Source organism: Streptomyces sp. NPDC041796, from assembly GCF_055590785.1.
Window position 1 is genome coordinate 1 of sequence record NZ_JBVJAH010000014.1, and the last position, 57201, is coordinate 57201.

A 57201-nucleotide genomic window follows, 5' to 3' on the forward strand; every position below is an offset into this window, starting at 1 on the left:
GGGGGGGGGGGGGGGGGGGGGGGGGGGGGGGGGAGGAGGGGGGCCGGGGGGGGGGGGGGGGGGGGGGGGGGGGGGGGGGGGGGGGGGGGGGGGGGGGAAAGGGGGGGGGGGGGGGGGGGGGGGGGGGGGGGGGGGGGGGGCTTCCGCCTTTTTTTTTTTGTTCGGCCTTCCCCCCCCCCCCCCCCCCCCCCGCCGTGGCACTGGCGGCCGTCACCGGGTGTTCGGTACCCGCGTCACCGCGACGCGGGGGGCCCACCGCCGATCCCGCGCCGGGGATCCCGATCACCAGCTCGCGGCGCGCGCAGCTGATGCAGATCGCGGCGCATCCGGACGACGACCTGTACTTCATGAACCCGGACAGCCGGCGGATGCTGGACGCCGGAGTCCCCCTGGTCTCCGTGTACGTCACCGCCGGCGAGCACGACGGCAAGAACCACATACCGGGCCGCAAGGACATCCCCGCCGACAAGGCGGCCTACTCCTCCGCCCGCCACCAGGGCCTCCGCCAGGCGTACGCGACCATGCTCGGACTCGACATGTTCACCACCTGGCAGAAGGGCGTCATCACCCTCCGGGGCGATCGCCGTGCCGAGATCAACACCCTCACCCACGGCAACCGCCGCGTCGAGCTGATCTTCCTCAACCTCTCCATGCACGCCCCGCGCCGCTGGATGGCACTGCCGAGCCTGTGGAAGGACCGGGCGCTGGGCCTCAGGACCCTGGTGGCCGACGACTCCCCCGTACGCAAGGCGGACACGTACGACTACGACTCCCTCGTCGACGTCCTCGTCGGGCTGATGGAGCTGTACCGGCCGACCGTGATCCACACGCTGGACCCGGACCCCGACATCCAGCACAGCGACGAGGAGACCCGGAAGAAGGACTCCGAGCAACCCGGCTACTCCGACCACGCCGACCACACCGCCGTCGCGTCCTTCAGCTGGGCCGCCATGGTCCGGTGGGTCGCGGAGGCGACCAAGGACGGCGGAGCTCTGCCCGCCTTCGTGACCACGGCCTTCCGCGGCTACTACAACCGGCACTGGCCCAAGAACCTCCCGGCCCCGGTGCTCAAGGAGAAGGCCGCGCACCTCGTGCCGTACGGCGGCGACCCCTCCTGGAACTGCGGCAACAGCGGCGGCTGCGGCGACTACAACGTCGGCGGCGTCCGCCCGCTCACCAACAAGAAGGGCTGGGTACGGGCGACCCACTACCGCTACCCGGGCGCCGGGCCCGTCGTGGCCACCGAGCCTGACGGGCGGCTCGCCGTGTACGGGGTGCTCGGCCTGCGTGCGGTGCGCTGGCGCGAGACGGAGCCCGGCAGCGGCCAGTGGGGCGCGCCGGGTGACCTGGGCGGCGGGCCGCTGGCGCCCGGGCTCGGCGGGGTGACCCTGGAGGACGGCCGGCAGTTGCTGTTCGGGCTGCGGTTCGCGGCGCTCGGCGGGCACGGCGGGCCGAACAAGCGCGAGATCGTGCTGCTGGAGCAGCGGGAGCCGGGCGGGGCGTTCCTCGCCTGGACCGGGCTCGGCAATCCGGAGCACGGCGACGACCGGGGGCGGCGGCTGGGCGTCCCGGTGGCGGTGGCCGACCGTGACGGCCGGGTCCACCTCTTCGTACGCAACGCGGACAAGGGCGTGAGCGGCCGGATCCGCGAGGCGGACGGTACGTGGGGGCCCTGGAGCGACCTGGGCGGGGCCGAGGTGCAGGACGGGCTGTCGGCGGCGGTGGACGCAACCGGCCGCGTCCACCTGTTCGCGGCGGGCCGCGACAGCGTCCACCACTGGACACAGGACGCCCCGGGCGGTGCCGTCACCTCACGCGCCGGTGACGCCGTACCCGTCTCGGGCGGCCCCGTGGCGGTGGCCACGACCCGCGACGGCGGCCTGGCGCTCTACTACCGCGCGCCCACCCGCAAGGAGCTGACGGCAGTACGCCCCGACGGCACACCCCTGCCCGGGGTCGCCCTCGACGGGTACGGCCCGGTCGCCGTGACGGCCACGCCCCAGGGCCCCGTGCTCCTCGGCAAGGACCTGCGCGGCCGCCTCCAGGTCCGCACCCCCGGCCCCGCGGGCCGCCTCCTGACCCGTACGCAGGGGGCTGTCGCCCTGGAGACGGCCACCCTCCACGCCGGCGCCGGGCACGGCGTCGTCGCCGTAGGCATGGGCGCGGACGCCCACCCCTGGACCTGGACCCCGGAGCCCCGCACCCGGAGCTGAGCCCGAACCCCAAGCCCCGCACCCGGAGCTGAGCAGGACCTCCCAAGCCCCGCGCTCGGGGCCGAACGCAAAGCGAAGGGCCCCGCACCTGACGGTGCGGGGCCCTTCTTGCAGCTCGGTGACGAGCCACCAGGTCGGATCAGGAATTACTTCGTGATCTTGGTGACCTGGCCGGCGCCGACGGTCCGGCCACCCTCACGGATGGCGAACTTGAGGCCCTCCTCCATGGCGACCGGCTGGATCAGCTGGACGGACATGGTGGTGTTGTCGCCCGGCATGACCATCTCGGTGCCCTCGGGGAGGGTCACGACGCCGGTCACGTCCGTGGTACGGAAGTAGAACTGCGGGCGGTAGTTGTTGAAGAACGGCGTGTGACGGCCGCCCTCGTCCTTGGACAGGATGTACGCCTGCGCCTCGAACTCGGTGTGCGGGGTGACCGAACCCGGCTTGATGATGCACTGGCCGCGCTCGACGTCCTCGCGCTTGATGCCACGGAGGAGCAGACCGACGTTCTCACCGGCCTGGCCCTCGTCGAGCAGCTTGCGGAACATCTCGATGCCGGTGACCGTGGTGGTGGTCTTCTCGGTCTTGATGCCGATGATGTCGACGGTCTCGTTGACCTTGAGGACACCACGCTCGATACGGCCGGTGACGACCGTACCGCGACCGGTGATCGTGAAGACGTCCTCGATCGGCATCAGGAACGGCTTGTCGACGTCGCGCTCGGGCTGCGGGATCGACTCGTCGACGGCGGCCATCAGGTTCAGGACCGACTGGCCCCACTCCTTGTCGCCCTCGAGCGCCTTGAGCGCCGAGACCTTGACGACCGGAACGTCGTCGCCCGGGAACTCGTACTCGGTGAGCAGCTCACGAACCTCGAGCTCGACGAGCTCCAGGATCTCCTCGTCGTCCACCATGTCGGCCTTGTTCAGGGCGACGACGATGTACGGAACGCCGACCTGGCGGGCCAGGAGCACGTGCTCCTTGGTCTGCGGCATCGGGCCGTCGGTGGCGGCGACCACGAGGATGGCGCCGTCCATCTGGGCAGCACCGGTGATCATGTTCTTGATGTAGTCCGCGTGACCGGGGCAGTCGACGTGGGCGTAGTGACGCGACTCGGTCTGGTACTCGACGTGCGCGATGGAGATGGTGATACCGCGCTGGCGCTCCTCAGGAGCCTTGTCGATCTGGTCGAACGCCGAGGCCTCGTTCAGGTCCGGGAACGCGTCGTGCAGCACCTTGGTAATGGCGGCCGTGAGGGTCGTCTTACCGTGGTCGATGTGACCGATGGTGCCGATGTTGACGTGCGGCTTAGTCCGCTCGAACTTCGCCTTCGCCACTGGGGTCCTCCTGAGAGTGGTTCTGGTACGCCTTACTCATCGGCGCCAGGTGATCTTTGCTGGGTGGCCACCCGCCGGGGACCCTGCCTCGGGTTTCGGGGCCGAAGCCCCGGCGGATGGTGTCAAGCCTAAAGCGTGAACCCGGGAGAGTTACTCGCCCTTGGCCTTCGCGATGATCTCCTCGGCGACGTTCCGCGGAACCTCGGCGTAGGAGTCGAACTGCATCGAGTAGCTTGCGCGACCCGAGGTCTTGCTGCGGAGGTCGCCGACGTAGCCGAACATCTCCGAGAGCGGCACCAGGCCCTTGACGACCCGGGCACCAGCCCTCTCCTCCATGGCCTGGATCTGGCCACGGCGGGAGTTGATGTCACCGATGACATCGCCCATGTAGTCCTCGGGCGTGGTGACCTCGACGGCCATCATCGGCTCAAGGAGCACGGGGGACGCCTTGCGCGCGGCCTCCTTGAAGGCCTGCGAACCGGCGATCTTGAAGGCGAGCTCGGAGGAGTCGACCTCATGGTAGGCACCGTCGAGAAGCGTGACGCGAACGCCCGTCATCTCGTAGCCCGCGAGGATGCCGAACTGCATGGCCTCCTGGCAGCCGGCGTCCACCGAAGGGATGTATTCCTTCGGGATACGGCCACCGGTGACCTTGTTGACGAACTCGTACGAGGCGTCGCCGCCCTCGATCGGCTCGACCGCGATCTGCACCTTGGCGAACTGACCGGTACCACCGGTCTGCTTCTTGTGGGTGTAGTCCACGCGCTCGACGGCCTTGCGGATCGTCTCACGGTACGCGACCTGAGGCTTACCGACGTTGGCCTCGACCTTGAACTCGCGCTTCATGCGGTCGACGAGCACCTCGAGGTGAAGCTCGCCCATACCGCCGATGACGGTCTGGCCGGTCTCCTCGTTGGTGTGCACCTGGAAGGAGGGGTCCTCCTCCGCGAGACGCTGGATGGCGACACCCAGCTTCTCCTGGTCACCCTTGGACTTGGGCTCGATGGCGACCTCGATGACCGGCGCCGGGAAGTCCATGGACTCCAGGATCACCGGGTTCTTCTCGTCGCACAGCGTCTCACCGGTCGTGGTCTGCTTCAGACCCATGACGGCGATGATGTCGCCGGCGCCCACCGACTCGATCTCCTCACGCTTGTTCGCGTGCATGCGGTAGATCTTGCCGATGCGCTCCTTCTTGCCCTTGACCGAGTTCAGCACCGAGGTGCCGGACTCCAGGCGACCGGAGTAGATCCGGACGAAGGTGAGCTTGCCGAGGTGCGGGTCGCTCATGATCTTGAACGCCAGCGCCGACAGCGGCTCGTCGTCGGACGGCTTGCGCTTGACGACCGTCTCCGCGTCCTTGACGTCGTGGCCCTCGATGGCCTCGATGTCGACGGGCGACGGCAGGTAGCGCACGACCGCGTCGAGCAGGGGCTGGACGCCCTTGTTCTTGAACGCGGTGCCGCAGAACACCGGGGTCACCGTGGTGCCGGTGCCCTTGCCGGAGGCGATGGTGATACGACGGATCGCGGCGTACAGCTGCTCCTCGGACGGCTCCTGGCCCTCCAGGTACAGCTCCATGATCTCTTCGTCGTTCTCGGCCACGGCCTCGAGCAGCTTGCCGCGGTACTCCTCGGCAGCCTCGGTGTGGGTGTCCGGGATGTCGACGATGTCGTACATCTCGCCCTTGGCCGCCTCGGCGGACCAGACCAGGGCCTTCATACGAACGAGGTCGATGACGCCCTTGAAGTCGGCCTCGGCACCGATCGGGAGCTGCATGACGATCGGCTGCGCGCCCAGGCGGTCGCTGATCATGTCGACACAGCGGTGGAACTCGGCGCCGGTGCGGTCGAGCTTGTTGACGAAGCAGATACGCGGAACGCCGTAGCGGTCCGCCTGACGCCACACGGTCTCGGACTGCGGCTCAACGCCGGCGACGCCGTCGAACACCGTCACCGCACCGTCGAGCACGCGGAGCGAACGCTCCACCTCGACGGTGAAGTCGACGTGGCCCGGGGTGTCGATGATGTTGATGGTGTGGTCAACGTCTTCCAGCGGCCAGTGGCAGGTCGTCGCGGCAGACGTGATCGTGATGCCGCGCTCCTGCTCCTGCTCCATCCAGTCCATCGTGGCAGCGCCGTCGTGGACTTCACCGATCTTGTAGGAGACACCGGTGTAGAACAGGATCCGCTCGGTGGTGGTCGTCTTGCCCGCGTCGATGTGGGCCATGATCCCGATGTTGCGGACCTTGGCCAGGTCAAGCGAAGTGGTAGCCATAAGGCTTCAGTCTTCTCTCGGTCTCGATGTGGGTGCGACTACCAGCGGTAGTGCGCGAAGGCCTTGTTGGACTCGGCCATCTTGTGCGTGTCCTCACGCTTCTTGACCGAAGCACCGAGGCCGTTGGAGGCGTCGAGGAGCTCGTTCATGAGGCGCTCGGTCATGGTCTTCTCGCGACGGGCGCGGGAGTAACCCACGAGCCAGCGCAGCGCGAGCGTGGAGGCGCGACCGGGCTTGACCTCGATCGGCACCTGGTAGGTGGCGCCACCGACGCGGCGGGACTTGACCTCGAGAGACGGCTTGACGTTCTCGAGGGCGCGCTTCAGCGTGATGACCGGGTCGTTGCCGGTCTTCTCGCGGAGGCCTTCCATGGCGCCGTAGACGATCCGCTCGGCGGTGGAGCGCTTGCCGTTCAGCAGGATCTTGTTGATGAGCGAGGTCACCAGAGGAGAACCGTAGACCGGGTCGATGATGACCGGGCGCTTCGGGGCGGGGCCCTTACGAGGCATTCTTACTTCTCCTTCTTGGCGCCGTAGCGGCTGCGGGCCTGCTTGCGGTTCTTGACACCCTGGGTGTCGAGCGAGCCGCGGATGATCTTGTAGCGAACACCCGGCAGGTCCTTCACACGGCCACCACGCACGAGCACGATGGAGTGCTCCTGCAGGTTGTGTCCCTCACCCGGGATGTAAGCCGTGACCTCGATCCCGCTGGTCAGACGCACACGCGCGACCTTGCGGAGGGCCGAGTTCGGCTTCTTCGGGGTGGTCGTGAACACACGCGTGCAGACGCCGCGACGCTGAGGGGAACCCTCGAGTGCGGGCGTCTTGTTCTTCTCGACCTTGTCCTGCCGGCCCTTCCGGACCAGCTGCTGGATCGTAGGCACTACTTCTCCGGTTTCTGTGTGCCGTGTAGTAAAGCTAACCTGGAACGTCGCCGACCCACGCGGTCGGGTGTGTCGAATACTGCGAACTCCCGCCGCATGGCGGAAAGGGGCGCAGATTACGGTGGCCGATGCTCGACTCGCCGTGCGGCTGAGGACACGCACAGGAGCCCAGGCACACCCCAGGCACAAGGTCTGAGCGTACCTACCTCACGGACTTCGGTCAAAACAAATGCGGACGGCAGCGACACGCCGCAATTGATCACCCCGGATACGACCGTTCGTGGCTCGATCTCATCATTCGGTCCCCCGCCGTGCCGCGTCTTCAGTACGTTGATCGGTCCGCTCGACGATCGGGGGACACATGACGGCGGCGAATTTATCCGGCGGAGGCAGCCGGCCGGGCAGCGCGAACCGCGACGCCGACAGCGACGCGGCCGCCCCCGCCGGCCGGCCCGACACCGCCCGCCCGGTCCCGGCACCCCGCCCCACCGCCCCCGCGGGCCCGGGCACCGGGCCGGGCGCGGTCGGGGGCGGCGGGGGGCTGGACGACCGGGTGCCGTTCCTCGCACGGCTGGAGACGGACGACCGCCACGCACTGCTGGGGCTCGGGCGCGAGCTGGGCTTCGCGCCCCGCATGGTCCTGCTCCACCAGCACGAGCCGTCCTCGCACGTGCTGTTCCTCGTCCACGGCTGGACCAAGGTCACCGCGTCCGCCGCCAATGGGTACGAGGCGCTCCTCGCCCTGCGCGGGCCGGGCGACATCGTCGGCGAGTCCGCCGCCCTGACCGGCCGCCCCCGCTCGGCGACCGTGACCGCGCTGGAGCCCGTGCGGGCGGTGGCCGTGGAGCACGAACGGTTCACCGACTTCCTCGCCCGCTCCCCGGCAGTCTCGTTCGCCCTGCTCGGTCTCACCTCCGACCGCACGCGCGCCGCCGACCGCCGGCGGCTGCAGTTCGCGTCCATGAGCGTGCGGGAGCGGTTCGCGGCGCTGCTGCTGGACCTCGCGCGGATGCACGGCCGGCGTACGGACGAGGGCATCGAGGTGGCCGTACCGCTGAGCAAACAGGAGCTCGCCGGGTCGGTGGGGGCCTCCCGGGAGATGGTGCAGCGGCTGCTGAAGGAGCTGCGGACGCGGGAGGCGGTGGCCACCGGGCGCCGCACGCTGCTGATCATGCGCCCCGACGTACTGCGCCGGATCGCCCGCGCCGAGCGCCCCGACGACTGACCCCACCGTCCGCACGCGTCCTTCTGTGCACACGGTCACACTTGGAGTGGGTCATCGTTCCTCACCACACGGGTCACCGGGTCGCCACTCTGCTGTTGCTCCCCTCCCACCGGAAAGGCGACCATGACCGACCCCGTGAGCCGGACGATCCTCCTGCTCGACATCGAGAAGTACAGCGACCGTGACGACGTCGAGCAGGCGTACCTGCGCCGCATGCTGTACGGCATCAGCGACGGCGCGCTGGAGCGCGCGGGCATCGACGAGACCCTCCGGCTGCGCGCCGACCGCGGCGACTCCGTCATGGAGCTGATCGACGCCAACGCGTCGGTGACCTCGCTGCTGCGGGCCCTGCTCACCGAGGTACCGGTCCAGCTCAGGGCCGTGAACCGGATGGCGTCCAGTTCGGCGCAGATCCGGCTGCGCGCCGTGCTCGCCACCGGTTACGTGGCGGTCGACGAGCTCGACGGCTGGGTGGGCTCGGACCTGAACCACGCCTGCCGCCTGCTGGACGCCGAGCTGCTGCGCGCCGCGCTGCGGGAGCGCGCGGACGACTTCGCGCTGTGCGTCTCGGAGGGCGTGCACTCCGGGATCGTGCGCCACGGGCACCCGGGCATTCCGGCCGAGGACTTCCACCCCATCACGGTGACCAGCAAGAACGGCCCCCTGCGGGCATGGCTGCACGGCCCGGTGCCCACGCGGGCGGCCGGGGCCGGCGCCACCGCAGCGGGGCCCCGCACTCCGGTGCCGGGCGGATCGGGGGACCGCCCGGCACCGGGACCCGCGTACGACTTCCGTGGCGCGGACGTCCGCGTCGACGGCGGGTTCGTCGGCGGCAGCCACCACGGCATCAGCGGCGGCACCTTCCACGGTGACGTGACGATCGGCGGTGACGCGTGAGCACCGAGGAGGCGGGCGCCGGACCCCCGGCGCCCGAGCCCGAGAACCCGGCCGAACGGACCGACGGGGCCAAGGACGCCGCAGGGGAGACTCCGCCGGAGGAACAGGACCAGCGCCAGAACGCCTGGTCCGCACGGCGTGACCTGATCAACCACAGCCCCTGGAACGTCACCGGCGGCGTCGTCGGGGCGGACCACCACGGCATCAGCGGCGGCCACTTCTCCGGCAACGTCCACCTGGGCGCCAAGACCGAGATCGTCTACCAGTTCGGTGGCGCGACGACCGCCCACTCCTCCGGCGAGGTGCCGGAGACGACGCTCACCCGGCTGGCCGCCCGCTTCGTCACCGGCGGGGACGAGGCCTTCGACGCCCTGGTCGAGCGGTTGCGCGCCGAACGGGTCCTGGTGCTCTCGGGCGCCCGGTTCACCGGCCGGCGCACCGCCGCCCTGATGCTGCTGCACCGCCTGGGCGCCACGCCCGTACGCGCACTGGACCGCGAGACCGGCCCCGGCGAGCTCGCGGGGCGGATCGAGGCGGGCGGGCAGGTGCTGTGCGATCCGCTCACCCGGCGTGACCGGCCCCTGCGGGAGGCGCACCTGCTGGCCGCCCGGGACCGGCTGGCCGAGAAGGACGCGTACCTGGTCATCACGGTCGGTCCCACCGCCGCCCTGGAGGACGTCACTCCCGCCGCCTGGCAGCCGCCCGCCACCGCCGCCGTACTGGAAGCCCACCTGCGCGCCGGGACGGACGACGGGACCGTACGGAAGCTGCTGGCCCTGCCACCGGTCACCGAGTTCCTCTCCCGCAGCCACCAGCTCCGCGAGGCGGCCGCGTACGCCCCGGTCCTCGCCGGGTACGCGGCCGGGCGGGCCGAGGAGCGGCAGGTCGAGCAGTTCTCGCAGGCCGCGCTGGAGAGCCAGGTCCAGGAGTGGTTCGAGCAGGACGAGGACTCCCTGCACCTGCGTGACAAGGCGTTCCTGGTCGCGCTGGCCGCCTTCGACGGCGGGCCGTACGCGCTGACGGCCGAGCTGAGCGACCTGCTGTACGCCTTCCTCCAGAAGACGGAGAACCCCTCACGGCCGCCCGAGGTCCCCGTCTTCGGTACGCACATCGGCAAGCGCCTCCAGCTCGCCAGGGCCAGACGGTACGAGGAGGAGGAGCACACCGAGTGGGGCCCGGTCAGCCAGCTCAAGGCACGGTACGAGGACGACCGCGCCGCGCTGGTCCTGTTACGTGAGGTGTGGACGGGCCACCCGTCCGCCCGGCCCGCCCTGATCGCCTGGTTGCAGCGGCTCGCGGGCGACGGCCGCCCCCTGGTGCGTACCCGCGCGGCGGCGACCGCCGCCGTCCTCGCGTTCACCGACCTTCCGTCCGCGATGGCCCTGGTCATCGAGGTGTGGGCGACCTCGAACCGCTTCCGGCACCGCCTCGTCGCCGTGAACGCGCTCACCCTCGCCCACCTCATCGGCACACCCAACGTGCCACGCATCCTCGACTCCTGGTGCGAGAGCGACGACCAGCGCCTGTGCTGGGTGGCGATCCGTACGCACGGGCTGATCGGCCCGGGGCGGCCGGTGGAGGCCCTGGCCGCGCTGCGGGCGGCGGCCCGCCACCAGGACGCCCAGGACAAGCCCGACGAGCTGCTGACGGCCGAGCTCTCCGAGTCGGTGGAGCTGCTGCTGCTCTCCCCGGCCGGTGACCGGGTCCTGTCGGAACTGATCCGGACCATGTACGACGACCGGGCCGTCCTGGAACTGGCCGTGCGCGGCTTCGTCAGGGCCTGCCACCACACCGAGCACGACGAGCGGTACGGCCGGCCCCTGGTCCTGCACTGGTACGCGCGCGCCGCCACCGAGCAGAGCCCGGCCGCGCGCCACATCGCCACCCTGTGGCGCACCGCCCTCGGCGACCGCGCCCACACGGACAACGCGATCGACGTACTGCACCGCTGGGTCCTGGCGGCCGAGCGCGACCAGGGCGTCGAGTGGCAGCTCGCGGCGCTCCTGCCCGCGCTGGTCACCACGACCTCCGAACACCAGCGGCTGGACCACCTGCTGCGGACCAAGCCCGGCGAGGACGGGGCTCCCCCGCCACCCGTCGCGAGCCGTCTGCTCACCGTCCTGCCGCGCCCGCCCCACTGACACCCGCGAGGAGTAACGTCCCCATGCCCGACTTCCGCCGCCCGTTCGACTGGGTGCAGGACGCCGACCGGCACACCCAGTTGATCGACCCGGTGCTCACCGTGCGGCAGCTCGCGCGGTTCGACTTCGCCCGGAAGTCCCTGACCCGGATCGACCACGCCCTGGTCTTCGCCACCCCGAAGGGCACGTACGACGCCTATCTGCCGCCGCGGCGGCCGTCCCGCTCGGAGGCCGCGGCCCGGCGGTACACCGCGGTGTACGAGGTCGACATGGGCGTCCACCCGGTACGGGCGGAGATCAGGCTGCCCAGCGACAACGACGCCTTCGAGTTCGGGGTCGTGGCCGAGCTGTCCTGGCAGGTGGCCGATCCCGCCCGGTTCGTGGAGAGCGGCCACCGGGACGTGCCGCGGCTGCTGCTCGGCGAGCTGGAGCAGGCCGCCCGGCCGGTGGCGCGCCGCTTCGCGATCGCCGAGAGCGCGGCGGCCGAGCGGGAGCTGCTGCACGCCGTCACCGCGCGGGGCCCGCTGGGCGCGTCGGTGGGACTGACGGTGACGTGGACGGTCCGGCTGCGCCGCGACCAGGAGAACATCGACCACCAGTTGCGGCTCCAGGCCATCGACCACGCGGCCACGGAACAGATCCACACCGAGCGGCGCGGTATGGAGTACGACGTCGCCCTGGACCGTCGCAGCAGACAACAGGACGCCCTCCAGGTGGGCCGCGCCATGGAGTACGGACAGCAGCAGCAGGAGCTGGCGCTGCAGCAGCAGGCGTGGCAGCACGAACGGGCCGTGCTGGAGGCCCGCCAGGCGGTCGAGATGCAGCAGATCGAGGCGCAGAAGATCGAGTTCTACCAGTGGCACCTCCAGCAGGGCGGCGTCCATGCCTGGGCCCTGCACCTGGCGCAGCACCCCGAGGACTCCCGGCTGGTCATGAACAGCATGCGGGAAGACCAGCTGCGCCTGATCCAGGCCCAGATGGACCTGGTCGGCCAGCTGCTGGGCAGCGAGGGCGCGGAGAACTACGAACTGGAGGGCCCCAAGCAGCTCGCCCTGCGGGCGGTCAGCGACATCCTGAACCAACGCCTCCCGGGCGTGGCCCAAAACGCCCCGGCCCACTCCCAGTTCCCCCTCCCTCCGACCGCACCACCGCCCGTCACACCACCACCGCCCGCCGCCCAGCCGCCCGCCGCGCCACCGTCCACCCCCCAGCCCGGTGCCCCGCAGTCCCCCGCCGCGCCACCGTTCACCCCGCAGCCCGCACCGCACCCCGCTGACCCCCAGCCCAGCACCCAGCGGGAGGCGCCCCCGCCGTCTCGACCCGCCAGCCTGCCCGGGGGCGGCACGTTCCAGGGCTGGCAGCCGCCACCGGGGTACGGCAGCGCCCCGGCCATGCCCCCGCAGCCACCGGCGGGGCCGCCCGTGCCGCCGCGGGCCCCCGCCGATCCGCGCGAGCCGCAGGCCCCCGCCGATCCGCAGGCTCCCGCCGAGCCGCGCGCCACCCCGGCCCCGGCGGACGCGGCGCCCGAGGACGGCCCCGCCCAGGGGGCCGGTGCACCGTGACGGACCCCGTCCCGGAGGCCGCCGCCCGGCTGCTGGCCGACCTGCGCTCCGAGATCGCCCGCGCCGACCACAAGGCGTCCGTCCTGGTCGCCGCCCTCGGTATGACCGCCGGAGTGGTCAGCGGTCTGCTCGCCGGCCGCGGGTGGAACCCCGGCACGCTGTCCCCGCCCGGCGCGGCCGCCTGGTGGGCCGGCGCGGCCGCGCTCGCCCTGGCCCTGCTGGCCCTGCTGATGGCCATCGTGCCGCGGTACGGCGGGAGCGACTGGGAGCCGGGGCAGCCCCTGTCGTACTTCGGTGACATCCAGGAGGCCGTACGGCACGGCCTGCTGGCGGAGGCGCTCGCCGAAACCGAGCGCGCCGGCGCCGCCTCGCTCCTCGCGGCGCTGACCGAGAACAGCCGCATCGCCGCTCGCAAGCACCAGTGGATACGGACCGGCGTGCTCGCGTTCTCGGCGGGCGCGGTCCTTCTCCCCGCGTCCCTGCTCGTCGGCTGACGTCGTCCCCACACCGCGAAGGATCTCGAAGGAACACCATGTCGCAACCCCAGGAACCGCAGTACCCGGGCTCGCCGCCCCCGTACCCGGAGCCCTCACCCGCCGCCCCGCAGTACCCCGAGCCCACCCCGCCGGCCCCGCCGCCCGCGTACCCCACGGCCACGGCCCCGCCGCCCACGTACCCCGGGACACCCCAGGCCGCCGTCCCACCGCAGTACCCCCAGACTCACGCGCCTCAGAGCCCGCAGTACCCCCAGACACACGCCCCTCAGCCCCCGCAAAACCCTCAGTACCCCCAGCCACCTCACGGCCCCCACATCCCGCAACACCCCCACCCCGCCCCAGCCGCACCCGACCCCGCCGCTCACGCCGGCCCGTCAGCCGCAACGCTGCCGCCCACCGCCGCCCTCCACCCCGACGACCCCTCCCACCCGCACCACATCAGCACCGACCGGCGCCGTATCCACATCTCCGACAGTCAGCGGGGCGCGGACGCCACGGCCGTCGGGAACCTGCTGCTCTACCTCCCCCACTTCCTCTGCAGCGTGTTCGTCATGGCCCTGGTCTCGCTGATCTTCGGCGGCCTCGGCGTCATCGTGTTCGTCGCCTGGCTGCTCAGCGGGGCCCTGGTGTTCCACCGGCCGACCGAGAGTGCCGTCGCCCGCCGCCTGCTGCGCCTGCGCTACCCCACCGCGCAGGAGCGCGCGAGGCTCGAACCGGTCTGGCGGGAGGTCACCGCACGCGCCGGGGTCGAGGGACGGAACTACGAGCTGTGGGTCGAGGACAGCGACCACCTCAACGCGGTCGCCGCCGCCGGCCACATCGTCGGGGTCACCCGCTTCGCCATGAACCAGCTGCCCAACGGCGAGCTCGCCGCCGTCCTGGCGCACGAACTGGGCCACCACGTGGGCGGCCACGCGTGGTCCTCGCTACTCGGTTACTGGTACGCGCTTCCCGGCCGTATCGCCTGGCGCGTGCTGCGGGCCGTCTCGTCGGCGGTCTTCAAGGTGTCCCGCCTGTTCTCCTGCTTCGGCATGGGGATCGTCGTCCTCGTCTTCGGTGCCATCGCGCTCGCGACGATCAGCACCCTGTACGGGCTTCCGCTCCTCATCCTCGGCGTTCCGTACGCACTCGCCGCCGTCGGCCGGCGTGCCGAGCTGCGGGCCGACCAGCACGCGGCGGCGCTGGGCTTCGCGCCGATGCTGGCCGCCGTCCTCGACAAGCTCCACCAGGCGGAGCAGCAACAGCAGGCGCAGGCCGCGGCCGTCGCGGCGTACCACGGCCAGCCGCCGCCGCAGGAGAGCGCGCTGAGCAAGCTGCTCGCCTCGCACCCGGACCACTACACCCGGCTGCACCACCTCCAGCCGTACCTGCAACCGCGGCGATAGACACGGCGGAAACGCCGAAGGGCGGTCACCCCGTACGAAACGGGGTGACCGCCCTTCGGTCGATCAAGCGACTCGCTTACTGGTTGTACGGACCGTAGTCGTAGTCCTCCAGCGGAACGGCCTGGCCGGAGCCGGTGCCGAACGGCGAGTAGTCGATGTCGTCGTAGCCGACGGCCGAGTACATCGCGGCCTTGGCCTCCTCGGTCGGCTCGACCCGGATGTTGCGGTAGCGGGACAGGCCCGTACCGGCCGGGATGAGCTTACCGATGATGACGTTCTCCTTGAGGCCGATCAGGGAGTCGGACTTGGCGTTGATCGCCGCGTCCGTCAGGACCCTGGTCGTCTCCTGGAAGGAGGCCGCGGACAGCCACGACTCCGTCGCCAGCGACGCCTTGGTGATACCCATCAGCTGCGGACGGCCGGAGGCGGGGTGACCGCCCTCGGTGACCACACGACGGTTCTCCGACTCGAACTTCGACCGCTCGACCAGCTCGCCCGGCAGGAGCTCCGCGTCGCCGGACTCGATGATCGTCACGCGGCGCAGCATCTGCCGGATGATGATCTCGATGTGCTTGTCGTGGATCGACACGCCCTGCGAGTTGTAGACCTTCTGGACCTCGCCGACCAGGTGGACCTGGACGGCACGCTGGCCGAGGATGCGCAGCACGTCGTGCGGGTTGGTGGCACCCGCGGTGAGCTTCTGGCCCACCTCGACGTGGTCGCCCTCGTGCACCAGGACCTTGGCGCGCTTCGAGATCGGGTAGGCCGTCTCGTCGCTGCCGTCGTCCGGGGTGACGACGATCTTCTTGGTCTTCTCGGTCTCCTCGATCCGCACGCGGCCGGAGGCCTCGGAGATCGGGGCGACACCCTTCGGCGTACGGGCCTCGAAGAGCTCGACGACACGGGGCAGACCCTGGGTGATGTCGTCACCGGCCACACCACCGGTGTGGAAGGTACGCATCGTCAGCTGGGTACCGGGCTCACCGATGGACTGGGCGGCGATGATGCCGACCGCCTCACCGATGTCGACCAGCTTGCCGGTGGCGAGCGAACGGCCGTAGCAGAAGGCACAGGTGCCGACCGCGGACTCACAGGTCAGGACCGAGCGGGTCTTGACCTCCTCGACGCCCGCGTTGACCAGGGCGTCGATGAGCACGTCACCCAGGTCGACGTTGGCCGGCGCGATGACCTTGCCGTCGACGACGACGTCCTCGGCGAGCATCCGCGCGTACACGGACGTCTCCACGTCGTCCGCCTTGCGGAGGACGCCGTCGGCGCCGCGCTCGGCGATCCGCAGCTTCAGACCGCGCTCGGTGCCGCAGTCCTCCTCGCGGATGATCACGTCCTGCGAGACGTCCACCAGACGACGGGTCAGGTAACCCGAGTCGGCGGTACGCAGGGCGGTGTCGGCGAGACCCTTACGGGCACCGTGCGTGGAGATGAAGTACTCCAGCACCGACAGGCCCTCACGGAAGGACGCCTTGATCGGACGCGGGATCGTCTCGTTCTTCGCGTTCGACACCAGACCACGCATACCGGCAATCTGACGCATCTGCATCATGTTGCCTCGTGCACCCGAGTTCACCATCATGAAGATCGGGTTGGTCTTCGGGAAGTTGTCGTTCATCGCCTCGGCAACCTCGTTGGTCGCCTTGGTCCAGATCGCGATGAGCTCCTGCGTGCGCTCGTCCTTGGTGATCAGACCGCGCTCGTACTGCTTCTGGACCTTCTCGTCCTGAGCCTCGTACGACTTGACGATCTCCTTCTTCGCCTCGGGAACGACGACGTCGGAGATGGCGACGGTGACACCGGAACGGGTCGCCCAGTAGAAGCCGGCCGCCTTCAGGTTGTCGAGCGTCGCCGCCACGATGACCTTGGGGTAGCGCTCGGCGAGGTCGTTGACGATCTCGGAGAGCTGCTTCTTGCCGACCGAGTAGTCGACGAACGGGTAGTCCTCGGGCAGCAGCTCGTTGAAGAGCGCACGGCCCAGGGTCGTCCGCAGGCGGAACGAGTCACCCTGCTGCCACTCCGGCTCGCCCTCTTCGGCGACCGGCGGGGTCCAGCCACGCGGCGGGACGGTGCCGATCGGGAAGCGGATGTCGACCTTCGCCTGGAGCGAGAGCTCGCCCATGTCGAACGCCATGATCGCTTCGGCGCTGGAGTTGAAGGCGCGGCCCTCACCCTTGACCTCGCGCTCCTCCTCGTCCGTGGTGAGGAAGAAGAGGCCCAGCACCATGTCCTGGGTAGGCATGGTGACGGGACGGCCGTCGGCCGGCTTGAGGATGTTGTTCGAGGACAGCATCAGGATGCGGGCCTCGGCCTGCGCCTCCGCGGACAGCGGCAGGTGCACGGCCATCTGGTCACCGTCGAAGTCCGCGTTGAACGCGGTGCAGACGAGCGGGTGGATCTGGATGGCCTTGCCCTCGACCAGCTGCGGCTCGAAGGCCTGGATGCCGAGGCGGTGCAGCGTGGGCGCACGGTTCAGCAGCACCGGGTGCTCGGCGATGACCTCTTCGAGGACGTCGTACACCACGGTGCGGCCGCGCTCGACCATGCGCTTGGCCGACTTGATGTTCTGCGCGTGGTTCAGGTCGACCAGGCGCTTCATCACGAACGGCTTGAAGAGCTCCAGCGCCATGGCCTTGGGCAGACCGCACTGGTGCAGCTTGAGCTGCGGGCCGACGACGATGACGGAACGCGCCGAGTAGTCGACTCGCTTACCGAGCAGGTTCTGACGGAAGCGGCCCTGCTTGCCCTTCAGCATGTCGCTGAGGGACTTCAGCGGGCGGTTACCGGGACCGGTGACCGGGCGACCGCGGCGGCCGTTGTCGAACAGCGCGTCGACGGCCTCCTGCAGCATCCGCTTCTCGTTGTTCACGATGATCTCGGGGGCACCGAGGTCAAGGAGACGCTTGAGGCGGTTGTTGCGGTTGATCACACGGCGGTACAGGTCGTTCAGGTCGGAGGTCGCGAAGCGGCCACCGTCCAGCTGCACCATCGGACGCAGGTCCGGCGGGATGACCGGGACGCAGTCCAGGACCATGCCCTTGGGGCTGTTGGAGGTCTGCAGGAACGCGGAGACGACCTTCAGCCGCTTCAGGGCGCGGGTCTTCTTCTGGCCCTTGCCCGTGCGGATGATCTCGCGGAGCTTCTCGGCCTCCTCGTCGAGGTCGAAGGACTCCAGGCGCTTCTGCAGCGCCGCGGCACCCATCGAACCGTCGAAGTACGTGCCGAAGCGGTCGCGCAGCTCGCGGTAGAGCAGCTCGTCGCCCTCGAGGTCCTGGACCTTGAGGTTCTTGAAGCGGTTCCACACCTCGTCGAGACGGTCGATCTCGCGCTGGGCGCGGTCGCGCAGCTGCTTCATCTCGCGCTCGGCGCCCTCGCGCACCTTGCGGCGCACGTCGGCCTTGGCGCCCTCGGCCTCGAGCTCGGCCAGGTCGGTCTCGAGCTTCTTGGCGCGGGCCTCGAGGTCGGCGTCGCGGCGGTTCTCGATCTGCTGGCGCTCGACGGAGACGTGGGCCTCCAGCGAGGGCAGATCGCGGGTGCGGCGCTCCTCGTCGACGTACGTGATCATGTACGCCGCGAAGTAGATGACCTTCTCCAGGTCCTTCGGGGCGAGGTCCAGCAGGTAGCCCAGACGGGACGGGACGCCCTTGAAGTACCAGATGTGGGTGACGGGAGCGGCCAGCTCGATGTGGCCCATCCGCTCACGGCGCACCTTGGCACGGGTGACCTCGACGCCACACCGCTCACAGATGATGCCCTTGAAGCGGACGCGCTTGTACTTGCCGCAGTAGCACTCCCAGTCCCGGGTCGGGCCGAAGATCTTCTCGCAGAAGAGTCCGTCCTTTTCGGGCTTCAGGGTGCGGTAGTTGATGGTCTCCGGCTTCTTGACCTCGCCGTGGGACCACTGACGGATGTCGTCCGCGGTGGCCAGGCCGATCCGCAGCTCGTCGAAGAAGTTGACGTCGAGCACTATGCGTCAATCCCTCTCAGGGTTCGTGTCTCAATCATGGTCTGTACGGGTCCGGGGCAGGGCCGGGGCCTCACGAGGAGGCCCCGACCAGACCCGTCAGACCTCTTCGACGCTGCTCGGCTCGCGCCGGGACAGGTCGATGCCGAGCTCCTCCGCAGCGCGGAAGACGTCCTCGTCGGTGTCGCGCATCTCGATGGACATGCCGTCCGAGGACAGCACCTCCACGTTGAGGCACAGGGACTGCATCTCCTTGATGAGCACCTTGAAGGACTCGGGGATGCCGGGCTCGGGGATGTTCTCGCCCTTGACGATGGCCTCGTAGACCTTCACGCGGCCGGTCACGTCGTCGGACTTGATCGTCAGCAGCTCCTGGAGGGCGTACGCGGCGCCGTAAGCCTCCAGCGCCCACACCTCCATCTCACCGAAGCGCTGGCCACCGAACTGAGCCTTACCACCCAGCGGCTGCTGGGTGATCATCGAGTACGGGCCGGTCGAACGCGCGTGCAGCTTGTCGTCGACCAGGTGGTGGAGCTTGAGGATGTACATGTAACCGACCGAGATCGGGTCCGGGAACGGCTCGCCGGAGCGGCCGTCGAACAGCCGGGCCTTGCCGGTGGGCAGCACCATCCGGTCACCGTCGCGGTTCGGGATGGTGTGCTGCAGCAGACCGGCCAGCTCGTCCTCACGGGCACCGTCGAAGACGGGGGTGGCGACGTTGGTACCGGGCTCGACCTGGTCGGCGCCGATGGCCTGCAGGCGCTGCGCCCACTCGTCCGCGAGGCCGGAGACGTCCCAGCCGCGGCTGGCGAGCCAGCCGAGGTGGATCTCCAGGACCTGTCCCGGGTTCATTCGGGACGGGACACCCAGCGGGTTGAGGATGATGTCGACCGGGGTGCCGTCCTCCAGGAACGGCATGTCCTCGATCGGCAGGATCTTGGAGATGACGCCCTTGTTGCCGTGACGGCCGGCGAGCTTGTCACCGTCGGTGATCTTGCGCTTCTGCGCGACGTACACGCGCACCAGCTGGTTCACACCGGGGGGAAGCTCGTCGCCCTCCTCGCGGTCGAAGACGCGGACGCCGATGACCTTGCCGGTCTCGCCGTGCGGCACCTTCAGCGAGGTGTCACGGACCTCACGGGCCTTCTCACCGAAGATCGCGCGGAGCAGGCGCTCCTCCGGGGTCAGCTCGGTCTCACCCTTGGGCGTGACCTTGCCGACGAGGATGTCGCCGGCGACGACCTCGGCACCGATACGGATGATGCCGCGCTCGTCGAGGTCGGCGAGGACCTCCTCGGAGACGTTCGGGATGTCCCGGGTGATCTCCTCCGGGCCGAGCTTGGTGTCACGGGCGTCGACCTCGTGCTCCTCGATGTGGATCGAGGAGAGGACGTCGTCCTGCACGAGGCGCTGCGACAGGATGATCGCGTCCTCGTAGTTGTGACCCTCCCACGGCATGAACGCGACCAGCAGGTTCTTGCCGAGCGCCATCTCACCGTTCTCGGTGGCGGGGCCGTCGGCGAGGACCTGGCCCTCGATCACGCGGTCACCCTCGGAGACGATGACCTTCTGGTTGACCGAGGTGCCCTGGTTGGAGCGGGAGAACTTGGCGACGCGGTACGTGGTGTACGTGCCGTCGTCGTTGGCGACGGTGATGTAGTCGGCCGAGACCTCCTGGATCACACCGTCCTTCTCGGCCTTGATGACGTCGCCGGCGTCGGTGGCACAGCGGTACTCCATGCCGGTGCCGACCAGCGGCGCCTCCGCCTTGATGAGCGGAACGGCCTGGCGCATCATGTTCGCGCCCATGAGGGCACGGTTGGCGTCGTCGTGCTCGAGGAACGGGATCATGGCGGTCGCGACCGACACCATCTGGCGCGGCGAGACGTCCATGTAGTCCACGTCGTCGGGCGCGACGTAGTCGACCTCGCCGCCACGACGGCGGACCAGCACGCGGTTCTCGGCGAACCGGAGCTCGTCGGTCAGCGGCGCGTTGGCCTGGGCGATGACGAAGCGGTCCTCTTCGTCGGCGGTCAGGTAGTCGACCTCGTCGGTGACCTGGCCCTCGACGACCTTGCGGTACGGCGTCTCGACGAAGCCGAACGCGTTGACGCGGCCGTACGAGGCGAGCGAACCGATCAGACCGATGTTCGGGCCTTCGGGCGTCTCGATCGGGCACATGCGTCCGTAGTGGGACGGGTGCACGTCACGGACCTCGAAGCCGGCCCGCTCACGGGACAGACCACCCGGGCCGAGCGCGGACAGACGACGCTTGTGCGTCAGCCCGGACAGCGGGTTGTTCTGGTCCATGAACTGCGACAGCTGGCTGGTGCCGAAGAACTCCTTGATGGAGGCGACGACCGGCCGGATGTTGATCAGGGTCTGCGGCGTGATCGCCTCGACGTCCTGGGTCGTCATGCGCTCACGCACGACGCGCTCCATCCTCGCCAGACCCGTACGGACCTGGTTCTGGATGAGCTCGCCGACGTTGCGCAGACGGCGGTTGCCGAAGTGGTCGATGTCGTCGGTCTCGACGACGATCTGCGTGCCGTTCTCGCCGACCGTCTCGGTCTCGCCCGCGTGGAGCTTCACCAGGTACTTGATGGTGGCGATGATGTCGTCGGTGGTGAGCACACCGGCGTCCAGCGGCTCGTCGGCGCCGAGCTTCTTGTTCACCTTGTAGCGGCCGACCTTGGCGAGGTCGTAGCGCTTGGGGTTGAAGTAGAGGTTCTCGAGCAGCGTCTGAGCGGCCTCACGCGTCGGCGGCTCGCCCGGGCGCAGCTTGCGGTAGATGTCGAGCAGCGCGTCGTCCTGGCCCTGGGTGTGGTCCTTCTCCAGGGTGGCGCGCATGGACTCGTACTCGCCGAACTCCTGCAGGATCTGCTCGGTGGTCCAGCCGAGCGCCTTGAGGAGGACGGTCACGGACTGCTTGCGCTTGCGGTCGATGCGGACACCGACCATGTCGCGCTTGTCGATCTCCATCTCCAGCCAGGCACCCCGGGACGGGATGATCTTGGCGGAGAAGATGTCCTTGTCGGACGTCTTGTCGATGGAGGAGTCGAAGTAGACACCCGGCGAGCGGACGAGCTGCGACACCACGACACGCTCGGTGCCGTTGATGACGAAGGTGCCCTTGTTGGTCATGAGCGGGAAGTCGCCCATGAAGACCGTCTGGGACTTGATCTCGCCGGTCTCGTTGTTGGTGAACTCGGCCGTGACGAAGAGCGGCGCGGCGTACGTGAAGTCGCGCTCCTTGCACTCGTCGATCGAGTTCTTCGGGGGCTCGAAGCGGTGGTCGCGGAAAGTCAGCGACATCGACCCGGAGAAGTCCTCGATCGGCGAGATCTCCTCGAAGATCTCCTCCAGACCGGACTTGGTGGGGACGTCCTGTCCGGATTCCAGAGCCGCCTCGACACGAGCCTTCCACGCGGCGTTGCCGAGCAGCCAGTCAAAGCTCTCGGTCTGCAGCGCGAGGAGGTTCGGAACCTCGAGGGGCTCCTTGATCTTTGCAAAGGAGATGCGCAGCGGGGCAGTGCTTGCGCCGTTGTTCGTATTCGCGGTCGAGGCGTTGCGCGAGGCGGCCAAGAGGGGGTCCTTCCGAGGGCTCGGACTCACTACGCGCGTACCGGTCCCACGCCGGACACGGAGACAGACTTCCTGATTTCAGCCAAAAGGCCTGGTCAGGGCATTCGGTCAACTGTGCTCTTGCGAGGGGATGCCCCTGGTGACGGGCAGGGGGCAGCTAACAGGCAGCGCAAAGGGTCAGTGTAGCCACTTGGCCCACTGATGTCCAGGGCGAGTAAATCGCGACCCTCGTTGTTCTCAACTCCGCGGCACCTCGCGCCGTTGGCGCACATCGATACTGCCCGTTCGGCCGTCGATCCATGCCTCGGATCCGGATCGTGTGACGGCGCGTCCTGAGAATTGCGCGCGGCGTGCGGTTCGTCAAGGCCCCCAGCCGTGTGGGGCCATGTGGGGCGCACGGCGAAGATCACCATACTCCGCGCCGGGCCCAGCGCAAGGCAGGCGTTCCGACAACGCGGAAGGGCGACCACCCGGATGGGTGATCGCCCTTCGAAACGCCCTGTGAGGGGCGCTGAGCGAGTCAGGAGACTCGCGAGGTGTTACTTGACCTCGACGGAGGCGCCGGCAGCCTTGAGGGACTCGGCAGCCTTCTCCGCGGCGTCCTTGGCGACCTTCTCGAGGACCGGCTTCGGGGTGCCGTCGACGAGGTCCTTGGCCTCCTTCAGGCCCAGGGAGGTCAGCTCACGCACGACCTTGATGACCTGGATCTTCTTGTCACCGGCGCCGGTGAGGATGACGTCGAACTCGTCCTTCTCCTCGACGGCCTCGGCGGCACCGGCACCGGCGCCACCGGCGGCGGCAACGGCCACGGGGGCGGCGGCGGTGACGTCGAACTTCTCCTCGAACGCCGAAACGAACGCGGCGAGCTCGATGAGGGTCATCTCCTCGAACTGCGCGAGCAGGTCTTCCTGAGACAGCTTCGCCATGATGGCGGTCCTTCCACTAAATCGGCTGGTGCCGGGTGTACATGTGAGGCGGGCGTACGTTGGGCCCGCTGCGACCGTCGCCCCAGGGGGCCACGATCAATGCGCGAGCCGAATTACTCGGCACCGCCCTGCTCGGCCTGCTTGGCACGGAGCGCGTCCACGGTGCGGACGAGCTTCGAGGGAAGCGCCTGGAAGAGCGCGGCAGCCTGGGACTGCTTGCCCTTCATGGCGCCCGCCAGCTTGGCGAGCAGAACCTCGCGGGACTCGAGGTCCGCAAGCTTCTTGATCTCATCGGCGGACAGCGCCTTGCCGTCAAGGACACCGCCCTTGATGATCAGGTTGGGGTTCTCCTTGGCGAAGTCACGAAGACCCTTCGCCGACGTCACCGGGTCACCGGTGATGAAGGCAACCGCCGTCGGACCAGCGAACTGGTCGTCGAGCGAGGTGATCCCGGCCTCGTTGGCCGCAATCTTGGTCAGCGTGTTCTTCACCACGGCGTACTGGGCGTTCTCACCGAGCGAACGGCGCAGCTGCTTGAGCTGTGCCACGGTGAGACCGCGGTACTCGGTCAGCACGGCGGCGTTCGAGCTGCGGAACTTGTCCGTCAGCTCGGCAACCGCAGCAGACTTGTCGGGCCTCGCCATGAGCCTCGGCCTCCTTCCGGGTGATTCGGACCGCATGGGCTGAAGGAAGGAGACTGGGCAAAACGAAACGCCCCGGCGCAGGCGCACGGGGCGTGACTCGACCGACTGCGCTCAGGAAAGAGCGACATCCGGGAGTTACATCCACAGTCACCTGCGCGGGTCGTCCGCAGCTAGCGGATCCTTCGGCCGCCGCGACTCTTACGAGCGCAGCAACGACCAGCGGTCTTTGGCTTCTGTGGAAGAGTACGGGACCGCCCCGACGTCAAGCAAATCGACCCACTCGGGTGATCCGTCCCCCGCCGGTCACCGCCCGTCCCTGCCGGGGGTCGGCGCTACGCGACTCGGGTGATCCGCCCTCGGCCGGGCACCGCCCGAGCCCGGCAGTGCCCGCAGCCCGCCGGGCCGGCTCTGCGCGTCCGCGCACCGCCCGAGGCCAGGCACCGCCCGTCCCCGCCGGGCCGGCCCTGCGCGGCTCGGGTGATCCGGCCTGTCGGGGGCGCCGCCCAAGCCCGGGAAGCTCCCGTGGCCCGCCGGGCGGGCGCTGCGCGGCCGCGCACTGCTGAAGGCCAGGCACCGGCCGTAGCCTGCCGGGCCAGCCTTGCCCGGCTCGGCGATCCGTCCTCTCGGGGCACCGCCCGAGCCCGGGAAGCTCCCGTGGCCCGCCCGGCGGGCGCTGCGCGGGGCGCGCACTGCCAGAGGTCTGTCACCGCCCGAGCCCGGCAGCGCCCGCAGCCCGCCGGGCCGGCTCTGCCGCGGCCGCGCCCTGCCGCAGGCCTGGTTCAGGCCGTAGCCCGCCCAAGCGGGGCCAGGCCCGGCGGGGGCGGGCTTCAGGGCCCCTGACGCCCGGGGAGCCGACGAGCGCCCGCCCGGCCGCCCCCGGGCCCGGCCCGGGCACCGCCGTCGCCCGGCGCGGGCGGCTGGGCGCCCCGTGCCGGGCCGGGCGGCCGTCCGGTGGCGGACGTCGGTGCCCGGGGTGGACGGGGACGGTCAGATACCGCTTTCCGGGTCGGCGGCGCCCGTGCCGGCTCCGGCCGCGCCGAGCTCCTCCATCATCTTCATGAAGTCGAACGTCTCCGCGGCCGGCGGGGCCACCACGGCGGCCTTGACCCCGTAGTCGGAGTAGTGGGCGGTGACCTTCACGGTGCCCTGGGGCATGGTCATGCCGATGTCCATCTTGACGGGGAAGCCGTCCCCGTCGACCCAGACCTCGGTGTCGTAGCCCTTGATCCCCGACTTCTCGGCCTGGTCGACCAGCTCCTTGCGCTCCTTCTCCGTGAGCACGTCGAGCGACTTGTTGGACTTCACCATGTCCTGGAAGGTCAGGGTGCCCTTGTAGTGCTCGGCATCCACGCCGTCGACCTTCTCGGATCCGACGTGCTTGAGGTTGGGCGAGTCCAGGAGCAGGGCGAGCTGCTGGGCCGGGGACTGGTTCATGTCCTCCAGGCCGCGCGTCATCTGCTTCTGGAGCTGCTTGTCACCGGACGCCTCGGCCATCGCGCCGAGGTCCATCTTCATCCAGCGCTTGCCGTCCATCTCCTTGGCGGCCTTGGCGCCCAGGTCCATGTACATGGCGTCGTCGAGCCACTTCACACGGAGCTGCTCGGGCATGTCCGCATCCGCGCCCGCCATCCCCTTGGGCATCTTCATGGTCATGTCCATGAGCGTGGGGTCCCACCCCATGACGCCCGACATCTCCATGGTCCCGGCGACGTCGGCCGATCCGGACATGGCCATCGTCATCCGGACCTTGGCCGTCTTGGCCTCCGCCGTCTTCTTGTAGGCCGCCTGGACGACCTTGGTCACGGCGTCCCGGGACTGCAGCTCGGGCACCCCCGTGGCCTTCTTGTCCCCCTCGTCCCCGCCCTGACAGCCGACGGCACCGACCAGCACCGTCACCGCTACCAGCGTGATTCCCGCGCGCTTGCGTACGGACATGCGTGTGTCCCCCACCCCTGCGTTCCCCTATGAATACGAGAAACGACCCTAACGCAGCCCTCTGACAACGTCGCCGAAAATAAAACCGGCCCCCGCCGCTCCGAAGAGCTGCGGGGGCCGGTTCAGCACGCGTGACCCGCGACTGCCGTCAGATTCAGACGGCGGCCGGGTCCTCCTCGACGAGGAGGTTGCGGGTGCGGTTGGCGTCCAGCGGGATGCCGGGGCCCATCGTGGTGGAAAGGGTCGCCTTCTTGATGTAGCGGCCCTTCGCGGCGGACGGCTTCAGACGGAGGATCTCCTCCAGCGCCGCCGCGTAGTTCTCGACCAGCTTCGTCTCGTCGAAGGAAACCTTGCCGATGATGAAGTGCAGGTTCGAGTGCTTGTCGACGCGGAACTCGATCTTGCCGCCCTTGATGTCGTTGACAGCCTTCGCGACATCCATGGTGACGGTGCCGGTCTTCGGGTTCGGCATCAGACCACGCGGGCCGAGGACGCGGCCGAGGCGGCCGACCTTGCCCATGAGGTCCGGGGTGGCGACGACCGCGTCGAACTCGTTCAGGCGGTTGCCCTTGGAGATCTCGTCGATCAGTTCGTCGGAGCCGACGATGTCGGCGCCCGCGGCTTCCGCGGCCGCAGCACGGTCACCGGTCGCGAAGACCAGGACCCGGGCGGTCTTACCGGTGCCGTGCGGAAGGTTCACGGTGCCACGGACCATCTGGTCGGCCTTGCGCGGGTCAACGCCCAGGCGGAAGGCGACCTCGACGGTGCCGTCGAACTTGGTGGCGGCGGTGTCCTTGGCGAGACGGACGGCCTCGAGGGGGGCGTAGTTACGCTCCCGGTCGACCTTGGCGTCCGCGCCGCGGAGTGCCTTGCTGCGCTTCACTGCTTCTCCTGGTGTGGTTCAGGTGTGGAGTTGTGGTCCGGGCCAGCGCGTGGCCCTCCCACAGGTCAGACGGGGGCTGCTCAGCCCTCGACCGTGATGCCCATGGAACGGGCGGTGCCGGCGATGATCTTCTCGGCGGCGTCCAGGTCGTTGGCGTTCAGGTCGGGCAGCTTGACCGAGGCGATCTCGCGGACCTGGGCGCTCGTGAGCTTGGCGACCTTGGTCTTGTGCGGCTCGCCGGAGCCCTTGTCCACACCCGCGGCCTTGAGGATCAGCTTGGCGGCCGGCGGAGTCTTGGTGATGAAGGTGAAGGAACGGTCCTCGTAGACCGTGATCTCCACCGGCACGACCATGCCACGCTGCGACTCGGTCGCGGCGTTGTAGGCCTTGCAGAACTCCATGATGTTGACGCCGTGCTGACCCAGGGCGGGGCCGACCGGCGGAGCCGGGTTGGCCGCACCGGCCTGGATCTGGAGCTTGATAAGCCCCGTGACCTTCTTCTTCTTGGGAGGCATTGCTCTCTCCGGGTCCTAGTGAGAGTTTCCAGCCACCATCCGACGTCATCCGGATGGAGGCATACCGCACAACGATAACGGGTATCCATGCGCGGCCAAAAACCGAGCAGGTCAGAACGGGCGCGAGACCCGGTCTGACCTGTTCGGAAACCTGTGGAGGTTAGTTCTTCTGGATCTGGTCGAAGCTCAGCTCGACCGGGGTCTCGCGGCCGAAGATCTCGACGAGGCCCTTGACCTTCTTCGAGTCGGCGTTGATCTCGTTGATCGTGGCCTGCAGCGTCGCGAACGGACCGTCGGTGACGGTGACCGAGTCGCCGACCTCGAAGTCCAGGACCTGAACCTCGACCTTGCGGGCCGGAGCCGGCTTGCCCTCGGCCTCGGCGGCCTCACGGGCGGCCTTCTCCTCGGCCTCCGGGGCGAGCATCTTGACGATCTCGTCCAGGGTCAGCGGGTACGGGTCGTAGGCGTTGCCCACGAAGCCGGTGACGCCGGGGGTGTTGCGGACGACGCCCCAGGACTCGTTCGTCAGATCCATGCGGACCAGAACGTAACCGGGCAGCTTGTTCTGCCGGACGTTCTTGCGCTCGCCGTTCTTGATCTGGACGATCTCTTCCTCGGGCACCTCGGCCTGGTAGATGAAGTCCTCGACGTTGAGCGAGACGGCGCGCTGCTCCAGGTTGGCCTTCACGCGCTTCTCGTAGCCCGCGTAGGTGTGGATCACGTACCACTCGCCGGGCAGACCGCGCAGCTCGTCGCGGAGCGCGGCGATCGGGTCGACCGGAGCCTCGGGCTCCTCCTCGGCCTCGGCCTCGACCTCGTCAGCGGCGGCCTCGTCCTCGACGGTCTCGTCGGCCTCGGCCTCGACCTCGGCGAGCTCCTCGTCCGCGTCCTCGTCCTCGACGTGGAGCGCGGCCTCCTCGGCGGCCTCGCCGACAGCGGCGTCCGCAGCATCCGCCTGGTCCTCGTCGGCCGCCTCGACGACGTCGAGCTCGTCCTGGGCGGACTCGTTCAGGTTCGGGTCAGACACGGTGGCTGCTTCTTCCTGGATACAGATGGGGTGGAACATGCGAAAAGGGGCGCCGGGTGGGCGCCCTCCGCGGGAATCAGCCGAAGACGTACTTGACTGCTTCCTGGAAGCCAAGGTCAATCACGGTCACCAGACCGATCATGATGACGACGAAGACGATAACGACGGTCGTGTACGTCGTCAGCTGGCTGCGAGTCGGCCAGACGACCTTGCGCAGCTCGGCGACAATCTGACGGTAGAAGAGCGCGAGACGGCCCAGCGGGCCCTTCTTTCCGCGCTTGCCGCCCTTGCGGCTCTTCTTCTTCGACTCCTGTGCTTCGTCCTCGGCATCAGGCATGTCGATGGAGCCTACGGCATCCGTCACGTCTCTCACCTGATTCCGGGTCGGCCGTGCCGCGCCCGGGTGGAGCCGCACGGCGGTGCAATGAAGTACATACCTGCGCACACAACCTGGCGGTGTGTGTAGCAGGGCCGGAGGGACTTGAACCCCCAACCGCCGGTTTTGGAGACCGGTGCTCTACCAATTGAGCTACGACCCTATGTCGTTCTCCCCCAACCTACCGCATCCGCAGAGGTGGTCGGTGAGGGCCAACGAGCAGAGAGTGTACGTGGTCAGCGGCGCCGCGTCGAACAGATAGCTCCTGACACGGCCCGCGCACCCGCTGTCCGGCCCCTGTCCGCACGGTGAAACCTGTGTGCCGCGCTCTTTCCCGGTCTGGGACGATGGGCCGCATGAGCGCTGCAACCCCTCCCACCGAGCGCCGGGTCTCCGCCCGAGTCGGCGCGATCTCCGAGTCCGCGACCCTCGCCGTCGACGCCAAGGCCAAGGCCCTCAAGGCCGCCGGGCGACCGGTGATCGGCTTCGGCGCGGGTGAGCCCGACTTCCCGACGCCCGACTACATCGTCGAGGCCGCGGTCGAGGCCTGCCGCAACCCGAAGTACCACCGCTACACGCCGGCCGGCGGCCTGCCCGAGCTGAAGGCCGCCATCGCCGCGAAGACGCTGCGGGACTCCGGGTACGAGGTCGACGCCTCCCAGGTCCTGGTGACCAACGGCGGCAAGCAGGCGATCTACGAGGCGTTCGCCGCCATCCTGGACCCGGGTGACGAGGTCATCGTCCCGGCCCCGTACTGGACGACGTACCCCGAGTCGATCCGCCTCGCCGGTGGTGTCCCGGTGGAGGTCGTCGCCGACGAGACCACCGGCTACCGGGTGTCCGTGGAGCAGCTGGAGGCGGCCCGTACGGAGAAGACCAAGGTCGTCCTCTTCGTCTCCCCGTCCAACCCGACGGGCGCCGTCTACACCGAGGCCGACGCCGAGGCGATCGGCCGCTGGGCCGTCGAGCACGGCCTGTGGGTCATGACAGACGAGATCTACGAGCACCTGGTCTACGGCGGCGCGAAGTTCACCTCGCTGCCGGCGATCCTGCCCGAGCTGCGGGACAAGTGCATCGTCGTCAACGGTGTCGCCAAGACCTACGCCATGACCGGCTGGCGCGTGGGGTGGATCATCGGCCCGAAGGACGTGGTCAAGGCCGCGACGAACCTCCAGTCGCACGCCACGTCGAACGTGTCGAACGTCGCACAGGTCGCCGCGCTGGCCGCCGTCTCCGGGAGTCTGGACGCGGTGGCGGAGATGCGGGCCGCGTTCGACCGCCGCCGCCAGACCATGGTGCGGATGCTCAACGAGATCGAGGGCGTCTACTGCCCGACTCCGGAGGGCGCCTTCTACGCATACCCGTCGGTGAAGGGGCTGCTGGGCAAGGAGATCCGCGGCAAGCGCCCGCAGACCTCCGTCGAGCTGGCGGCGCTGATCCTGGACGAGGCCGAGGTGGCGGTCGTGCCGGGTGAGGCGTTCGGTACTCCGGGCTACCTGCGGCTGTCGTACGCGCTGGGCGACCAGGACCTGGTCGAGGGTGTGTCGCGGATGCAGAAGCTGCTGGCGGAAGCGCGCGACTGACGGCCTCCGGATTTTCGGAGGTGACAAGCGGGCTCCCGGTCGGGGGCCCGCTTTTCCGTTCCCGCGGGCACCCGATCGGTGAAAGGGCCTCCCGCCCGGGGTTCCGGTTTGGCAAGATCCCCAGATGGAGCACGTTCGAGATCTGCGGTTGTTGCCCAAGGCCCATCTGCACCTGCACTTCACCGGGTCGATGCGGCCCGCGACCCTGCTGGAGCTCGCCGACAAGTACGGCGTCCATCTGCCCGAGGCGCTGACGGGCGGGGAACCGCCGAAGCTGCGGGCGACCGACGAGCGGGGCTGGTTCCGCTTCCAGCGGCTGTACGACATCGCCCGGTCCTGCCTGCGTGAGCCGGAGGACATCCGGCGGCTGGTGCGCGAGACGGCCGAGGAGGACGTCAGGGACGGGTCGGGGTGGCTGGAGATCCAGGTGGACCCGACGTCGTACGCCCCTCGGCTGGGGGGTCTGATCCCGGCGCTGGAGATCATCCTGGACGCGGTGGAGGCGGCGTCGCGCGAGACCGGCCTGGGCATGCGGGTCCTGGTGGCTGCGAACCGGATGAAGCACCCGCTGGACGCCCGTACGCTCGCCCGCCTCGCCGTCCGGTTCGCGGACCGGGGGGTGGTCGGGTTCGGGCTGTCGAACGACGAGCGGCGCGGTATGGCGCGCGATTTCGACCGGGCGTTCGCGATCGCGCGGGAGGGCGGGCTGCTGGCTGCGCCGCACGGCGGCGAGCTGACCGGGCCCGCGTCCGTACGGGACTGCCTGGACGACCTGCGGGCGGCGCGTATCGGCCACGGGGTGCGGGCGGCCGAGGACCCGCGGCTGCTGCGGCGGCTGGCCGAGAAGGGCGTCACGTGCGAGGTGTGCCCGGCGTCGAACGTGGCGCTGGGCGTGTACGAGAAGCCCGAGGACGTCCCGTTGCGGACGCTGTACGACGCCGGGGTGCCGATGGCCCTCGGGGCGGACGACCCGCTGTTGTTCGGGTCGAGGCTGGCGGCGCAGTACGAGATCGCGCGCGTGCACCACGGTTTCACCGACCAGGAGCTGGCGGAGCTGGCCCGCCAGTCGGTACGCGGTTCGGCGGCGCCCGAGGACGTCAAGGCGAAGCTGCTGGCGGGCGTCGACGACTGGGCGGCCTAGGTTCGGGCGAGCGGCGGGTGGCGGCCGCGTACTACCGGTCCTCGGGGCTCAGAGGCTGACGCCGACCGTCACGGGCTCGTTGACCAGCGTGACGCCGAAGGCGTCCCGTACGCCCGCGACGACCTCGCGTGCGAGGGCCAGGAGGTCCTCGGTGGTGGCCTCGCCGCGGTTGGTGAGGGCCAGGGTGTGCTTGGTGGAGATACGGGCGGGGCCGGTGCCGTACCCCTTGGTGAACCCGGCCTTGTCGATCAGCCAGGCCGCCGAGGTCTTGACCCGGCCGTCGTCGCCGGCCGGGAAGGCGGGCGGGGTGACGTCGGGGCCGAGCCGGTCACGGACACGGCCGAGGAACTCCTCGTACTGCTCCCGCTCCAGGATCGGGTTGGTGAAGAACGACCCCGCCGACCACGTGTCGTGGTCCTCGGGGTCCAGGACCATGCCCTTGCCCGCGCGGAGCTTCAGCACCGTCTCGCGGGCGGTGGCGGCCGGGACGCGGTCGCCGGGCTCCACGCCGAGCGCGCGGGCCGTCTCGGCGTACTTGATGGGCGCGCTCATGCCCTGCGCGTCCTCCAGCTCGAAGCGGACGCGCAGCACGACGAACCGGTCGGGTTCGGCCTTGAAGCGGCTGTGGCGGTACGAGAAGTCGCAGGCGGCGTTCGGGATGGTCACCGTCTCGCCGGTTCGGCGGTCGTACGCCACGACCTCCGTGATGGTGGCCGACACCTCCTGGCCGTACGCCCCCACGTTCTGGATCGGCGTGGCGCCCGCCGAACCGGGGATACCGGCCAGGCACTCGATACCGGCCAGTCCGGCCTCCACCGTGCGGGCCACGGCGTCCGTCCAGACCTCACCCGCGGCCAGCTCCAGCGACGTGCCCTCCAGGGCGAAGCCCCGGGTGGCGATGCGCAGGGCGGTGCCGTCGAAGCCCTTGTCGCCGATCACCAGGTTGGACCCGCCACCGATGATCAGCAGCGGGGTCCCGGCCTCGTCCGCCTCACGTACGGCGGCGACGACCTCGTCGTCGGTCGTGGCCGTGACGAGCCGGCCGGCGGGCCCGCCGAGCCGGAAGGTGGTCAGCGGGGCGAGGGGAGCGTCATGGATTTCCTGCACGGGCCCAAGACTACGGGCCGCCGCACGACGCCCCCACCCACCGGGCCCACCATGACCGGCACGGAGCCGGTGACCGTCGGCCGGGCGGCCGGGCGCCCGGGCGGCGGAAGGCGCGGCCCGGACCGGCCCGGCCGGGGCGGCGCGGCGCCGTCGGCCGGGCGGCCGGGCGGCGGAAGGCGCGGCCCGGACCGGCCCGGCCGGGGCGGCGCGGCGCGGCCCGGCGCGGCCCGGCCGGCCGGGGCGGCGGCGGCGTCAGGCGAGCTGTACCACCGCGCGAGACATGCCCAGCACCTTCTGGCCGGCGCTCATGGCCGTCAGGTCCACGCGGACCCGGTTGTCGTCCAGCTTCGCGGCGACCTTGCCGCTGACCTCGATCAGGGCGCCCGTCTCGTCGTTCGGCACGACGACCGGCTTGGTGAACCGCACCCCGTACTCGACGACCGCTCCGGGGTCACCCGTCCAGTCGGTCACCACCCGGATCGCCTCGGCCATGGTGAACATGCCGTGCGCGATGACGTCCGGCAGCCCGACCTCCTTGGCGAACTTCTCGTTCCAGTGGATCGGGTTGAAGTCACCCGAGGCGCCCGCGTACCGCACCAGCGTGGCGCGCGTCACGGGAAAACTCTGCGCCGGCAGCTCGGTGCCGACCTCGACCTCGTCGAATGCGATCTTCGCGGTCATCGCCTCACGCCTCCTCTGCCGCCGCACGGGCGACGAGCTTCGTCCACGCCGTCACCACGTGCTCCCCGGCCTCGTCGTGGACCTCACCGCGGATGTCGACAATGTCGTTGCCGGCGAGCGACTTGATCGCCTCGATGGTCGAGGTGACCGTCAGCCGGTCCCCCGCCCGCACCGGACGGGTGTACGCGAACTTTTGGTCGCCGTGCACCACGCGGCTGTAGTCCAGACCCAGCTGAGGATCCGCGATCACCTCGCCGGCCGCCCGGAACGTGATGGCGAACACAAAGGTCGGCGGCGCGATCACCTCGGAGTGACCGAGCGCCTTGGCGGCCTCCGTGTCGGTGTACGCCGGGTTCGAGTCCCCGATCGCCTCGGCGAATTCGCGGATCTTTTCCCGGCCTACCTCGTACGGCGCGGTGGGCGGATAGGTCCGCCCCACGAAGGACTGATCGAGCGCCATGTACTCGCTACCTCCTGGGTGTGTCTTTCGAACAAACGACACGAGGCCGCCCCCTGACGGGGACGGCCTCGTGTACGAGCCTGGTTCAGCGCGTTTCGCGGTGCGCAGTGTGCGCGTTGCAGCGCGGGCAGTGCTTCTTCATCTCAAGACGGTCCGGGTTGTTACGCCGGTTCTTCTTGGTGATGTAGTTCCGCTCCTTGCACTCCACGCAGGCCAGCGTGATCTTCGGGCGGACGTCGGTGGCAGCCACGTGAGTGCTCCTTGGACGGACGTTGGACGGATGAACGCATAAAAGAGTAGCCGATCGAAGGACCGACCCCACAATCGGCTACTGTGTGTAGCGGTGACCGGACTTGAACCGGTGACACAGCGATTATGAGCCGCTTGCTCTACCGACTGAGCTACACCGCTTTGATACGGAGTCCCTCACCCGAAGGTGAGGGCTACCGCACCAGAGCCCCAATACGGAATCGAACCGTAGACCTTCTCCTTACCATGGAGACGCTCTGCCGACTGAGCTATTGGGGCGAGCGATGAAGACATTACACGGTCGGCCGCCGTTCGCCCAAATCCGATTCCCGGCGGCTACCCCGCCACGCCCCGGCCACTCCTCCGGACGCCCGAAGGACGCTTCGGGTGCGGCTGCTTGCACCCTTCGACGCCCGGCCGCCGGGCCCTTCGAGACCCGGCGGCCGGGCCGCGCGAGGCAGGCTTGTCAGGCCCTGCCGAGCACGCTTGTCGGCTACAGGCAGGGACGTCGTCGGCCACGGGCAGGGAGCTGCGGGAGGGGGCAGGGGGCAGGGGGCCGCTGGGCGGGCATGGTCGGGGGCGTGCGGGGTGGGTGCTGATCGCGGGGCGGCGTCGGCCACGGTCAGGGACCCGCGGGGCGGGCACGTGTCGGGGGCCGCATCGGCCACGGGTCGGGGCCGCGTCGCTGCCGTCAAGCGCCCGCGCGACCACGGTCAGGGGCGCGTGGCCACGGTCAGGGGCGCGTCGCCGCCGTCAGGGACCCGCGTCGTCGCCGTGGTGACCGCCTCACCGCCGTGGTGACCGCGTCGCCGCCCTGCGGACCGCGACCGCCTCACCACCGTGGTGACCGCGCCGCCGCCCTGCGAACCGCGTCGCCGCCGCTCCGCAGACGCGCGCCGACCATCGGCCACGGACCGCCTGGACCGCCGTCGGTCCCTCGGGGGCGAGCCGTGCTCCCGGGCCCTGTCCGGGCTCGCCGGACCGGAGTCAGACGCCCGGCCGCTCCAACGGCCTCGCGCAGACGCCCCGCACGTGCGGCGCGGGCCGACCAGCCGGCCGCTACGACGGCGTGGCATCGGCCCCTCAGCCCCGTACGCCACTCGTGCCCCGCGCCGGTACGACTATTGCGCTCCTCCTCGATGCCCAGTCGAACGGCCCCTAGGCTCGGTTCACGCTGCGTGATCGCGCCAGTACACCGCCAGTACACCGCCAGTGCACCCCTACGGCCGCGGAACCGGCAGCCCCCCTCCGGGGCCGCGCCCGAGCCACCGAGCCCCCGAAGCCCGCCAGGAGCCCGATGTCCTCCGACAGCCAGCAGCCACAGCCACCCGAGGGCGCCACCGCCGACACCACCGCGCTGCTGCTGTGCGGCGCCCGCCTCACCGACGGCCGGACCGTCGACGTACGGCTCAGCGGCGGGCGCATCGAAGCCGTGGGCACCGCGGGCAGCCTGCCCACCCACGGCGCCCGCGTCGACCTCGCCGGTTACCTGCTGCTGCCCGCCCCCGCCGAACCGCACGGGCACGCCGACACCGCGCTCAGCGCCGACTGCCCCGGCCCCGTCTCGTACGCCACCGAGGACGTCCAACGCCGCGCCACCGAAGCCGCGCTGCTCCAGCTCGGGCACGGCGCGACCGCGCTGCGCGCCCACGTTCGCATCGGTGACGTCCAGGGGCTCGGCCCGCTGGAGGCGGTTCTCCAGGCGCGGCGCTCGCTGCGCGGGCTGGCCGACCTTACGGCGGTCGCCGTGCCGCGTCTGCTGACCGGCGTGGCGGGGGCGGACGGGCTCGCGATGCTGCGAGACGCGGTGAAGATGGGCGCCGGGGTGGTGGGCGGGTGCCCGGATCTGGACCCTGATCCGGCCGGGTACGCGGAGGCCGTGCTGGAGGTGGCGGCCGAGCACGGCTGCCCGGTGGACCTGCACACGGACGGCGACGACCCGGCGCGCCTCGCACGGCTGGCCGCCATGGTGGGAGGGCTGCGGCCGGGGGTCACCATCGGGCCGTGCGGGGCGCTGGGGCGGCTCCCCGGGGACGCGGCGGGGCGGGCGGCCGACCAGCTGGCGGCGGCCGGTGTGACGGTCGTGTGCCTGCCGCAGGGAGGCTGTGGCGGTACGGAGGTACGGGGTGTCGCGCCCGTGCGGCTGCTGCGGGCGGCGGGGGTGCGGGTCGCGGCCGGGAGCGGGGCGCTGCGGGACGTGGCCAACCCGGTGGGGCGGGGCGATCCGCTGGAGGCGGCGTACCTGCTGGCCTCCCAGGGCGGGCTGCGGTCCACGGAGGCGTACGGGGCGGTGAGCGGGGCCGCGCGGGGGGCGATGGGGCTGCCCGCCGTGCGGGTGGAGGCGGGGTTTCCGGCGGAGCTGCTGGCGGTGCGCGGGGAGCGGCTGTCGGGCGTGCTGTCACTGGCGTACAGCAGGATCGTGGTGCACCGCGGTCGGGTGGTGGCGCGGACCAGCGCGGTGCGGGAGTACTGCGACTCGGCGGCGGCGCTCGAACTGCCGCGTCAGGGGCGGCCGGACGCCCGTCCGTGAGCACTTCGGGCCGCGACGTCGTACGGTCGGGAGCATGCGCATTGTCATCGCTGGAGGACACGGTCAGATCGCCCTGCGGCTGGAGCGGTTGCTCTCGGCGGGCGGACACGAGGTCGCGGGCATCATCCGCAATGCCGACCAGGCGGACGCCCTGCGGGAGGCGGGCGCCGAACCGGTGGTGATGGACCTGGAGTCGGCGACCGTGGACATGGTCTCGGAGGTGCTGACGGGCGCCGACGTGGTGGTCTTCGCGGCGGGCGCGGGGCCGGGCAGCGGTGCCGAGCGCAAGGCGACCGTGGACCGGGGTGCGGCGGTGCTGTGCGCGGACGCGGCGGAGCGGGCGGGCGTACGGCGCTACCTCGTCGTGTCGTCGATGGGCGCCGACGCGGACCGGGCCGGGGACGAGGTCTTCGACGCGTACCTGCGGGCGAAGGGCGCCGCGGACGACTACGTACGGGCCAAGCACGGGCTGGAGTGGACGATCCTGAAGCCCGGCATGCTGACGAACGACGCCGGCACGGGCCTCGTACGGCTGGAGGCGTCGACCGGGCGTGGACCGGTACCGCGCGACGACGTGGCGGCGGTGCTGGCCGAGCTGGTGGAGACACCGGCCACGGCGGGGCTGACGCTGGAGCTGGTCAGCGGTTCCGTGCCCGTGACGGTCGCGGTGAAGGCGGTCGCGGGCGAATGACGTTCCCCGAACCGGTCGTGGTGGAGCGCGCCGAGCAGCCGTACGTCTTCATGCGCCGCTCGGTGACGATGGACGGCTTCGGCCGGATCGCCGACCGGCTGCCGGAGCTGGTGGGTTGGCTCGCCGCGCGGGGCTTCGAGGTCGCCGACGCGCCGTTCTTCCGCTTCAACACGGTGGACATGGCGGGCGAGTCGGAGGTGGAGGCGGGGGTTCCGGTTGCTGGGCACCCGTCGCTGCCGGAGCCGGAGGGCGACATCGGCGTGGCCCTGCTGCCGGCCGGCCGGTATGCGACGCTCACCCATGTCGGCCATCCCGACCGGCTGCTCGCGGCGGCCACCACGCTGCGGAAGTGGGCGGACGAGCGGGGTCTGGAGTGGGACATGCGGGAGGTGGACGGCGTCGAGCGGTGGGGGTGCCGCATCGAGTCCTACCGCACGGATCCCCGTGTGGAGCCGGACCCGTCCCGGTGGGAGACGGAACTGGCCTTCCGCCTCGCCGACTGAGCCCGCCCGCTGCCACCGGCGCCGCATACCGGCTCGCATGTCGGCTCGTATGTCTGTCGCGCCCCGGCACGCAAACGGCCCCTGACCGCGTTTCCGCAGATCAGGGGCCGTTCATCGCGTGGCGGCGCCAGGATTCGAACCTGGGTAGGCTAAGCCGACGGATTTACAGTCCGCTCCCATTGGCCACTCGGGCACACCGCCATGGGATGTCGCCAGGAGTATGGCCGCTTTTCAGCGGTGCTCCCCGGCAACGACGTAAACGATACCTGATGTCCGGGGGTGCTTCGCCACCGGATTGATCAGCACTCGCGGTGGGCGGGATGGCTAGGCTTTGGGGTGGCGGTCCGGCGAGCCGGCCGTACCTCTCAGCAACCTCTACGCACGCGACCCAAGGAGCCACAGGACATGGCCGACTCCAGTTTCGACATCGTCTCGAAGGTCGAGCGGCAGGAGGTCGACAACGCCCTCAACCAGGCGGCGAAGGAGATCTCGCAGCGCTACGACTTCAAGAACGTCGGGGCCTCCATCGCCTGGTCCGGCGAGAAGATCCTGATGCAGGCGAACTCCGAGGAGCGGGTGAAGGCCATCCTCGACGTGTTCGAGTCCAAGCTGATCAAGCGCGGTATCTCGCTGAAGTCGCTGGACGCCGGTGAGCCGCAGCTGTCCGGCAAGGAGTACAAGATCTTCGCCTCGATCGAGGAGGGCATCTCCCAGGAGAACGCCAAGAAGGTGGCGAAGATCATCCGTGACGAGGGCCCGAAGGGCGTCAAGGCGCAGGTGCAGGGCGACGAGCTGCGCGTCAGCTCCAAGAGCCGCGACGACCTCCAGGCCGTCATCGCGCTGCTGAAGGGGCAGGACTTCGACTTCGCCCTGCAGTTCGTGAACTACCGGTAGGACCGTTCACGGGCGGACCGGGCGCGGGCCGGACGCGGCCGGGCGTGGACCGGACATCGGGCGGATCGGGGGCGGGTACGGCTTCGGCCGGCCCGCCCCCGCCCTGTGCGCGGGCACCCTGGGCGCGAGCATCCTGGGCGGCGGGGGAACCGTCATGTCCGAAAACCGCCAGCTTGTGGGTGCTCGGGCACCCAGACTGGTGGGCAGGCGAGGAAGGGAACGGATCATGACGGTGTACGCGTACGTCGACGGCCCGCTGGGCGAGATGCTGCTGGTCGGCGAGCAGTCCGCGGACGGCCGGACCGCTCTCGCGTCGCTCTCCCTGCCGGGACAGAAGGGCGGGGCGACCGTCCGGGACGGCTGGCGGCACGCTCCGGAGGCGTTCGAGGGCATCGCGGCTCAGCTACGGGCGTACTTCTCGGGCGGGCTGAACCGCTTCGACCTCGCGTACGCCGACGCCGGCACCGACTTCCAGCGGCGGGTGTGGCGTGCGCTCGAGGACATCCCGTACGGCACGACCGTGACGTACGGGGAGATCGCGGCGCGCGTGGGTGCGCCGGGTGTCGGAGTACGGGCCGTGGGGACCGCGATCGGGCGCAACCCGCTCCTGGTGGTGCGGCCCTGCCACCGGGTGATCGGAGCGGACGGGGCGCTGCGGGGGTACGCGGGCGGGGTGGAACGCAAGGAGCGGCTGCTGGGGCTGGAAGGCGCGCTCGTACGGTGACGGACGGGCTGTTCCGGCTGCCGCGCGAGCCGGCGGAGGTCGCCCCCGGGGCGGTGCACGTGCCGGGGTGGCTGCCGTTGGAGCGGCAGCGGGAGCTGGTCGAGGCGTGCCGGGAGTGGGCGCGCGGTCCGGTGCCGATGCGGCACACGGTGTTGCCTGGCGGTGGGGTGATGTCCGTTCGGACGGTGTGTCTGGGGTGGCACTGGCAGCCGTACCGGTACACGAGGACGGCCGATGACGTGAACGGCGCCCGAGTGACTCCTTTCCCGGACTGGCTGGCGGACCTGGGGCGGGCTGCGCTGGTGGCGGCGTATGGGGACGGGAACGGGTGTGACGGGGTTTACGCCCCGGACGCAGCGCTGATCAACTTCTATGACGGTGCCGCCCGTATGGGCCTGCACCAGGACAAGGAGGAGCGGTCCGCCGCCCCGGTGGTGTCGCTGAGCATCGGGGACACCTGCGTCTTCCGGTTCGGGAACACCGAGACGCGGAACCGCCCGTACACGGACGTGGAGTTGGCGTCGGGGGATCTGTTCGTCTTCGGTGGTGCCTCACGCTTCGCGTACCACGGGGTGCCGAAGGTCAGGCCGGGGACGGCCGACCCCGCGGTCGGGCTGGGCTCGGGCCGGCTGAACATCACGCTGCGGCAGACGGGACTCGCGGGCTGAGCCCCGGCACTCGCGGGCTGAGCCCCGGCGTTCAGCGTGAGCGGGAGTGGCCGAACAGGATGCGGTAGGCGATCAGCAGCACCAGCGAGCCGCCGATGGCCGCGAGCCAGGTGGGCCCGTCGTAGAACTGGTTGCTGATCGTCCGGTCCAGGAACCGTGCCGATATCCAGCCGCCGACGAAGGCGCCCGCGATGCCGATGAGCGTCGTCCCGATGAGCCCGCCCGGGTCACGGCCGGGGAGCAGCACCTTGGCTATGACGCCGGCCAGCAGCCCCAGGATGATCCAGCTGAGGATGTCCATGCCGTGAACCTGCCTTTCGTGCGGTGTTGTCCTGGAGGACGCCGGTGGTGCGGGCGGTGGTTGCGGAGATCAGTAGGGTGCGGTGCATGACACAAGAGCTACGGCGGTCGCTGGGCGTCTTCGACGCGGTCGTCATCGGTCTCGGCTCGATGATCGGAGCCGGGATCTTCGTGGCTCTCGGCCCGGCGGCCGGGGTGGCCGGGAGCGGGCTGCTGCTGGGACTGGCGCTGGCCGGAGCCGTCGCGTACTGCAACGCCATGGCGTCGGCACGGCTGGCCGCCCGGTACCCGGCTTCCGGCGGGACGTATGTGTACGGGCGCGAACGGCTGGGTCCTTTCTGGGGCTACCTCGCGGGCTGGGGATTCGTGGTCGGCAAGACCGCCTCGTGCGCGGCGATGGCGCTGACGGTCGGTTCGTACGTGTGGCCCGAACAGGCGCACGCGGTGGCGGTCGCGGCGGTCGTAGCGCTGACTGCCGTGAACTACGCGGGCGTCCAGAAGTCGGCCCTGCTCACGCGCGTCATCGTGACCGGCGTACTGGCGGTTCTGGTCGCGGTGGTCGTCTCCTGTCTCGGATCGGGCGCGGTGGACGCCGGGCGTCTGGCGCCGGGCGGGGATGTGACGGCGGGCGGGGTGCTGCAGGCGGCGGGGCTGCTGTTCTTCGCGTTCGCCGGGTACGCGCGGATCGCCACGCTCGGTGAGGAGGTGCGGGACCCGGCGCGGACCATCCCACGGGCGGTACCGCTGGCGCTGGGTATCGCACTGGTGGTGTACGCGGGTGTGGCGGTCTCCGTCCTGTCGGTGCTCGGGGTGCGGGAGTTGGGCGACTCGGTGGCTCCGCTCGCGGACGCGGCACGGGCGGCGGGCGCGGACTGGCTGGTGCCGGTGGTGCGTGTGGGCGCGGCCGTGGCCGCGCTGGGTTCGCTGCTGGCGCTGATCCTCGGAGTGTCCCGTACGACGCTGGCGATGGCGCGTGACGGCCACCTGCCCCGTACGCTCGCCGCCGTGCACCCGCGCTTCAAGGTGCCGCACCACGCGGAGCTCGCGGTGGGGCTGGTCGTCGCGGTGGTGGCGGCGACGGCGGACGTGCGGGGGGCGATCGGCTTCTCGTCGTTCGGGGTGCTGGTGTACTACGCGATCGCCAACGCCGCGTCGTGGACGCTCGGTTCGGGGCGGGTTCTGGCGGTGGCCGGGCTGGCGGGCTGCCTGGCCCTTGCGTTCGCCCTGCCCCTGTCGTCGGTCCTGGCGGGCACGGCGGTCCTGGCGGCGGGCGCGGTCATGTACGCGGTGCGGCGGAGCTGACGCGCCGCGTCGCGTCATATTCGGGTGCGGGGCGCGCCCTCGCAGCCGACCGGCAACTGCTGCTTCTCGGTCATGTGTTCATGGTGCACCACGGCACTGACAATCACGCGAGGACGACCTCGACGCCCCGTTCGACGATCAGGTCGACGAGTTGGAGGGGTCCTCGTCGTCGACGGGTCGCCGGGCGATGGCGGGGTCCGGCGTCACTGGGTGGCGAAGGGGCGGTCGCTCGGCACGATTTCCTTGCCGAGCGGCAGCAGGCAGACCGGGATGAGCTTGAAGTTGGCGATTCCCAGGGGAATGCCGATGATCGTGACGCACAGGAGGAGGCCGGTGACCACGTGTCCGAGCGCCAGCCACCAGCCGGCGAGCACCAGCCACAGGACGTTGCCGATGCAGGAGGCGGCGCCGGCGTCGCGGCGGTCGACGACGGTCTGGCCGAAGGGCCACAGCGTGTAGAGGCCGATGCGGAAGGCCGCCACGCCGAAGGGGATGCCGAGGATGGTGATGCAGAGGAGCAGGCCCGCGACCATGTAGCCGAGGAACAGCCAGAAGCCGCCCAGGAGCAGCCATATGAGGTTCAGGATTGCTTTCACGGGCGATGACCTGCCATCTGTTCGAGTCGGGCGATGCGTTCCGCCATCGGCGGGTGGGTCGAGAACATCTTGGCGAACCCCTGACCGGGACGGAACGGGTTCGCGATCATCATGTGGCTGGCGGTCTCGATCCGGGGCTCCGGCGGGAGCGGGAGCCTCTTGGTGCCCGCCTCCAACTTGCGCAGCGCACTGGCCAGGGCGAGCGGATCGCCGGTGAGCTGGGCTCCGGAGGCGTCCGCCTCGTACTCCCGGGAGCGGCTGATGGCGAGCTGGATCACCGACGCGGCGAGCGGGCCCAGCAGCATGATCAGCAGCATGCCGAACAGGCCCGGCCCGTCGTCGTCGTCGGAGCGGCCCACGGGGATCAGCCAGGCGAAGTTGACGAGGAACATGATCACGGAGGCGAGGGCTCCGGCGACCGAGGAGATCAGGATGTCGCGGTTGTAGACGTGGCTCAGCTCATGGCCGATGACGCCGCGCAGCTCGCGCTCGTCGAGGATCTGGAGGATCCCCTCGGTGCAGCAGACCGCGGCGTTGCGCGGGTTGCGCCCGGTCGCGAAGGCGTTGGGGGCCTGGGTGGGCGAGATGTAGAGGCGGGGCATCGGCTGGCGGGCCTGCGTGGAGAGGTCCCGGACCATCCGGTACAGCTGGGGTGCCTGGAATTCGCTCACGGGGCGTGCCCGCATGGCTCGCAACGCGAGCTTGTCGCTGTTCCAGTACGCGTACGCGTTGGTGCCGAGGGCCACGAAGAGCGCGACGACGAGACCCGTACGGCCGAAGAAGCTGCCGATCAGGATGATGAGTGCGGACAGTCCCCCGAGGAGTACGGCGGTCTTCAGCCCGTTGTGCCGGCGGTGCACGGTACGCCCTCCAAATGGTGCGGCAGGGGAACCCTTTGCCTGGTGCTGGTCCACTGTTCAGTGGACCCTCCCGTACTGGTCAACGCCAGGCGGGCATGGCGGGTTCCCTTGTGCGCCGGGGGCGGGGGGTGGGCCGTCCGGGTGACTCAGCGCTGGGCGGGCAGCCCGGCCTTCTCCAGTGCCTCCGCCACCGGCTCGACCTCGCTGGTGCAGTGGGCGCAGCGGCTGGCGACGGCGGGGATCTCGGTGAAGCAGCGCGGGCAGTCGCGGACGGCCGCCTTGATGTCGAAGGGCTCGTCGCGCTTGAACCGGGTCTGGATCTTCATCATCGGGACGACGACGCAGAAGTAGAGCACGGCCGCGGTGATCACGAACGCCAGGGCGGCACTGATGAACAGACCGTAGGGGAACTTGGCGTCCCTGACCGTGAAGTAGGAGTGGCTGAAGTCTCCGACCGTGCCCGTGGCGAGACCGATGAGCGGGGTGATGAAGGCGTTGCTGAAGGCGGTGACGACCGCCGTGAAGGCCGCGCCGACGGCCAGGCCGATCGCCATGGAGATGACGTTTCCCCGGAGGATGAAGTCCTTGAAACCGTTCAGCACGGCCGTGCTCCTAGGTAGTGCGGGGGCTGTGGAGGGCTGGGCATGGGTCAGAAGAGGCTGTCGGCGGCGAAACGCAGCACCAGTTGGGGGTAGCCGGACAGCACCACACCGGCGACGGCCGTGACGACGATGGCCACGGTGACGGGCGCGGGGACGGGCTGCTTGAGCGGCGGCTGCGCGGGGGCCCCCTCGGGCGCCCGGAACAGCAGCCCCGTCCATTGCAGGTAGTAGTAGAGGGCGATGACGACGTTGAGGCCCATGACGACCGCGAGCCAGCCCAGGCCCGCGTCGACCGCCGCCGAGAAGACGGTGACCTTCGCGAAGAGGCCGATGATGCCCGGCGGCAGGCCGGCCAGGTTGAGCAGGAAGAACCCCATCGCGAGCGCGGCGCCGGGCCGGGTGGCGTACAGGCCCCGGTAGTCGGAGATCCGGTTCAGCGGGTGCGTACGGGCCACCAGGGCGGCGACCGCGAAGGCGCCGAGGTTCACCACGGCGTACATCAGGGCGTACGCGACGGTGGCGCCGATCTGGTCGTCGCCGGAGTACGCGGCCGCCGCGATCGGCACCAGGAGGTAGCCCGCCTGGGCCACCGACGACCAGGCCAGCAGCCGTACCGCGCTCCACGCGCGCGTGGAGACCTGCCGGAGGGCGGCCACGTTGCCGACCGTCATGGTCAGCGCGGCGAGCACCGCCAGGGCCGGGCCCCACACGTCCGCGTACGTCGGGAAGGCGATGACGGTCACCAGCACGAGGCCGGTGAACCCGACCGCCTTGCCGACGACGGACAGGTAGGCGGCGATGGGCAGCGGCGCGCCGACATAGGTGTCGGGCACCCAGAAGTGGAACGGCACGGCGGCCGTCTTGAAGGCGAAGCCGACGAGGGTGAGCGCGACACCCGCCTTGGCGAGGGTTTCGAGCTGCCCCGGGACGTCGTCCAGGCTCTGGGCGATCTCCGTCAGGTGCAGGGTGCCGGTCGAGGCGTACACGAAGCTGACGCCGAGCAGCATGACGGCCGTGGCGGTGACGGAGGAGAGGAAGAACTTCAGCGCCGCCTCGCCGGACATGCGGTCGCCGCGCTTGAGGCCGACGAGCGCGAAGGCGGGCAGCGAGGCGACCTCCAGGGCGACGACCAGGGTGGCCAGGTCGCGGGAGGCGGGCAGCAGAGCGGCACCGGCGGCCGAGGAGAGCAGGAGGAACCAGAACTCCCCGGCCGGGAGCCTCTCCTTGGTGTCGTGGAGCGACAGGAGCGCCGTCAGGAGCGCCCCGCCCAGGACCAGGAACTGGATGACCAGGGTGAAGTGGTCGGCGGTGTAGCTGCACGCGTCGGCGTCGGTGGTCAGGCAGAAGGTGCTGCGGTCGCCCTTGCGCAGTGGTACGAGGGTGAGGATCGCCGCGACGAGGCCGGCGATCGCGCCCCAGCCGAGGAGCTGCTTGCGCGCCTTCGGTACGAAGAGGTCGGCGACGAGCACGACAAGGGCGACCACGGCGGCGATGGTCGGCGGTGCGACGGCGGCCCAGTCGACGGACTGGACGAGGTCGCCCGCGCTCGGAGCACTCGGGGCGCTCGTGGCTGCGAGGGTCACGACTTGCCTCCTGCGAGGAGCTTCTGCACGGCCGGGTCGGTCAGGCCGAGGAGGACCGCGGGCCAGAGGCCGGCGACGACGGTGAGGACGGCCAGTGGCGACCAGGCGGCGTATTCGTACGGCTGGACGTCGGCGAGGGCCGGCTGTTCGGCGGTGGGCCTGGCGCCCATGCAGACGCGCCGTACGACGACGAGGAGGTACGCGGCGGTGAGCAGTGTGCCGAACGCGCCGACGGCCATGAAGGTGAGGAAGGCGGGGCGGCTGAGTCCCTCGGCGGGCTGGAACGCGCCGAACAGGGCCAGCATCTCGCCCCAGAATCCGGCGAGGCCCGGCAGTCCGAGCGAGGCGACGGCGGCGAAGGCGAGGAGGCCGCCGAGGCGGGGCGCGCGGCCGTAGAGCGCGGCACCGGTGGCTCCGGCGAGGATGTCGAGGTCGGCCGTGCCGTACCGGTCCTTGATGGCGCCGACCAGGAAGAACAGGAGGCCGGTGATGAGGCCGTGGGCGATGTTGGCGAACAGCGCGCCGTTGACGCCCGTGGGCGTCATGGTCGCGATGCCGAGGAGGACGAAGCCCATGTGCCCCACGGAGGAGTACGCGATCAGGCGCTTGAGGTCGCCCTTCGCGCCGGTACGGGCGAGGGACAGGCACGCCAGCGATCCGTAGATGATGCCTGCGGCGGCGAACGCGGCGAGGTAGGGCGCGAGGATGTGCATGCCGTCGGGCGTGATGGGCAGGGCGATCCGGACGAATCCGTACGTACCCATCTTGAGCAGGACGCCGGCGAGGAGGACGGAGCCGACGGTCGGCGCGGCGGTGTGGGCATCCGGCAGCCAGCTGTGCAGCGGCCACATCGGGGTCTTCACCGCGAGGCCGATCCCGACCGCGAGAACCGCGATGACCTGCACGGACGTGGTGATGTCGCGGCCGTTGTCAGTGGCGAGTGCCACCATGTCGAAGGTGCCGGCCTTCAGCCCGATGAGCAGCAGGCCGAGCAGCATGACGACCGAACCGAGCAGTGTGTAGAGGATGAACCGCCAGGCGGCCGGCCGCCGCCCCTCACCGCCCCAGCGGGCGATGAGGAAGTACATCGGGATGAGCACCATCTCGAAGGCCAGGAAGAACAGCAGCAGGTCGAGGACGGCGAAGGTCGCCAGCGTGCCGGACTCGAGGACGAGCAGCAGGGCGACGAAGGCCCGGGGGGACGGGCCCGCGGGCATCTTGAAGTAGCTGTACAGCGCGCACAGGAAGGTCAGCAGCGCGGTCAGGACCAGGAGGGGGAGGGAAATGCCGTCGACACCGAGGTGGATCCGTACGTCGAGTGCGGGGATCCAGCTGATGTCCGTCGTGGCCTGCATCCTGGACGGCTGGTCGTGGTCGAAGCCGAGCGTGAGGACGATCGCGGCGGCGAGGATCGCGCCGGTGACGGTCACACCGTGGCGCAGGACGGCCTGGTCCGGGGACTTCCCCTTCAGCCCGGGCGGGGCGGGCAGGAGGGCCGCCGCGGCGCCGATGAGCGGGCCGACGACGAGGAACGCGAGAAGGAACTGCATCACGGATTCGCTGATATCGATCACGGCTCACGCTCCGGCGGCTACGAGGACGGCGGCGATCGCCAGGACGACGGAGCCGGCGAGCAGGGCGCTGAGGTAGGTCTGCACGTTGCCGGTCTGGGCACGCCGGACGGCCCGTCCCAGCAGGTTGGTGCCGCTGCCCGCTCCGCGCACGTAGGTCTCGACGACCTCGCGGTCGAGGAAGCTGACCAGTGAGGCCCCTGCCCTGACGGGGCGTACGAAGAGGGCGGAGTAGACGGCGTCGAGATGGAAACCGGCGGCGGCGTGGCGGTGCAGCGGGCCGAGCAGCAGGCGTCCTGGGTCGGCGGGGTCCGGGAGGGGTGAAAGCGGCTCGGCGAAGCCGGTCGACGAGGGGTGGCGGTCGGGCGACGGGCGGGCGATGTCGCCGTGGGCGGGGGTGTGGGTGGCGATCGCCTCCGCCTCGGACACGGCGGGCTCGGCCTCGGGGTGGGCGGCGACCGCGCCGATCGGGTGGCGGGCGGCCATCGCGGTGGTGTGTCGCCAGGCGGCGTAGGTGACGAGTCCGCCGACCAGGGCGATGCCCGTGCCGAGGACGGCCGTGGTGACGGTCGGGGTCAGGGCGTGGCCGTCGAACCAGTCCCCGAGCACGCCCACGGTCAGGCCGAAGGCGAGGGAGGGGACGGCGAGCACCCACAGGACGGCGTTCATGACGATCGGCTGGTGGCCGTGCCGGGGGGCTTCGGCGCCGCGTCCGCGGAAGGCGAGCAGCCACAGGCGCATCGCGTACGCGGCGGTGAGGAGGGCGGTGAGCAGTCCGGAGACGAGGACGATCCAGCCCGCCCCGGCCGGGGCGACGGTCCGGTCGCCGAGGGCGGTGTGCTCGGCGGCCACCAGGACGGCTTCCTTGGAGAAGAAGCCGGCGAAGGGCGGGATCGCGGCGAGGGCCAGCAGGGCGACCGTCATCGTCCAGTAGGCGTCGGGGATGCGGGAGGTGAGGCCCCGCATGCGGGACATGGCGGCCAGGGAGTTCGTGCCGGCGGCGTGGATGATCACACCGGCCGCGAGGAACAGCAGCGCCTTGAAGGCGCCGTGCGACAGGAGGTGGAAGACGGCCGCGCCACGGTCACCGACGGCCAGGGCGCCCGACATGTAACCGAGCTGGCCGATGGTCGAGTAGGCGAGGACCCGCTTGATGTCGTCCTGGGCGAGGGCGGCGAGTCCGGAGCCGACCATCGTGACCGCCGCCATCACGGCGAGCACGGTCATGGCGGCCGCGGAAGCGGCGAACACGGGAAGGAGCCGGGCCACGAAGTAGACACCGGCGGCGACCATCGTCGCTGCGTGGATCAGCGCGGAGACCGGCGTCGGGCCGGCCATGGCGTCCGGGAGCCAGGTGTGCAGCGGGAACTGCGCCGACTTGCCGGCGACGCCCGCGAGCAGGAGGAGCGCCACCAGGGTGGGGTGATCGATGCCACCGGCCGCGACGGCGCCGAGGATCCCGGTGATCCGGAAGGTGCCGGCGTCGGCGGCCAGCGCGAACAGACCGATCAGGAAGGGGACGTCGCCGAGTTTGGTGACCAGGAAGGCCTTGAGGGAGGCGGCGCGCGCCTCGGGCGTCTCCCAGTAGTGGCCGACGAGGAAGTACGAGCAGATGCCCATGATCTCCCAGCCGACCAGCAGCACCATCAGGTCGCCGGAGTAGACGACGAGCAGCATCGCGGAGGTGAAGAGGGAGACCAGCGCCGCGTACGAGGGGTAGCGCGGATCGTCACGGAGGTAGCCGGTCGAGTAGATCTGCACGCACGAGGCGACCAGGCCCACCAGGACGGCGGTCAGCACGGCGAAGCCGTCCAGGTGCAGGGCCAGGTCGATCGGCACGGAGCCGGTCGGGGTGAGCTGGGTCGACGCGTCGATCGCCTTGCCGCCGCCCTGCCGTACGGCGACGAGAACGGCGAGCACGAGGGCGGCGAGGGTCGGCAGGACGGCCAGGGGTCGCACGAACCCGGGTGCGGTGCGGCCGAGGAGCAGCCCGGCGGCGGCGCCCAGGAACGGAAGGAGGGGAACGAGGACGGCGAGGGTCGTGGTGGTCACGCGGCGGCCTCAGCCTTCTCGTCGGGGCCCGCGGTCTCGTCGGCGCCTGCTGTTTCGTCCGCGCTCGCGGTCTCGGCGTTGTCGCGGAGCTTGTCGATGTCCGAGGTGCCACGGTTGCGGTAGACCATCAGGACGATCGCCAGGCCGATGCCGATCTCGGCGGCGGCGATGGCGATGGTGAAGAGGGTGAGCGCCTGACCGGCGTGCAGGGTGTCGCGGAGCCAGACGTCGAAGGCGACCAGGTTGAGGTTGACGGCGTTGAGCATCAGCTCGACGGACATCAGGACCAGGATCGCGTTGCGACGGGCGAGCACCCCGTACAGGCCGGTGCAGAACAGCAGGACGGCGAGGACCGCCGGGTAGGCGAGGTGCATCAGTTCCCGCCTTCCTGTTCGCGGTCCCGGCGGGACAGGACGATGGCGCCGACGAGCGCGGCGAGCAGGAGGACGGAGAGCGCCTCGAAGGGCAGCACCCAGTGCCGGAAGAGGATCGCGCCCGACACCTTGGTGGAGCCCTGGGCCGGCCCGTCGAGGTCGATCCAGGTGGCGCGGAACGCGTCGACGACCACCCAGATGAGGGCGCCCGCGGAGGCGACGGCCACCGCGAGGGCGGCGGGGCGGTTGGCCGAGTCGGCATCGGGAGAGCGGCCGATGGGTGCCTTGGTGAGCATCAGACCGAAGAGGAGGAGGACGACGACGGAACCGACGTAGATCAGGACCTGGACCCAGGCGATGAACTCCGCGGTGAGGAGGAGGTACTCGACGGCGAGCCCGCCGAGCGCCACGACCAGCCACAGGGCGGCGTGCACCAACTGCTTGGTGGTGACCGTTATGACGGCGGCGCCGAGGGTGACGATGCCGACGAGGAGGAAGGCAATCTCGACGCCGGTGGGCGACAGGAAGCCGTTGGTGGCGGCGAGCGTCACGCGGTTCCTCCCTCGGCCGGGGGCTGCGGCTGGCCGGTTGCGGGGCCCGCGTCCGGGCGGGTGGTGGTGCCCGGGCTCTTGCCGGTGCTCGTGTCCGGTCGGGTGGCGGGATCGCCGGATGCGCCGGGCGCGGTGGTGGTGCCGGTGGCGCCGGGCGGGCCTGCCACGGTGGCGGCGGCCTGGGCGGCGGCGAGCTTCTCCGCGGCCTTGCGGGCCGCGGCGATCTCCTTCGGCTCCTCGGCACCGGGGTCGAGGGCGGGCGGTTCGGGCACCGTCCACATCCACTCGCGGAGCTTGTCCCGCTCGTGGGTCAGGTCGTGGATGTCGGTCTCCGCGTACTCGAACTCCGGCGACCAGAACAGCGCGTCGAAAGGACAGACCTCAATGCAGATACCGCAGTACATGCACAGGGCGAAGTCGATGGCGAACCGGTCGAGGACGTTACGGCTGCGCTCCCGGCCGCCTGGGGTGGCGGCGGGGATCGTCTCCTTGTGGGAGTCGATGTAGATGCACCAGTCGGGGCACTCACGGGCGCAGAGCATGCAGACCGTGCAGTTCTCCTCGAACAGGCCGATCACGCCACGGGTGCGCGGCGGCAGCTCGGGCTGGGCGTCGGGGTACTGCGCGGTGTGGCTCTTCTTCGTCATCGTGCGCAGGGTGACGGCCAGGCCCTTGGCGAGGCCGGACCCGGGAATCGGTGCCATTACTGGTTCACCACCTTGACGATGCCGGTGAGGGCGATCTGGGCGAGGGCGAGCGGCACGAGCGTGGTCCAGGCGAGCTTCTGCAGCTGGTCCTCGCGCAGCCGCGGGTAGCTCACGCGCAGCCAGATCACGATGAAGGCGAGCACGGCCGTCTTGAGCAGGGTCCAGACCCAGCCGAGGCCCTCGGCCCCGAACGGGCCGTGCCAGCCGCCGAGGAAGAGGACGGTGGTCAGACCGCACAGAACGACGATGCCGGCGTACTCCGCCAGCAGGAACAGTGCGAAGCGGAGACCGGTGTACTCGGTGTACGCGCCGAAAATGATCTCGGAGTCGGCGACCGGCATGTCGAACGGAGGGCGCTGGAGTTCGGCGAGGCCGGCGACGAAGAAGACCAGGGCGCCGACGATCTGCCAGGGCAGCCACCACCACTCGAAGGCGTTGACGATGCCGGGCAGGGACACCGTGCCGGCCGCCATCGCGACGGAGGCGGCGGCGAGCAGCATGGGCAGTTCGTAGGCGAGGAGCTGGGCGGCGGTGCGCAGCCCGCCGAGGAGGGAGAACTTGTTGGCGGACGCCCAGCCGGCCATGAGCGAGCCGAGCACGCCGACGCCCATGACGGCGAGCACGAAGAAGATGCCCGCGTCGACGACCTCGCCGACGGCTCCTTCACTCGGACCGATCGGGATGGCGACCAGGACGAGCAGGTAGGGGAGCAGGGCGACGGCGGGGGCGAGCTGGAAGATGCGGCGGTCGGCGTTGGCCGGGACCACGTCCTCCTTCTGCGCGAACTTCACCCCGTCGGCGACGAGCTGTGCCCAGCCGTGGAACCCCCCGGCGTACATGGGGCCGAGGCGGCCCTGCATGTGGGCCATCACCTTGTGCTCGGTCTGACCGATCACCAGGGGCAGGACCAGGAATACGGCGAAGACGACGAGCAGCCGGAAGGCGACGTCGAGTACGTCGTTCACGCGTCTCCTTCGGTGTTCGTCCGTCGTGGTTCGGTGCCCTCGGTCCCGGACGCGGCGTCCGGCGCGGGCGCGTCCGGGGCGTTCGGGGCGTTCGGGGTTGCTCCGTCGGGCACGGCGTCGGGGGCGGGCTCGGGCGCGGCGTCCGGCGCGGGCGCGTCCGGGGCGTCCGGGGCGGGCGCGTCCGGGGCCTTCGGGGTGACTCCGTCGGGCGCGGCGTCCGGGGCGGGTGCCTCCGGGGCGGGCCCGGGCGCGGTGTCCGTGGTCTCGGGCTTGGTGTCCGGGGTCTCGGACGCGGTGTCCGGCGACTGGGCACCCGGTGCCGTCTCGGGCGTGGTGTCCGGGGCCGGGGTGTCGTCGAAGGCCGGGCGCGGGTTGTTCCAGGGGGCGTCCGCGCTGCGGGTGCGGGGCGGTGGCGTCGGGGACGTCTCCGTCGCGGGTTCCGTGCCGGGCCGGCCGGCCGAGCCCGCGCTCGCGCTGCGCGTGCGGCGGGGGCCCGCCGGGGCGGCGGACTGGCTCGCGGAGCCCTCCGAGGCGCTGCGTGCGCGGCGCGGCCGGGCCGCCTCCGCCGCGGCAGCCTCCGTCGCGGCCGCCTCCGGTGCCGCCTGGCTCGCCGAGCCCTCGCCCGCCGTGCGCGTACGGCGGACCGGGCGGTCGCCCGCGGGACGCGCGGCGCGCGCGGGACGGGCCGGGGCGGGCGGGAGCTGGCCCTTCATGGGGCCCCAGTCGTTCGGGTCGGGGACGCCCGGCGGCAGCATCTGGCGCCGCTTGGGTCCGCCGTGCTCGGACTCGCCCGGCTCCTTGGCGCCCGGCCACGCCTTGGCCACGCGGGCGGCCAGCACGAAGTCCTTGCGCAGCGGGTTGCCCTCGAAGTTCTCGGGGAGCAGGAGGTGGACCAGGTTGGGGTGGTCCTCGAAACGGACGCCGAACATCTCGTACGTCTCGCGTTCGTGCCAGGCGGCGCCCGCGTAGACGCCGATGGCGCTCGGCAGGGCGGGAGCGTCGTGCGGCACGGTCGTACGCAGGAGGAGCCGCCGGACCCGGCCGCTCTCCAGGGCGACGACGTGGGCGCAGACGCGGAAGCCCGTGGCGGGCTCGTCGACCGCGCTCAGCCAGTCGAAGTAGGTGCAGCCCAGCTCGTCCCGGGCGGTCTCCAGTGCGGTGATCCAGGACCCGGCGGGGACGTCGACCGTCAGCAGGTCGTACGTCTGCTCGGCCGTGGCCTCGTCGCCGAACAGCTCGGTGACGGCATCGGGAAGACGGTCGTACGCGTTCACTCCGTACCTCCCGGAGGGGGCACCAGGCCGCTGCGCAGCTGGCCGACCGACGGCGGACGCCCATGGCCGTACCGCTCGCTCAGCGACTCCCGGGCGATCTTCTCCTGGAGCTTGAGGATGCCCTGGAGCAGCGCTTCGGGCCTCGGCGGGCAGCCGGGTACGTACACGTCGACCGGGATGATCTGGTCGACGCCCTTGGTCACGGAGTACGAGTCCCAGTACGGGCCGCCGCAGTTGGAGCAGGCGCCGAAGGAGATGACGTACTTGGGCTCGGGCATCTGCTCGTAGAGCCGCTTCACCGCGGGCGCCATCTTGTCCGTGACCGTACCCGAGACGATCATGAGGTCGGCCTGGCGCGGTCCCGGTGCGAACGGGATCACGCCGAGGCGGATGAAGTCGTGCCGCGCCATCGACGCGGCGATGAACTCGATCGCGCAGCATGCGAGGCCGAAGTTGAAGACCCACAGGCTGTAGCGGCGGCCCCAGTTCAGGACCACCTTCATCGGCTCTGGCGCGAGCCGGGCAAGGGCTCCCAGCCTCTTCGGCTCGGGGAGGTCGACAGGGGTCACGTCCATGTCAGGACGCCCTTCTTGTACGCGTAGAGCAGTCCCACGGCCAGGAAGCCGAGGAAGATGAACATCTCGACCAGCGTCGTGGCGCCGTAACCGGGTGCGGCGAAGACGGTCGCCCACGGGAAGAGGAAGATCGAGTCCACCGCGAAGATGACGTACAGAAAAGCGTAGACGTAGTAGCGGACCTGCGTGTGGGCCCAGCCCTCGCCGACCGGGTCGACGCCGCATTCGTACGTCAGCAGCTTCTCCGGCGTCGGCACGACGGGCCTCAGCAGCCGGCCGGCCGCGAAGGCGACCGCGACGAACAGCACGCCGATCAGGGCGAGCAGGCCGACGACCGAATAGCTCTGGAAATAGTCGACGGCGAGTACGGTCGGTTCGGTGCGTACGGTCGGTTCCGGCACGTCCGTTTCCCTCGCTCCCTGCTCTCGCGGCGATGCTTATGCGATCTGTACGCACGGGAGTCTAGGCCCTGGCTATGCGGCGGTAATCAGCCGTGCCGCACTTCAGGTGGGGTTACCCCTACTTCGTCTCCCCCCACGAACCCCATGGCGTGCGCCGGTCGTGCCCGGCAGGCTGGGCCGCATGACCGCACGCATCGCATTCGACCGGCACGTCTGGAAGGAAGTCGCCCACCTTCTGGCCAACCTTCCGATCGCCCTGACCGGCTTTGTTTACGTGGTGTTCATGGTGGCCGTCGGTGCGGGGCTGTCGGTGACCGTCGTCGGTCTTCCGCTGCTCGGCGCCGGTCTGGTGGGGGCACGGTGGCTCGGCAGGGCGGAGCGGGCGAGGGCGAGGGCCCTGCTGGGCATACGCATCGACGAGCCGAGCCCGCTGCCGCACAGGCCGGGCGGGGGTTTCCTGGCCTGGTTGTGGACGGTGCTGAAGGACCCGGTGGCGTGGCGGACGGTGCTGTACGAGTTCATACGGCTGCCCTGGGGTGTGCTGACGTTCACCGTGGCCCTGGTGGGCCTGATCGTCCTGTGGCCGGTGCTCCCCTACCTCGCCAGGGCGCTGACGAACGCCGACCGGGCGATGGTGCGCGGACTGCTGTCGCCGTCGGACGAACTGGAGCGGCGGATCTCGGAGCTGGAGTCGGACCGGGGCGTGGTCGTCGACACGGCGGCCGCCGACCTCCGCCGAATCGAGCGTGACCTGCACGACGGCGCCCAGGCCCGCCTCGTCGCCCTCGCCATGGGCCTCGGTCTGGCGAAGGAGAAACTGCTGGAGGACCCGGACGCGGCCGCCGCCATGGTCGACGAGGCGCACGGCGAGGTGAAGCTCGCCCTGCAGGAGCTGCGGGACCTGGCACGCGGCATCCACCCCGCCGTCCTCACCGACCGCGGGCTGGACGCGGCCCTGTCCTCCGTCGCCTCCCGCTGCACCGTGCCCGTCGCCGTGACCGTCGACCTGCCGGAGCGGCCGGCGGAGGCGATCGAGGGCATCGCCTACTTCACCGTCTCGGAACTGCTCCAGAACGTCTCGAAACACTCCGGGGCACGCACCGCCGCGGTGGATGTGTGGCGAGCCGACGACAGGCTGATGCTCCAGGTGACCGATGACGGGCGCGGGGGTGCCCGGCTCGACGGGGGTACGGGCATGGCGGGCCTGGCGGAGCGGCTGGGGTCGGTGGACGGCCTGTTCGCCCTGGACTCGCCGGCCGGCGGGCCGACGACGGTCACGGCCGAGCTGCCGTGGCGCCACCGCGGCACCTCCCGCCCCGCGCGACAGCAGGTACCGCCCGCCCGGTAGGGGGGATAACCCCCGGTCAAAGACGGATACGAGCCTCATGGTGTCCGTCCGGCCGAGCCAGCAGGCTTGACGCAGTGAACGCACCGCCCTGGTGCACCGCTCGAGCGCACTCCACACACCCACACGCCCTTCCGTGGACATGGGGACATGCGGACATGGCGACGGCGAGAAGACGACGAGAGAACACGAGAAACGGACGGACGACCCGATGGCCCTGGCTTACGGACCGGAGACCCGGCACCACCGCCTTCCCGTGGCGCTGCGGGCGCCTTTCGAGGCCCGCACCTGGCGCGAGCTCGGCTACCTGCTGATCGGTCTGCCGCTGAGCGTCCTCTACTTCACCTTGTCCATAGCCATGGTGTCGCTCGGCGCGGGCCTGGTGGTGACCTTCCTGGGCATTCCGCTGCTCGCCGCCGCGCTCGCCATGTGCCGCGGATTCGGCACGGTGGAGCGGGCGCGGGCGCGCGGCCTGCTGGGGGTGGAGGTCGCCGAGCCCTCGCCCGTGCGCAGCCGGTCCGGAGGGGGGCTGATGGACTGGGTGGGCGGTGTCCTCAAGAGCGGAGAGTCCTGGCGGCACTTCCTCTACGCGGTGGTGCACATGCCGTGGGCGATCTTCGCCTTCACCGTCGCGGTGGTCTTCTGGACGTACGGCTGGGGCCTGCTGACGTACCCGCTGTGGCGGTGGGTTTTCCCGGTGTACGCGGGTGTGGACGGTCTTCAGCTGTACGGGGACGGGACGCACAACTTCTACCTGGACTCGCCGGTGGAGATAACCGCCACCAGCTTGTTCGGCCTGTTCTTCGTCCTCGTGACGCCCTGGGTCGTCCGGGCGCTGGCGGCGGTCGACCGGCTGCTGGTGACGGGCCTGCTGAGCCCGTCCCGGCTCGCGACCCGGGTTTCGGAGCTGGAGTCGGACCGGGGCGTGGTCGTCGATACTGCGGCCGCCGACCTGCGCCGTATCGAGCGTGACCTGCACGACGGCGCCCAGGCCCGCCTCGTCGCCCTCGCCATGGACCTGGGGCTGGCGAAGGAGAAGCTGCTGGAGGACCCGGACGCGGCCGCCGCCATGGTCGACGAGGCCCACGGTGAGGTGAAGCTCGCCCTGCAGGAGCTGCGGGACCTGGCACGCGGCATCCACCCCGCCGTCCTCACCGACCGCGGGCTGGACGCGGCCCTGTCCTCCGTCGCCTCCCGCTGCACCGTGCCCGTGAGGGTGGAGGTGGATCTGCCGACCCGGCCGGCCCCCGCGATCGAGGGCATCGCCTACTTCACCGTCTCGGAACTGCTCCAGAACGTCTCGAAGCACTCACGAGCAAGCCGTGCGACGGTCGACGTATGGCGAGTGGACGACAGGCTGATGCTCCAGGTGACGGACGACGGCCGTGGCGGCGCGGGTGTGACCGAGGGCAGCGGTCTCGCGGGGCTGACGGAGCGGCTGGACGCGGTGGACGGCATCCTCGCCGTGCACTCGCCGGTCGGCGGGCCGACCACGGTCACCGCCGAGCTGCCCTGGCGGGGCTGACACCGCCGGTCCACTGTCGGCGCCCGTCTCCCCGACCGGCCGTACCCCCGCTCCCCCACCCCCATGTCGCCTCCCACCCCCATGTTGCCTCCCGCCTCCATCCACATCTCCGCCATCTCCCGGCTCCTCTTCTCCGCCGTGCCTTCGCCCATCCCCACCGGACGGCTGCCGGCCGACCAGTTGTCCACAGGCCGACGCGCCGGCATCCGGATGCTGGAATGCTGGGTCGCAGACGCGGAAGTCGCGTGGTGCACATCGATACATGGGGGATGCGGCTTGTGGTGGAGGACAGGGTGCGCGTGGTCATCGCCGAGGATTCCGTGCTGCTCCGGGAGGGTCTGACCCGGCTGCTGACGGACCGGGGCCATGACGTCGTCGCAGGTGTCGGGGACGGGGCGGCGCTGGTCAAAACGGTGGGTGAGCTGGCGGACGAGGGAGCGCTGCCGGACGTGGTGGTCGCCGATGTACGGATGCCGCCGACCCACACCGACGAGGGGGTGCGGGCGGCGGTGCAGCTCCGCAAGGAGCACCCGGACATCGGGGTCCTGGTGCTTTCGCAGTATGTGGAGGAGCGGTACGCCACCGAGTTGCTGGGCGGCAACAGCCGCGGGGTGGGCTATCTGCTGAAGGACCGGGTGGCCGACGTCCGCGAGTTCGTGGACGCGGTGGTGCGGGTCGCCCGGGGCGGCACCGCGCTGGACCCGGAGGTGGTGGCCCAGCTGCTCGGCCGCAGCCGTAAGCAGGACGTGCTGGCGGCGCTGACGCCTCGCGAGCGAGAGGTTCTCGGCCTGATGGCCGAAGGCAGGACGAACTCGGCGATCGCGCGCCAGTTGAGGGTGAGCGAGGGCGCGGTGGAGAAGCACGTGAGCAACATCTTCCTGAAGCTCGGGCTGTCACCGAGTGACGGCGATCACCGACGGGTACTCGCGGTGCTGACCTACCTGAACGGCTGACGTGCGGCGCCCGCGGAGCCGGTGCGGCCGGCCGTGGCACCTGCCGCACGGCCTGAGACCAAAGGATGAGTCTGGAGCGTCGTTACCGAACGGCGCGGGGGGAGACAAAGCATGATGATTCAGGGCGTACGGACGTCTCAAAAGGGCGTC

At 70.5% G+C, this 57201-nt stretch carries 50 protein-coding genes and 4 tRNA genes; 19 read left to right on the forward strand and 35 right to left on the reverse strand.

The features are described from left to right. Positions 1 to 308 precede the first annotated feature (308 nt). Positions 309 to 2213, forward strand: a complete 1905-nt coding sequence (locus ACZ6C1_RS26330; protein WP_469243850.1) for a PIG-L family deacetylase — start codon at positions 309 to 311, stop codon at positions 2211 to 2213. A gap of 146 nt (positions 2214 to 2359) precedes the next feature. On the opposite strand, the gene tuf is transcribed toward ACZ6C1_RS26330, so the two are convergent. The 4 genes from tuf to rpsL form a co-directional block, all read right to left on the reverse strand. Next, entirely contained in the window at positions 2360 to 3553 is a 1194-nt protein-coding gene (tuf, locus tag ACZ6C1_RS26335; protein ID WP_064069958.1) for an elongation factor Tu, read from the reverse strand. A gap of 150 nt (positions 3554 to 3703) precedes the next feature. Further along, a complete protein-coding gene (gene fusA, locus ACZ6C1_RS26340) occupies positions 3704 to 5830 on the reverse strand; it encodes an elongation factor G (protein ID WP_064069959.1) in 2127 nt (708 codons plus the stop codon). 38 nt (positions 5831 to 5868) lie between these two features. After that, positions 5869 to 6339 carry a 30S ribosomal protein S7 gene (gene rpsG, locus ACZ6C1_RS26345; RefSeq protein ID WP_031076642.1) on the reverse strand — a complete coding sequence of 157 codons (471 nt, stop codon included), beginning with the start codon at positions 6337 to 6339 and terminating at the stop codon, positions 5869 to 5871. Between the two features lie 2 nt (positions 6340 to 6341). After that, a complete protein-coding gene (rpsL, locus tag ACZ6C1_RS26350; protein ID WP_003948652.1) occupies positions 6342 to 6713 on the reverse strand; it encodes a 30S ribosomal protein S12 in 372 nt (123 codons plus the stop codon). Positions 6714 to 7074: 361 nt separating this feature from the next. Here rpsL and ACZ6C1_RS26355 point away from each other — a divergent pair, with 361 nt between their 5' ends. The 6 genes from ACZ6C1_RS26355 to ACZ6C1_RS26380 all read left to right on the forward strand — a co-directional run bounded on the left by ACZ6C1_RS26355 (position 7075) and on the right by ACZ6C1_RS26380 (position 14420). After that, a complete protein-coding gene (locus ACZ6C1_RS26355) occupies positions 7075 to 7938 on the forward strand; it encodes a Crp/Fnr family transcriptional regulator (RefSeq protein ID WP_469243853.1) in 864 nt (287 codons plus the stop codon). Between the two features lie 123 nt (positions 7939 to 8061). Further along, positions 8062 to 8835 (forward strand): hypothetical protein, encoded by a 774-nt coding sequence (locus ACZ6C1_RS26360; RefSeq protein ID WP_469243854.1) that lies wholly within the window; start codon positions 8062 to 8064, stop codon positions 8833 to 8835. Next, positions 8832 to 10976, forward strand: a complete 2145-nt coding sequence (locus tag ACZ6C1_RS26365) for a hypothetical protein (protein ID WP_469243856.1) — start codon at positions 8832 to 8834, stop codon at positions 10974 to 10976. Before ACZ6C1_RS26360 ends, ACZ6C1_RS26365 begins: the two co-directional genes overlap by 4 nt. Before the next feature lie 23 nt (positions 10977 to 10999). Further along, positions 11000 to 12538 (forward strand): hypothetical protein, encoded by a 1539-nt coding sequence (locus tag ACZ6C1_RS26370; protein WP_469243858.1) that lies wholly within the window; start codon positions 11000 to 11002, stop codon positions 12536 to 12538. Continuing rightward, positions 12535 to 13032 carry a Pycsar system effector family protein gene (locus tag ACZ6C1_RS26375; RefSeq protein ID WP_469243860.1) on the forward strand — a complete coding sequence of 166 codons (498 nt, stop codon included), beginning with the start codon at positions 12535 to 12537 and terminating at the stop codon, positions 13030 to 13032. The genes ACZ6C1_RS26370 and ACZ6C1_RS26375 overlap by 4 nt, the downstream gene beginning before the upstream one ends. Before the next feature lie 38 nt (positions 13033 to 13070). Next, positions 13071 to 14420: a M48 family metalloprotease gene (locus ACZ6C1_RS26380; protein WP_469243862.1), complete on the forward strand. Its 1350-nt coding sequence runs from the start codon at positions 13071 to 13073 to the stop codon at positions 14418 to 14420. A gap of 76 nt (positions 14421 to 14496) precedes the next feature. Here the strand turns inward: ACZ6C1_RS26380 and ACZ6C1_RS26385 are convergent, their stop codons facing one another. The 10 genes from ACZ6C1_RS26385 to ACZ6C1_RS26430 all read right to left on the reverse strand — a co-directional run bounded on the left by ACZ6C1_RS26385 (position 14497) and on the right by ACZ6C1_RS26430 (position 28447). After that, on the reverse strand, positions 14497 to 18396 hold the full coding sequence (locus tag ACZ6C1_RS26385) for a DNA-directed RNA polymerase subunit beta' (protein WP_064069960.1): 3900 nt from the start codon (positions 18394 to 18396) through the stop codon (positions 14497 to 14499). Positions 18397 to 18492: 96 nt separating this feature from the next. Continuing rightward, complete coding sequence (gene rpoB, locus ACZ6C1_RS26390) at positions 18493 to 21978, reverse strand: DNA-directed RNA polymerase subunit beta (protein ID WP_469243864.1); 3486 nt, start codon at positions 21976 to 21978, stop codon at positions 18493 to 18495. A 539-nt stretch (positions 21979 to 22517) separates the two neighbouring features. Beyond that, positions 22518 to 22904: a 50S ribosomal protein L7/L12 gene (gene rplL / locus ACZ6C1_RS26395; protein WP_064069962.1), complete on the reverse strand. Its 387-nt coding sequence runs from the start codon at positions 22902 to 22904 to the stop codon at positions 22518 to 22520. A 113-nt stretch (positions 22905 to 23017) separates the two neighbouring features. Continuing rightward, the gene (gene rplJ / locus ACZ6C1_RS26400; protein ID WP_064069963.1) at positions 23018 to 23548 is read right to left on the reverse strand and encodes a 50S ribosomal protein L10; all 531 of its coding nucleotides are present in this window, start codon (positions 23546 to 23548) and stop codon (positions 23018 to 23020) included. A gap of 987 nt (positions 23549 to 24535) precedes the next feature. After that, positions 24536 to 25483 (reverse strand): SCO4651 family lipoprotein, encoded by a 948-nt coding sequence (locus tag ACZ6C1_RS26405; RefSeq protein ID WP_469243867.1) that lies wholly within the window; start codon positions 25481 to 25483, stop codon positions 24536 to 24538. Between the two features lie 154 nt (positions 25484 to 25637). After that, positions 25638 to 26366 (reverse strand): 50S ribosomal protein L1, encoded by a 729-nt coding sequence (rplA, locus tag ACZ6C1_RS26410; RefSeq protein WP_084897868.1) that lies wholly within the window; start codon positions 26364 to 26366, stop codon positions 25638 to 25640. An 80-nt stretch (positions 26367 to 26446) separates the two neighbouring features. After that, positions 26447 to 26881 (reverse strand): 50S ribosomal protein L11, encoded by a 435-nt coding sequence (gene rplK / locus ACZ6C1_RS26415; protein ID WP_064069966.1) that lies wholly within the window; start codon positions 26879 to 26881, stop codon positions 26447 to 26449. Positions 26882 to 27041: 160 nt separating this feature from the next. Beyond that, a complete protein-coding gene (gene nusG, locus ACZ6C1_RS26420) occupies positions 27042 to 27908 on the reverse strand; it encodes a transcription termination/antitermination protein NusG (RefSeq protein ID WP_469243869.1) in 867 nt (288 codons plus the stop codon). A gap of 76 nt (positions 27909 to 27984) precedes the next feature. After that, positions 27985 to 28272 (reverse strand): preprotein translocase subunit SecE, encoded by a 288-nt coding sequence (gene secE / locus ACZ6C1_RS26425; protein WP_073753440.1) that lies wholly within the window; start codon positions 28270 to 28272, stop codon positions 27985 to 27987. A 102-nt stretch (positions 28273 to 28374) separates the two neighbouring features. After that, positions 28375 to 28447, reverse strand: a tRNA-Trp gene (locus tag ACZ6C1_RS26430). A 193-nt stretch (positions 28448 to 28640) separates the two neighbouring features. Between ACZ6C1_RS26430 and ACZ6C1_RS26435 the strand changes: the two genes are divergently transcribed. Both ACZ6C1_RS26435 and ACZ6C1_RS26440 read left to right on the forward strand, forming a co-directional pair. Then, on the forward strand, positions 28641 to 29867 hold the full coding sequence (locus tag ACZ6C1_RS26435; RefSeq protein WP_469243872.1) for a pyridoxal phosphate-dependent aminotransferase: 1227 nt from the start codon (positions 28641 to 28643) through the stop codon (positions 29865 to 29867). A gap of 124 nt (positions 29868 to 29991) precedes the next feature. Then, positions 29992 to 31008 carry an adenosine deaminase gene (locus ACZ6C1_RS26440; protein ID WP_469243873.1) on the forward strand — a complete coding sequence of 339 codons (1017 nt, stop codon included), beginning with the start codon at positions 29992 to 29994 and terminating at the stop codon, positions 31006 to 31008. A 48-nt stretch (positions 31009 to 31056) separates the two neighbouring features. Here ACZ6C1_RS26440 and ACZ6C1_RS26445 read toward each other — a convergent pair whose 3' ends face one another. From ACZ6C1_RS26445 to ACZ6C1_RS26470, 6 genes are all read right to left on the reverse strand, one after another. After that, positions 31057 to 32115, reverse strand: coding sequence for a UDP-N-acetylmuramate dehydrogenase (locus ACZ6C1_RS26445; RefSeq protein ID WP_469243875.1), 1059 nt, complete (start codon positions 32113 to 32115; stop codon positions 31057 to 31059). Between the two features lie 252 nt (positions 32116 to 32367). Then, positions 32368 to 32796, reverse strand: a complete 429-nt coding sequence (locus tag ACZ6C1_RS26450; RefSeq protein WP_469243877.1) for a MaoC family dehydratase — start codon at positions 32794 to 32796, stop codon at positions 32368 to 32370. Positions 32797 to 32800: 4 nt separating this feature from the next. Beyond that, a complete protein-coding gene (locus ACZ6C1_RS26455; protein WP_469243879.1) occupies positions 32801 to 33256 on the reverse strand; it encodes an FAS1-like dehydratase domain-containing protein in 456 nt (151 codons plus the stop codon). An 85-nt stretch (positions 33257 to 33341) separates the two neighbouring features. Beyond that, on the reverse strand, positions 33342 to 33506 hold the full coding sequence (gene rpmG / locus ACZ6C1_RS26460; protein WP_003948671.1) for a 50S ribosomal protein L33: 165 nt from the start codon (positions 33504 to 33506) through the stop codon (positions 33342 to 33344). Positions 33507 to 33594: 88 nt separating this feature from the next. Continuing rightward, positions 33595 to 33667, reverse strand: a tRNA-Met gene (locus ACZ6C1_RS26465). Between the two features lie 44 nt (positions 33668 to 33711). Continuing rightward, positions 33712 to 33784 (reverse strand) — tRNA-Thr (locus ACZ6C1_RS26470). Between the two features lie 1018 nt (positions 33785 to 34802). Between ACZ6C1_RS26470 and ACZ6C1_RS26475 the strand changes: the two genes are divergently transcribed. From ACZ6C1_RS26475 to ACZ6C1_RS26485, 3 genes are read left to right on the forward strand one after another with little or no spacing between them, the layout of a single operon-like run. Continuing rightward, positions 34803 to 36035 (forward strand): amidohydrolase family protein, encoded by a 1233-nt coding sequence (locus ACZ6C1_RS26475; protein ID WP_469243881.1) that lies wholly within the window; start codon positions 34803 to 34805, stop codon positions 36033 to 36035. Between the two features lie 34 nt (positions 36036 to 36069). Beyond that, positions 36070 to 36726 carry an SDR family oxidoreductase gene (locus ACZ6C1_RS26480; protein WP_469243883.1) on the forward strand — a complete coding sequence of 219 codons (657 nt, stop codon included), beginning with the start codon at positions 36070 to 36072 and terminating at the stop codon, positions 36724 to 36726. Then, the gene (locus ACZ6C1_RS26485) at positions 36723 to 37229 is read left to right on the forward strand and encodes a GyrI-like domain-containing protein (RefSeq protein ID WP_469243885.1); all 507 of its coding nucleotides are present in this window, start codon (positions 36723 to 36725) and stop codon (positions 37227 to 37229) included. Before ACZ6C1_RS26480 ends, ACZ6C1_RS26485 begins: the two co-directional genes overlap by 4 nt. Positions 37230 to 37348: 119 nt before the next feature. Here the strand turns inward: ACZ6C1_RS26485 and ACZ6C1_RS26490 are convergent. Next, positions 37349 to 37430: transfer RNA gene (locus ACZ6C1_RS26490), tRNA-Tyr, on the reverse strand. A 204-nt stretch (positions 37431 to 37634) separates the two neighbouring features. On the opposite strand from ACZ6C1_RS26490, the gene ACZ6C1_RS26495 reads away from it, so the two are divergent. From ACZ6C1_RS26495 to ACZ6C1_RS26505, 3 genes are all read left to right on the forward strand, one after another. Beyond that, complete coding sequence (locus ACZ6C1_RS26495; RefSeq protein ID WP_064069978.1) at positions 37635 to 38123, forward strand: YajQ family cyclic di-GMP-binding protein; 489 nt, start codon at positions 37635 to 37637, stop codon at positions 38121 to 38123. 226 nt (positions 38124 to 38349) lie between these two features. Further along, on the forward strand, positions 38350 to 38847 hold the full coding sequence (locus ACZ6C1_RS26500; RefSeq protein WP_469243887.1) for a methylated-DNA--[protein]-cysteine S-methyltransferase: 498 nt from the start codon (positions 38350 to 38352) through the stop codon (positions 38845 to 38847). After that, on the forward strand, positions 38844 to 39515 hold the full coding sequence (locus ACZ6C1_RS26505; protein ID WP_469243889.1) for an alpha-ketoglutarate-dependent dioxygenase AlkB family protein: 672 nt from the start codon (positions 38844 to 38846) through the stop codon (positions 39513 to 39515). Before ACZ6C1_RS26500 ends, ACZ6C1_RS26505 begins: the two co-directional genes overlap by 4 nt. 31 nt (positions 39516 to 39546) lie before the next feature. Here ACZ6C1_RS26505 and ACZ6C1_RS26510 read toward each other — a convergent pair whose 3' ends face one another. Further along, positions 39547 to 39816 carry a GlsB/YeaQ/YmgE family stress response membrane protein gene (locus ACZ6C1_RS26510; RefSeq protein ID WP_469243891.1) on the reverse strand — a complete coding sequence of 90 codons (270 nt, stop codon included), beginning with the start codon at positions 39814 to 39816 and terminating at the stop codon, positions 39547 to 39549. Positions 39817 to 39902: 86 nt separating this feature from the next. Between ACZ6C1_RS26510 and ACZ6C1_RS26515 the strand changes: the two genes are divergently transcribed. Then, on the forward strand, positions 39903 to 41117 hold the full coding sequence (locus ACZ6C1_RS26515; protein WP_469243892.1) for an APC family permease: 1215 nt from the start codon (positions 39903 to 39905) through the stop codon (positions 41115 to 41117). A 203-nt stretch (positions 41118 to 41320) separates the two neighbouring features. On the opposite strand, the gene ACZ6C1_RS26520 is transcribed toward ACZ6C1_RS26515, so the two are convergent. From ACZ6C1_RS26520 to ACZ6C1_RS26580, 13 genes are all read right to left on the reverse strand, one after another. Beyond that, the gene (locus ACZ6C1_RS26520) at positions 41321 to 41713 is read right to left on the reverse strand and encodes a YccF domain-containing protein (protein ID WP_469243894.1); all 393 of its coding nucleotides are present in this window, start codon (positions 41711 to 41713) and stop codon (positions 41321 to 41323) included. Next, complete coding sequence (gene htpX / locus ACZ6C1_RS26525) at positions 41710 to 42573, reverse strand: zinc metalloprotease HtpX (RefSeq protein ID WP_469243896.1); 864 nt, start codon at positions 42571 to 42573, stop codon at positions 41710 to 41712. The genes ACZ6C1_RS26520 and htpX overlap by 4 nt, the downstream gene beginning before the upstream one ends. A gap of 146 nt (positions 42574 to 42719) precedes the next feature. Then, a complete protein-coding gene (gene mscL / locus ACZ6C1_RS26530; protein WP_469243898.1) occupies positions 42720 to 43175 on the reverse strand; it encodes a large conductance mechanosensitive channel protein MscL in 456 nt (151 codons plus the stop codon). Between the two features lie 47 nt (positions 43176 to 43222). Further along, positions 43223 to 44758 carry an NADH-quinone oxidoreductase subunit N gene (locus tag ACZ6C1_RS26535; RefSeq protein WP_469243900.1) on the reverse strand — a complete coding sequence of 512 codons (1536 nt, stop codon included), beginning with the start codon at positions 44756 to 44758 and terminating at the stop codon, positions 43223 to 43225. Beyond that, the gene (locus ACZ6C1_RS26540) at positions 44755 to 46308 is read right to left on the reverse strand and encodes an NADH-quinone oxidoreductase subunit M (protein WP_469244094.1); all 1554 of its coding nucleotides are present in this window, start codon (positions 46306 to 46308) and stop codon (positions 44755 to 44757) included. The genes ACZ6C1_RS26535 and ACZ6C1_RS26540 overlap by 4 nt, the downstream gene beginning before the upstream one ends. A gap of 27 nt (positions 46309 to 46335) precedes the next feature. Further along, entirely contained in the window at positions 46336 to 48381 is a 2046-nt protein-coding gene (locus ACZ6C1_RS26545; protein ID WP_469243901.1) for an NADH-quinone oxidoreductase subunit 5 family protein, read from the reverse strand. Continuing rightward, on the reverse strand, positions 48378 to 48755 hold the full coding sequence (gene nuoK, locus ACZ6C1_RS26550; RefSeq protein WP_469243903.1) for an NADH-quinone oxidoreductase subunit NuoK: 378 nt from the start codon (positions 48753 to 48755) through the stop codon (positions 48378 to 48380). The genes ACZ6C1_RS26545 and nuoK overlap by 4 nt, the downstream gene beginning before the upstream one ends. Then, on the reverse strand, positions 48755 to 49306 hold the full coding sequence (locus ACZ6C1_RS26555; RefSeq protein ID WP_469243905.1) for an NADH-quinone oxidoreductase subunit J family protein: 552 nt from the start codon (positions 49304 to 49306) through the stop codon (positions 48755 to 48757). The genes nuoK and ACZ6C1_RS26555 overlap by 1 nt, the downstream gene beginning before the upstream one ends. Then, positions 49303 to 50010: a NuoI/complex I 23 kDa subunit family protein gene (locus ACZ6C1_RS26560; protein WP_469243907.1), complete on the reverse strand. Its 708-nt coding sequence runs from the start codon at positions 50008 to 50010 to the stop codon at positions 49303 to 49305. Before ACZ6C1_RS26560 ends, ACZ6C1_RS26555 begins: the two co-directional genes overlap by 4 nt. After that, a complete protein-coding gene (locus ACZ6C1_RS26565; protein WP_469243908.1) occupies positions 50010 to 50978 on the reverse strand; it encodes a complex I subunit 1/NuoH family protein in 969 nt (322 codons plus the stop codon). The genes ACZ6C1_RS26560 and ACZ6C1_RS26565 overlap by 1 nt, the downstream gene beginning before the upstream one ends. Continuing rightward, entirely contained in the window at positions 50975 to 52252 is a 1278-nt protein-coding gene (locus ACZ6C1_RS26570) for an NADH-quinone oxidoreductase subunit C (RefSeq protein ID WP_469243910.1), read from the reverse strand. The genes ACZ6C1_RS26565 and ACZ6C1_RS26570 overlap by 4 nt, the downstream gene beginning before the upstream one ends. Then, positions 52249 to 52827, reverse strand: a complete 579-nt coding sequence (locus tag ACZ6C1_RS26575) for an NADH-quinone oxidoreductase subunit B (RefSeq protein ID WP_469243912.1) — start codon at positions 52825 to 52827, stop codon at positions 52249 to 52251. The genes ACZ6C1_RS26570 and ACZ6C1_RS26575 overlap by 4 nt, the downstream gene beginning before the upstream one ends. Next, the gene (locus ACZ6C1_RS26580) at positions 52818 to 53228 is read right to left on the reverse strand and encodes an NADH-quinone oxidoreductase subunit A (RefSeq protein WP_469243914.1); all 411 of its coding nucleotides are present in this window, start codon (positions 53226 to 53228) and stop codon (positions 52818 to 52820) included. Before ACZ6C1_RS26580 ends, ACZ6C1_RS26575 begins: the two co-directional genes overlap by 10 nt. Before the next feature lie 181 nt (positions 53229 to 53409). On the opposite strand from ACZ6C1_RS26580, the gene ACZ6C1_RS26585 reads away from it, so the two are divergent. From ACZ6C1_RS26585 to ACZ6C1_RS26595, 3 genes are all read left to right on the forward strand, one after another. Further along, complete coding sequence (locus ACZ6C1_RS26585) at positions 53410 to 54576, forward strand: sensor histidine kinase (RefSeq protein ID WP_469243916.1); 1167 nt, start codon at positions 53410 to 53412, stop codon at positions 54574 to 54576. Between the two features lie 208 nt (positions 54577 to 54784). After that, on the forward strand, positions 54785 to 56098 hold the full coding sequence (locus ACZ6C1_RS26590) for a sensor histidine kinase (protein WP_469243918.1): 1314 nt from the start codon (positions 54785 to 54787) through the stop codon (positions 56096 to 56098). Positions 56099 to 56391: 293 nt separating this feature from the next. After that, positions 56392 to 57051: a LuxR C-terminal-related transcriptional regulator gene (locus ACZ6C1_RS26595; protein ID WP_469244096.1), complete on the forward strand. Its 660-nt coding sequence runs from the start codon at positions 56392 to 56394 to the stop codon at positions 57049 to 57051. Positions 57052 to 57201 lie beyond the last annotated feature (150 nt).

Excerpts from the sequence above, each read along its gene's own strand:
- ACZ6C1_RS26370 (WP_469243858.1), top strand. The coding sequence starts at position 11,000 with ATGCCCGACTTCCGCCGCCCGTTCGACTGGGTGCAGGACGCCGACCGG.
- ACZ6C1_RS26455 (WP_469243879.1), bottom strand. The coding sequence starts at position 33,256 with ATGGCGCTCGATCAGTCCTTCGTGGGGCGGACCTATCCGCCCACCGCG.
- ACZ6C1_RS26480 (WP_469243883.1), top strand. The coding sequence starts at position 36,070 with ATGCGCATTGTCATCGCTGGAGGACACGGTCAGATCGCCCTGCGGCTG.
- ACZ6C1_RS26435 (WP_469243872.1), top strand. The coding sequence starts at position 28,641 with ATGAGCGCTGCAACCCCTCCCACCGAGCGCCGGGTCTCCGCCCGAGTC.
- ACZ6C1_RS26590 (WP_469243918.1), top strand. The coding sequence starts at position 54,785 with ATGGCCCTGGCTTACGGACCGGAGACCCGGCACCACCGCCTTCCCGTG.
- ACZ6C1_RS26485 (WP_469243885.1), top strand. The coding sequence starts at position 36,723 with ATGACGTTCCCCGAACCGGTCGTGGTGGAGCGCGCCGAGCAGCCGTAC.
- fusA (WP_064069959.1), bottom strand. The coding sequence starts at position 5,830 with ATGGCTACCACTTCGCTTGACCTGGCCAAGGTCCGCAACATCGGGATC.
- ACZ6C1_RS26560 (WP_469243907.1), bottom strand. The coding sequence starts at position 50,010 with ATGGCACCGATTCCCGGGTCCGGCCTCGCCAAGGGCCTGGCCGTCACC.
- rpsG (WP_031076642.1), bottom strand. The coding sequence starts at position 6,339 with ATGCCTCGTAAGGGCCCCGCCCCGAAGCGCCCGGTCATCATCGACCCG.
- ACZ6C1_RS26515 (WP_469243892.1), top strand. The coding sequence starts at position 39,903 with ATGACACAAGAGCTACGGCGGTCGCTGGGCGTCTTCGACGCGGTCGTC.
- ACZ6C1_RS26585 (WP_469243916.1), top strand. The coding sequence starts at position 53,410 with ATGACCGCACGCATCGCATTCGACCGGCACGTCTGGAAGGAAGTCGCC.
- ACZ6C1_RS26380 (WP_469243862.1), top strand. The coding sequence starts at position 13,071 with ATGTCGCAACCCCAGGAACCGCAGTACCCGGGCTCGCCGCCCCCGTAC.
- ACZ6C1_RS26405 (WP_469243867.1), bottom strand. The coding sequence starts at position 25,483 with ATGTCCGTACGCAAGCGCGCGGGAATCACGCTGGTAGCGGTGACGGTG.
- ACZ6C1_RS26450 (WP_469243877.1), bottom strand. The coding sequence starts at position 32,796 with ATGACCGCGAAGATCGCATTCGACGAGGTCGAGGTCGGCACCGAGCTG.
- rplK (WP_064069966.1), bottom strand. The coding sequence starts at position 26,881 with ATGCCTCCCAAGAAGAAGAAGGTCACGGGGCTTATCAAGCTCCAGATC.
- ACZ6C1_RS26440 (WP_469243873.1), top strand. The coding sequence starts at position 29,992 with ATGGAGCACGTTCGAGATCTGCGGTTGTTGCCCAAGGCCCATCTGCAC.
- ACZ6C1_RS26360 (WP_469243854.1), top strand. The coding sequence starts at position 8,062 with ATGACCGACCCCGTGAGCCGGACGATCCTCCTGCTCGACATCGAGAAG.
- ACZ6C1_RS26575 (WP_469243912.1), bottom strand. The coding sequence starts at position 52,827 with ATGGACGTGACCCCTGTCGACCTCCCCGAGCCGAAGAGGCTGGGAGCC.
- nuoK (WP_469243903.1), bottom strand. The coding sequence starts at position 48,755 with ATGCACCTCGCCTACCCGGCGGTCCTCGCCGTCCTGCTGTTCTGCACC.
- ACZ6C1_RS26330 (WP_469243850.1), top strand. The coding sequence starts at position 309 with ATGCAGATCGCGGCGCATCCGGACGACGACCTGTACTTCATGAACCCG.
- rplL (WP_064069962.1), bottom strand. The coding sequence starts at position 22,904 with ATGGCGAAGCTGTCTCAGGAAGACCTGCTCGCGCAGTTCGAGGAGATG.
- ACZ6C1_RS26510 (WP_469243891.1), bottom strand. The coding sequence starts at position 39,816 with ATGGACATCCTCAGCTGGATCATCCTGGGGCTGCTGGCCGGCGTCATA.
- ACZ6C1_RS26500 (WP_469243887.1), top strand. The coding sequence starts at position 38,350 with ATGACGGTGTACGCGTACGTCGACGGCCCGCTGGGCGAGATGCTGCTG.
- ACZ6C1_RS26355 (WP_469243853.1), top strand. The coding sequence starts at position 7,075 with ATGACGGCGGCGAATTTATCCGGCGGAGGCAGCCGGCCGGGCAGCGCG.
- ACZ6C1_RS26475 (WP_469243881.1), top strand. The coding sequence starts at position 34,803 with ATGTCCTCCGACAGCCAGCAGCCACAGCCACCCGAGGGCGCCACCGCC.
- rplJ (WP_064069963.1), bottom strand. The coding sequence starts at position 23,548 with ATGGCGAGGCCCGACAAGTCTGCTGCGGTTGCCGAGCTGACGGACAAG.
- ACZ6C1_RS26495 (WP_064069978.1), top strand. The coding sequence starts at position 37,635 with ATGGCCGACTCCAGTTTCGACATCGTCTCGAAGGTCGAGCGGCAGGAG.
- ACZ6C1_RS26540 (WP_469244094.1), bottom strand. The coding sequence starts at position 46,308 with ATGCAGTTCCTTCTCGCGTTCCTCGTCGTCGGCCCGCTCATCGGCGCC.